Genomic DNA, 57,088 nt, shown 5'->3' with positions numbered 1-57,088 from the left:
CCGTGGCCTGCCTGACGGGGACGGCGGCGTGGCCGCCGGCTTCGGGACGGAAGGGTCCCCGGATCATCTCTGCCCGTCCGGTGGTGTCGAAGCCGAGCTCCTCGTAGAGCGGGCGACCGTTGGGGGTGGCGTGCAGGGTGAGCGGGACACCGGCGAGGACGTCGTCGCACACGTGGGCCATCAGCCGGCGCCCGAGGCCCTTGCGGGCGTACCGGTCGGCGACGAGCACCATTCCGATCGCGGCGAGGTCCGGCTTGGCCGGGGTGTTTCCGTAGCGGGTGACGACACAGGCCGCGGCGAGTCCGCGGCCGTCGGGGGCGTCGATGCCGTATCCGTTTCCGGCGGCGAGGAGCAGTCCCCATTTGTGGTCTTCGCGGGGCCAGCCGCGGTCCTCGGACAGGTCGGCGCAGTGACGGAGATCGTCCGGGGTGAGCGCACGGATGGGCAGGTCGGTGAGGAGTGGTGGTGTCACCGGCCCAGAGTGGATCATCGACTCGGGGGGAGTCCAGGGGATTCAGGAGACGGGTGGGCCGACGTTCCACGTGAAACAGACCCAGGTTTCACGTGAAACATCGGCCCCGTTTCACGTGAAACATCGGCCCTGTTTCACGTGAAACATTCACCCCCGCCGTCGGCGGGATCCGCTTTTCACCGGGGGTGACTCCCGGCGGTAGCCGGTGCGGGAACGGAACGGCTAGCCTCAACGGCCATGACGGTGCTTCACCTTTTCGATCTCGACGGAACGCTGATGTACGGATCGGCCGCACCGGTCGAGATCTCCCGCCAGCTCGGGAGGTCGGCCGAGATCGCCGAGCTGGAGCGGGCCTTCTCGGCACGGGAGATCGGTCCGCAGGAGTTCTCGGTGGCCGCCCACGGGCTGTGGGCGGACCTGACGCCCGCGCACGTCCGCGCGGCCTTCGACGGGGCCCCGTGGATCTCGGGGATCCGGGAGGTCTGGCAGGAGATCACCGAACGCGGCGACCTCTGCGCGGTGATCTCGCTGTCCCCCTCGTTCTTCGTCGAGCTGCTGATGGAGTGGGGCGCGCACGCCGCTCACGGATCGGTCTACCCGGAAGTGCCCTTCACCCGCCCCGTCGACGTGACCGGGATCCTGACCCCCGAGGCCAAGGTGGACGTCGCCGACCGGCTCTGCGAGCGCTTCGGGGTGACCCGGGCCGAATGCGTCGCCTACGGGGATTCCATGACCGACGCGGTCCTCTTCGAAGCCGTCCCGCGGTCGGTGGCGGTGAACGCGAGGCCCCACCTGGCCCGCCGGGCGACCCACGTCTACGAGGGCAGGGACCTGCGCGAGGCATACCGGCTCGGGACGACGCGCCCCGGAGGCGATGCATCTTAAGGGGAAAGGTGGCCCGTAAGGCGGTTTTCCCCATTCCTCCGCCGCACTCTCGGTCAGCTGGCACGCTGTGAAACCCGGAACCACGGATTCGAGGCCGTGGCGCGTGCAGACCCGACCGAGATGCTCGAAGCGAGGCACCGCATGGACGCTGCGCCCACCAGATCGGCAAGACCGACGGGCCGGATACCTTCGGGCGGCGGGGCGATCGAGCCCTCCCCGGACGCCGTGCTCATCCGCCGGACCCTCACCGAGATCGCACCCGTCGCCGACCGGGTGACCTCATACTTCTACGCCCTGGTGTTCACGGGGCACCCGGAAGTCCGGGGCATGTTCCCCGCAGCGATGGACGTACAGCGCGACCGGCTGCTGAAGGCACTGCTGACCGCCGCCGAGCACATCGACGACCCGGCGGTGCTGACTCCCTACCTGCGCCGGCTCGGCACCGGGCACCGCAAGTACGGCACGATGGCCGGCCACTACCCGGCGGTGGGAGAAGCCCTGATCGGGGCACTGGCCCGGTACGCCGAACGCACATGGGGGCCGGAGACACAGGCGGCATGGGTGCGCGCCTACACCGCCATCTCACAAACCATGATCGACGCGGCGGCCGAGGACGAGACCAAGGCGCCCGCCTGGTGGCACGCCGAGGTGGTTTCGCACGAGCTGCGCACCTCCGACATCGCGGTGCTGACCGTCCGCCCCGACCAGCCGTACCCCTTCCTCGCGGGCCAGTACACGAGCCTGGAGACCCCGTGGTGGCCGCGGGTGTGGCGGCACTACTCCTTCGCCTCCGCCCCGCGAGCCGACGGGCTGCTGTCCTTCCACGTCAAGGCCGTACCGGCGGGCTGGGTCTCCAACGCCCTGGTCCGCCATGCCCAGCCGGGCGACGTCCTGCGGCTGGGGCCGCCGGCCGGGTCGATGGTGGTGGACCACAGCACCGACAACGGGATGCTGTGCCTGGGCGGAGGAACCGGCATCGCCCCGATCAAGGCTCTGATCGAGGACGTGGCCGGCCACGGTGAGCGGCGCCCGATGGAGGTCTTCTTCGGGGCGCGCAGCGACCACGACCTCTACGACAAGGACACCCTGCTGGGTCTCCAGCGCTCCCACCCGTGGCTGTCGGTGCGCCCGGTGATCGGCGAGGGGCTGGCGGGCCAGCTCCCGCAGGCCATCGGTGAACACGGGCCGTGGAGCTCGTACGACGCCTTCATCTCGGGGCCGCCCGCGATGATCCGCAGTGGTGTGGACGCCCTCAAGCGGATCGGGATCCCCGGTGAGCGGATCCGCCACGACGCGGTCGAGGAGCTGGCGGACGTGGCCGGCTGAAACCGGCCGGGCTCCTGCCCGCCCGCTCCCCTTCCCGTTTCCCCGGTGAGCTCAGCCCAGGTCGGGGGCGTGCATGGCGCGGACCCCTTCGATGTTGCCGTCGAGGTAGTGGCGCAGCGAGAGCGGCACCAGGTGGACCGCGGCGATGCCGACGCGGCTGAAGGGCACGCGGACGATCTCGTACTCGCCCTCGGGCTCGTCGATCTCGGGGCCGTGCCGTTGGCCGGGGTCCATCGATTCCAGGTGACAGACGAAGAAGTGCTGCACCTTCACGCCGGTCACCCCGCCGGAGGCGATGTGCTCGACGGTGTCGACGAAACAGGGCACCACATCGGTGATCTTGGCGCCGAGCTCTTCGTGGAGCTCTCGGTGGAGGGCGTCGACGACGGTGGCGTCCGAGGACTCCACTCCCCCGCCCGGCGTGAGCCAGTACGGGTCGACGCCGGGCTTGGTGCGCTTGATGAGGATCAGGTCGTCACCGTCGAGCAGGATCGCGCGGGCGGTGCGTTTGACCACGGGGCGTTCGGTCATGGGAGAAGAGTGGCCCAGTACCGGGCTCCTGAAACGCGCCACGGTCCGAAACCCGGCGGCTCACCAGTGCGCGGCCGCGCGCAGCAGGCGGTCGTGGGCGCGCGCGAGATGGGCGAGGGCCAGGCTGCCGGCCCGTACGACGAGGAACCAGGTCCGCAGGGGCGGCAGGGCCGGTTCCAGCAGCGCCACGATCTCACCGCGGTCGAGGGCGTCCTGGCACAGGTAACGGGGCAGCACGGCGAGACCGGCGCCGGCCCGGACGCATTCCAGTACGGCCCGCAGATCGGGTGCGACGACGGTGGCGGCGCACTCGGGTACGGAGTCGAAGACGGTGGCCCAGTAGCGGGTGACCAGCGGCAGGCTCTCGTGGACCTCGACGACCGGGATTCCGTCGAGGGCGACGGGCCCCGTGTCGTGCAGTGCGGCCCGCTCGACGAGGGCGGCCCAGTAGGGCGCCGCGACCAGGACCTGTTCCTCGTCGCACAGGGCGTTCGCGGTGAACAGCGTGCCGCGCGGGCGGGTGGGGGTGACGACCAGGTCGTGCTGCCCGGCGGCCAGCCCGTCGAGGGTCTCCCGCGCGTCGGGGGCGAGGGCGGTGCGCAGGCTCTGCCCCTGCCCCACCAGGGGCGCGAGGGCGGGGAGCACCCGCAGGCACAGGAACTCGGGTGGACCGGCCAGGTGGAGGGTGCGCGAGGTACCGGTGGCCTCCCGTTCGGTCTCGGTGATCCGCAGCAGGGCGTCGAGGTGCGGGGCCGCCTTGTGGGCCAGTTCGTCACCGACGGCGGTGGGCGTGACGCCGCGGGCCCGGCGGTGGAAGAGGGGCCGGCCCAGCTGGCGTTCGAGGGTGCGGATCTGCGAGGTGACGGCGGGCTGGGACAGCCCGAGGAGCGCGGCGGCCCGGGTGAACGAGCCGGCCCGGTGTACGGCGACGAAGGTGCGCAGCAGGGCCAGGTCCATGTCGGCCCCTCTCGGTGGGGGCCTTCAACTATAAATATGCCGATAGGCCCCTGTCGCTACCGTGATTGGACTCTGACGCTGAGTCAACTAGCCTTGATGGCGTGGTTCTTCTGCTAGGGAACCCGGGCGGTCCGAGCCACCAGGGGGGAGGCTCGGACCGCTTTTCCCCGGTCCGGTCAGCCCCCGGAACCCGCGGAATCAAGGGCCCGGAGCACATCGGCGACCAGGTCACCGGGATCCTCGGCGCCCGCCGAGAAGCGGATGAAGCCCTCGGGTACGGCGTCCCCGCCCCAGCGTCCGCGCCGCTCCGCGGTGGACCGCACTCCGCCGAAACTCGTTGCGTCCTCCACCAGCCGCAGTGCGCTCATGAAGCGCTCCGCGTACGCACGGTCGGGCAGGGTGAAGGAGACGACCGAGCCGAAGCCGCTCATCTGCCGGACGGCCGTCTTGTGCGAGGGGTCCGCCGGGAGCCCCGGGTAGCGCAGCCCGGTCACCTCGGAACGGCCGGCCAGCGCCTCGGCGACCGCCAGGGCGTTGCCCCATTGGCGTTCGGCCCGCAACTGGATGGTGGCCAGGGACCGGTGGGCCAGCCAGGCCTCCATGGGGCCCGGGATCGCGCCGACGACCTTGCGCCAGCGGCGGATGCTCCCGGCCAGTGCGGGGTCACGGCAGACGACGTAGCCCAGGAGCAGGTCGCCGTGGCCGGTGAGGCCCTTGGTGCCGCTGGCGACGGAGAAGTCCGCGCCGAGTTCCAGGGGACGCTGGCCGAGGGGGGTCGCCAGGGTGTTGTCGACGGCGACCAGGGTGCCGCCGGCGTGGGCGGCCGCCACGAGCCGGCGTACGTCGCACACGTCGAGCCCGGGGTTGGACGGGGTCTCGATCCACAGCAGCCGGGCGCCGTCGAGGGCGGCGAGCTGCGCGTCCTCGGCGGTCGGGGCGGTGCGGACGTGGATCCCGTACTCCTGGAGCTGCTCCCGGACCAGGGGGAGGGCCTGGTAGCCGTCGTCGGGCAGGACGACGGTGTCGCCGGTGCGGGCCTGGGAGAGCAGGACGGCGGAGACGGCGGCCATGCCGGAAGCGAAGACGACGGTGTCCACGCCGTCCTGACCGGGGGCCTCCAGTTCGCCGATGGCCCGTTCCAGCAGGGTCCAGGTGGGGTTGGTGTCGCGGCCGTAGGTGTACGGGCCGCTCACCTCGCCGGGGAGGTGGAAGTGCGCGGCGAAGACGGGTCCGGGGAGGGTGGGTTCGTTCTTGACGGGCTCGGGCAGCCCGGCGCGCACGGCGCGGGTGGCGTCCGCGTACCGGTCGGCGACGGCGTCGGCGCCGGAGGGGCGGTCCGCGCCGGTGGGTCGGGTGTTCACGGGGTGGTCTCCTTCACGGCCGCGCGTACGGCGTCCAGCAGGCCCGGGCTCGCAGCCTCGACCAGTTCCAGGCACTCCTCGAAGCCGTCGAGGGAGCCGTAGTAGGGGTCCGGCACGTCGAGCGCGTCCGCCGCGCCGTCCCGTGCGGCCGGGGCCGCGGGATCGTACGAGCGCAGCAGCCGGACCTTGGCGGCGGCCTCCGGGGTGGGCGCGAGGGCGCGGAGGTCGCGCAGGTGGCCGGCGTCGAGGGCGACGACCAGGTCGACGCGGTCGAACCAGGAGGCCCGGAACTTCCGTGCCCGGTGGTCCTGTTCGTACCCGGCGGCTTCGAGTACGGCAACGGTGCGGGGATCGGCGCCGTCGCCCTCGTGCCAGCCTCCGGTGCCGGCGCTGTCCACCTCGACGAGGGCGTCGAGTCCGGCGTCGGCGATGTGGGAGCGGAAGACCGACTCGGCCATGGGGGATCGGCATATGTTGCCGGTGCAGACGAAGCAGACGCGGTACATGGGCGCCCCCGGTCAGTTCTTGTCGGGCAGGGCCAGGTTCACGGCCCAGGAGACGACGGAGATGATCAGCCCGCCGACGACGGCGGTCCAGAAGCCGTCGACGTGGAAGCTGAGGTCGAGCAGGTCTGCCAGCCAGGAGGTCAGCAGCAGCATCAGCGCGTTCACGACGAGGGTGAACAGGCCCAGCGTGAGGACGAACAGCGGGAACGAGAGCAGCTTCACGACGGGCTTGACGATCAGGTTGACCAGGCCGAAGACCAGGGCGACCAGGATCAGCGAGAGCGTGCGGCGCCCCAGGGAACTGCCGTCGTCGAGGGTGATCCCGGCGAGCAGCCAGACGGCCACCGCCAGGGCCGCCGCATTGGCCAGCGTCTTGACTACGAAATTCGTCATGTGTCTGATCGTGGCAGAGAAGAACCGGGTGGGACATCGTCAGATCAGCGGATCCCACGCACCACCGAGCAAGGGCAAGGGGCACAGCAACGATGAAGGCCTTCAGGCTGGACGAGCTCGAAGCGGAGCGGGCCGCCAACGACGGCGCGTACCTCCAGTTCCTGCGGGAGCGCAACATGTCGGTCGGGCTGTACGCCCTCGACGCCGGCCAGAGCGATCCGCAGCAGCCGCACCGGCAGGACGAGGTCTACTTCGTGGTCAGCGGGCGGGCCTCGATCACGGTGGGGGAGGAGACCACGACGGTCGCGAACGGCAGCGTCGTCTACGTACCGGCCGGGGTGCCGCACAAGTTCCACCACATCACCGAGCCGTTGAAGGTGATGGTGGTCTTCTCCCCGCCGGAGGGCTGACGGGGCGGGGCCGGCGGGCTGACCGGCCCGTCGGCTGAGGGTCGCGGGCCCGGTCCCCCTAGGGGGCGGATCAGGGGGTTCCGAGGGCTCGCGGGCCCCCGCGCCGCACCGTGCGCTCCTAGCATCGGAGCAGGAAGTCACGGACGAGGAAGAGGTAAGGACATGGACGGCATCCGAGCGGCATTCGCGGGCATGCCCTGGTGGGTCAAGTGGGTCGCGGTACCGCTGCTGGCGATCTTCGTCTTCGGCGGGGTGATCACCACCATCATCGGCACGCTGATCTCCTTCGTCTTCAAGGCACTGCTCTTCGTCGCCCTCGTCGGTGGCCTGATCTTCGTGGTCAAGAAGTTCACGGGCAGCGGTTCGAAGTCCTCCGCGGGCGACTGGTAGGACGCACCACCCGGGAGCGGTACCACGATTGACCCAGGCGGGGGAACGGCACCGGGCAAACCGCCCACTCGCCGGTAACCGGTGGTTAGAGTGACAATCCGTACTGTTTCCTGGGCACGGGCAGCCCGTACCCCTGCTCCGAAGAGGCGGTTACGTCGAGCGGCCGCCGGCGACAACCCCAGGAGCCACGGTGCACGCGGGGGCGGCCCCCGCAGGGCGGGCTCCCCCGAGGTCCGCCGCCACGCCTGGGGGTGAGCTTTGGCTTCGGTTCACAACGTCGCTGTGCCGACCCTGATCGGTTCGGTGCAGCGGGCGCTGAGGCTGCTGGAAGCGGCGGGATCCCATCGAGAGGGAGCCCCGGCGAAGCAACTGGCGCGGGAAGCGGGGCTGCCGCTCCCCACGGCGTACCACCTGTTGCGCACGCTCACCCACGAGGGCTATCTGCGGCGGGAGGGCGGTGTGTTCGTCCTCGGCGCCGCGGCCGGCAGGCTCGCGGGCGGTGGACTTCAGCAGAAACGTCGCAGCATGATCCTCGACTCGCTCGCGCACTTCCGTGACGTGGTCGGGGCGCCCGTCTACTTCGCGGTCTACCGCGAGGGTGAGATCGAAGTCGTGGGCGTCTCGGACACCCCCGCACGCCCGGCCTGCGAAGAGTGGGCCGACTTCCGCGAGACCGGCCACGCGCACGCCATCGGGCAGTGCCTGCTCGGCCAGCTCGACGAGAAGACGCGCAGGGAGCACTACGGCCGTCATCCGGTCGAGAGCATCACGCCCTACACCGTGCGGGACGTGAGCGCACTGGAGGAACGGATCGGCTCCCTGGAGCGGATGCAGCCGGTGACCGAGCGTCAGGAGTACTCCCTGGGCACGGTGTGCGCGGCCATTCCGATCACCGCCGGCGACACCGCCGCGACCATGGCGATTTCCCTCCCGCTGCACCAGCAGGACCGGTTGCTCTATGCGGTCGATCGGCTACGGAGTGAAGTAGGCGCGCTGTTGAGCACCCTCTCGTTCTCTATCAGTATCTGAAAACTCACTCCTTGTGATCTGCAATCGCTTACACCACTCTTGTCAAGAGGGCCCTGGGGGACATTCCTGGCCACTTCCACTACAGCGGGGTAGGCAATGCGCGAGTCGGTACAGGCAGAGGTCATGATGAGCTTCCTCGTTTCCGAGGAGCTCGCGTTCCGGATCCCGGTGGAACTCGGTTACGAGGCTCGTGACCCCTACGCGGTACGCCTGACCTTCCACCTTCCCGGAGACGCCCCTGTGACCTGGGCGTTCGGCCGGGAACTGCTTCTCGACGGCATCAACAAGCCGTGCGGTGACGGCGATGTGCACATCGCGCCCACCCACCCGGAGGAGCTGTCCGACGTTCACATCCGCCTCCAGGTGGGCTGTGACCGGGCCCTGTTCCGCGCGAGTGCGGCGCCGCTCGTCGCCTTCCTCGACCGCACGGATCGGCTGGTTCCGCTCGGTCAGGAGCGCAATCTCGGCGACTTCGAGGAGAACCTCGACGAGGAGCTCTGCAAGATCCTCGCCGAGGCGCGCCAGAACGAGCAGAACGCGGGCTGACCCGACGTTCCCTCAGCGCTTGCGCCGACGGCCCCGGCCGCCGCGCGCGGGCTGCGGTACCGCGGCGGCGGCCGGCGAGCCCGTCCGGTCGGCGGAAACCACCAGGGCGGCGAGCGCGGTGGTGACGGGGACGGAGGCCACGAGCCCGATGGAGCCCACGAGGGTGCGGACGATCTCCTCCGCGACCAACTCGCTGTTGGCCACCGACCCCATGCTGCTGTTCGCGATGGAGAACAGCAGCAGCAGGGGCAGTGCGGCGCCCGCGTAGGCCAGCACCAGGGTGTTGACGACCGAGGCGATGTGGTCGCGGCCGATCCGGATGGCCGCCCGGTACAGGCCGCGCGGGCCCATTCCCGGGTCGGCCTGGTGGAGTTCCCAGACCGCCGAGGTCTGCGTCACGGTCACGTCGTCGAGGACGCCGAGCGAGCCGATGATCACGCCCGCGAGCAGCAAACCGCTCATGTCGATGTGCGGGTAGAGGCCGTGGATCAGCCCGGTGTTGTCGTCCGTGTTGCCGCTCAGGAAGGCCCAGTCGATGAAGAGCGAGCCCAGCAGCCCGATCAGCAGCAGCGAGACGAGGGTGCCGAGGACGGCGACCGAGGTCCTGGCCGTCAGGCCGTGGCACATGTAGAGGGCGATCAGCATGATCGCGCTGGCTCCGATGACGGCGACGAGCAGGGGGTTCGAGCCCTGGAGGATCGCCGGCAGGATGAACAGCGTCAGGATCGCGAAGCTCACCACCAGGGCGACGAGCGCGAACACCCCGCGCATCCGCCCGACCACCACGACCGCGAGCGCGAAGATCCCGGCCAGCAGGGCCAGGGGCAGCTTGCGGTTCACGTCGACGACGGAGTACTGGAGGTCCCGCGGCGCGTCAGGGGCGTACGCGACCACCACCTCCTGGCCCTTCTCCAACTGCCGCGGGGCGCCGGGCTGGACGATCTCGAAGAACGCCCGGCCCTTGTCCGCTCCGCTGGCGACCTCGACCGTCGCCTTCTTGCACTCCCCGGTCTGCGCGGCCTGCGCCTCGCGGCCCTCCGGGGTGGAGGTGTCGCCGGTGGGCGGCACCTGGGAGGCGTTCACTGATTTGCAGTCGACCTTTGCCAAGGCGACGACCGTGCCCTGTTGGGTCTGGCGGTCGAAGCCCACGCCGGTGCGCTGGTGGGCGGGGGCCCCGCCCGGCCAGAGCACGGCCATGCCGACGAAGACGGCTGCGGCGAAGGGGATCAGCACGGCGGCGATCACCTTGCGCAGGTGCTTGGAGACCGGGGCCGCCGGCCCGTGGCCATGGCTGTGGCCGTGGCCACCGTGGCCACCGTGGCCGCCGTGGGAGGCACCGGTCGCCTGTCCGTGGGACGCGTGATCGTGACCGGTGTGGCCGTGGGGGTCCGTGGGCGTGGTGGGGGGCTGCGGCAAGGACGTCACCGGCAGATCATCGCAAGAGATGAGGGGGCCCACTGTTCAGCACGCCACAGATGACGCTAGCGTGGGGGCTACTTTGCACAACGCGGGAGCTCGGAGCACCGGGCTGAGAGGGCGCTGATCACCGTACGCGCATGAAAATGCGTACGGGAAGAGGCTGCGTCGACCGCCGAACCTGTTACCGGGTAATGCCGGCGTAGGGAGATCAGGTCTCATGACCATTCAGGACGCACGCACGCCTGCCGTCAGCCAGGACGCCGACGGCCAGACCGAGCGCCAGCCCGGCTGGCACAAGGGATACCTGGCGGGCTCCCGCCCGGACATCCGGGTGCCGGTCCGCCAGGTCCACCTCACCAACGGCAAGGACGTCACGCTCTACGACACGTCCGGGCCGTACACCGACCCGCAGATCGAGACCGACGTGCGCCGGGGCCTGCCGCCCCTGCGTGAGAACTGGATCATCGGCCGCGGCGACACCGAGGAGTACGCGGGACGTCCCGTGCGCCCCGAGGACGACGGCATCAAGCACACCTCGCCGCGCGGCGGACTCAAGAACCTCGACGCCGTCTTCCCGGGCCGGCCCCGCCAGCCCCGCCGCGGCCGTGGCGGCGCGGCCGTCACCCAGCTCGCGTACGCCCGCCGGGGCGAGATCACCCCGGAGATGGAGTACGTCGCGATCCGCGAGAACGTCTCCCCCGAGGTCGTCCGGGAGGAGATCGCCGCAGGTCGTGCGGTGCTTCCGGCCAACGTGAACCACCCGGAGATCGAGCCGATGATCATCGGCAAGCGGTTCCTGGTGAAGGTCAACGCCAACATCGGCAATTCCGCGGTCACCTCCTCCATCGAGGAGGAGGTCGACAAGATGACCTGGGCGACCAAGTGGGGCGCCGACACGGTCATGGACCTCTCCACCGGCCGCAACATCCACACCACGCGCGAGTGGGTCCTGCGCAACTCCCCCGTCCCGATCGGGACCGTGCCGCTCTACCAGGCGCTGGAGAAGGTCGACGGCCGTGCCGAGGACCTGACCTGGGAGATCTACAAGGACACGGTCATCGAGCAGGCCGAGCAGGGCGTCGACTACATGACGGTCCACGCCGGCGTGCTGCTGTCCTACGTGCCGCTGACCGCCCGTCGCAAGACCGGCATCGTCTCGCGCGGTGGCTCGATCATGGCCGCGTGGTGCCTGGCGCACCACAAGGAGAACTTCCTCTACACGAACTTCGAGGAGCTCTGCGAGATCCTCGCGGCCTACGACGTCACCTACTCGCTCGGTGACGGCCTGCGCCCCGGCTCCATCGCGGACGCCAACGACGCGGCGCAGTTCGCCGAGCTGAAGACGCTGGGCGAGCTGAACACGATCGCCAAGCGGCACAACGTGCAGACCATGATCGAGGGCCCGGGCCACGTCCCGATGCACAAGATCAAGGAGAACATCGACCTCCAGCAGGAGATCTGCGAGGAGGCGCCGTTCTACACGCTCGGCCCGCTCACCACGGACGTCGCGCCCGCGTACGACCACATCACCTCCGGCATCGGCGCCGCGATGATCGCCTGGTGGGGCACCGCGATGCTCTGCTACGTCACGCCCAAGGAGCACCTGGGCCTGCCGAACCGGGACGACGTGAAGACCGGCGTGATCACCTACAAGATCGCCGCTCACGCCGCCGACCTGGCCAAGGGCCACCCGGGCGCCCAGGAATGGGACGACGCCCTGTCGGACGCGCGGTTCGAGTTCCGCTGGGAGGACCAGTTCAACCTGGCCCTCGACCCGGACACCGCCCGCGAGTTCCATGACGAGACCCTTCCGGCCGAGCCCGCGAAGACCGCGCACTTCTGCTCCATGTGCGGTCCGAAGTTCTGTTCGATGAAGATCTCCCAGGACATCCGCCGCGAGCACGGCGGTGACCTGAAGGCCGAGGAGATCCAGGCGGGCATGGCGGAGAAGTCCGCCGAGTTCGCCGCCTCCGGCAACCGGGTCTACCTCCCCCTGGCGGACTGACCCGAGGCGCCCCGGACACGGACGGACCCGCGACCCATGGGGGGAGTCGCGGGCCCGTCCCGTCCTGGACCGGCGGACCACCCTTCGGGTGTGGCCGGTCGAGCCGAGGCGGAGCCGGGCCGGCCGGTGGAGGCGGCGGCGCGGTTCGGCGTCGTCGAAGTCGAAACCGGGACGGCGCTTCCGACGCCCCTGTCGGTCGCGGTCGGTTGCCAGTAGCATCCGGTGGCCCACCCGGCCGACCTGCGGCTTTTCCGTCATGAATGAGGTCCCAGTGCAACGCGTACCGTCCCGTCCGGTCCAGGACCGGATTCCCGACGAGGTCCTGGCCTTGGCGGCCTCCGAAGGGCTGGGAGAGCTTCGGGCCTCCTTCTTCCCGAAGCGCGCGGGCGTGTGGGCCATCATCGGGATGGTCTTCTTCAGCCTCCTGGGACTGCTGGTCTTCGTGCTGCCCGGTCTGGTGTTCATCTGGCTGCTCCTCCGGACGCCCAATGTCAGCAGCAAGCAGGCCGCGAAGCGGATCCACTGCTTCGAGCACGGGCTCATCGTGAGCGATCGCGACCGTCCGGCCGCGTTCCGGTGGGACTCGGCCGCAGTGCTCCAGCACATCACCAGGCGCTACGCGAACGGTGTGTACGTGGGGACGAGCTACCTCTACACGCTGTTCAAGCCGGACGGTTCCACGCTCGAGTTGACGGGCTTCTACGCGGACCCGGAGGTCTGGGGAGCGGCCATTCAGCACGAGATCACCAGGGCTCAGCTGCCGGGAGCGCTCGATCTGGTCAGCCGTGGCGAGCCCCTCCGTTTCGGTGACCTGGTGGTGGACGCCCACGGGATGGCGACATCGAAACGGGGCAGCCTGCCGTGGAGCGCGGTGGAGCGGGTCGAGGTCAAGAACGGCATGGTGTTCGTGGGGCGGTCCGGCAAGTTGCTGGCCTGGTCCAACACCCCGGTGCGCAAAATCCCCAACTTCTTCCTCTTCCTGGCCGTGGTCGACCAACTGCGCGCGCGAAGCTAGCGGGAGCAGGCGACCGTGGCGATGTGCCGGAGCGTCACGGTGGCGCCGCACCAACCCGTTTAGCGAGTCTTTGCATTTCACCTGAATAACGCGCGGATTGGTATCGCAGTGATTGTCGGGAACATGGGAAATGGGTGTCGGTAGGGTGCGGCTGGCACTACCGCCACGCCAAGCACATCAGAGGACGCCATGACCACCCCGCAGAACCCCCAGGTCCCGTCGTCGCCCGAGGCGCCCGCCGCGACTCCCTTCGCGTATGGCGCGGCCATGCAGGAGGCGGCATCGGCACCCAAGAAGAGCAAGCGCAAGAAGGTGCTCTCGCTGCTCGGCACGCTCGCGCTGATCATCGTTCTGGCGATCCTCAAGGTCGCCATCGGCGAAGCGATCAACGGGCCGGTGCACGCCAAGGCGGGCGATTGCGTCACTGTCACCGGAAGCGCCAACAACCCGTCGGTCGACACGGTCGGCTGCAGTGACGGCAAGGCCACGCACACGGTGTCCAAGGTCATTGACAACACCTTCGACATAAACGCTTGCGGCGACGGTTTCGACGCGCTCGCACAGCAGTTGGACGACGAGAAGTTCGTGCTCTGCCTGACGCCGAAGAAGTAATCGACATACCCGTCAGAATTGCTGTGCAGTAAGGCTGTTGATCCGGACCTGTAGCCGGAAAGCGGGTCGTGTGTCCGAGGAGGGCAAGGCCCGATCGGGACGGGCCCGCGCCCCCTGGGGGGCTGCGGGCCCGTTCTGCTGCGGCCGAGCAGACAGGGGGGCTTGCCCTGGAGCGGACTCCAGCTCCTAGAGTGCGGGCGCATGACCATGCGATACCGAAATTTGGGCGGGACCGGCATCGAGGTGAGTGCGCACTGCCTCGGAACGATGATGTTCGGGGCCGTGGGGAACCCCGATCACGGGGAGTGCGGGCGGATCATCCATGCCGCGCTCGACCTGGGCATCAACTTCGTCGACACCGCGGACATGTACTCCGCCGGAGAGTCCGAGGTGATCGTCGGCAAGGCACTCAAAGGGCGGCGCGACGACGTCGTGCTCGCCACGAAGGTCCACTTCCAGATGGGAGAGGGACGCAACCGCAGCGGCAATTCACGGCGCTGGATCGTCCGGGCCGTGGAGGACAGCCTGCGGAGGCTGGACACCGACTGGATCGACCTCTACCAGGTGCACCGCCCGGACCACACGACCGATGTCGAGGAGACGCTGTCCGTCCTCGGCGACCTCGTCACGGCGGGGAAGATCCGCTCCTTCGGGTGCTCGACCTTCCCCGCCGAGGAACTGGTCGAGGCCCATCACGTCGCCGAGCGGCGGGCGCTGCACCGCTTCCGGACCGAGCAGCCGCCGTACTCGATCCTGGCGAGGGGCATCGAGGCCGACGTCCTGCCGGTCGCCCGTCGCTACGGAATGGGCGTGCTGACGTGGAGTCCGCTGGCCTCGGGCTTCCTGAGCGGGAAGCAGCGGCTCGGCCGGCCCGTCGACCTGACCTCGGGGCGGGCGGCGCTGAACCCTGCGCGCTTCGATCCGGCGCTCCCCGTCAACGTCGCCAAGCTGGAGGCCGTGGAACAGCTCGTCGCGCTGGCCGAGGGGATCGGCTGCACCCTGCCGGAGCTGGCGGTCGCCTTCCCCGTCGCGCACCCCGCGGTCACCTCGGTGATCATCGGCCCGCGGACCATGGAGCAGATGGAGTCCCTGGTGAAGGGGGCCGGTCTGGTGCTCGACGACGCGGTGCTGGACCGGATCGACGAGATCGTCGCACCGGGCGTGAACCTCTACCACCCGGACGGTGTCTGGCGGGCGCCGGCTCTGACGGACGCCTCTCAGCGGCGACGGGCGCTGCACGACCGGGCCGCGGGGTAGCCGGGGGCGTCCGCCGTCGGATGCCCGGTGCCGGGCGCCGCGGACCCGGCGCCTCGCGCGTGGTTTCACGTGAAACATAGGCCGGTGCGGTCCCCCGGAGCCGGTCTACTCCGGCTCGTGTTCCGGTCCGCCGAAGTCGGGGCTGGTGAAGTCCGGCGGGGTGTAGCCGGGCCGGGGGCCCTGTGAGCGTGGTCCCGGGCTGGTGAAGTCGGGCCGGGTGTATCCCAGGTTGGGGATGCGCCCGGCCCCCGGCGTGCGGGGTACGGGGTAGCCGGTCCCGGCGCTGGGGTCGGCGAGCGCGTCGCGCAGGAACGGCATGATGCCCCGCTCCAGCAGCGCGTTGCGCCACGCCTCGCGGGCCCGGGAGAGCTCGTCGGGTATCGGTACGGCCTCCTCGGCCGCCACCTCCGTCGAGCTGTTGCGTATCGCCGTGACGAGAAGCCCGATCACCGCGAAGAGCAGGGCGGCCACGGTCAGCCCGCCGAAGAGCCAGCCTGCCGTCAACATCGTCCTGGCGAAGGCCGGTTCGGGGTCGATCATCTTCAGGCTGTAGCCCACCAGCAGGAAGATCAGCATGGCGGTGCCCGCCAGGAGGGGTGCGAGGACGGCGATCACGGCGCTCGCGCCGGCCCCGTCCTCCTGGCCGGTGTCGTCCTCGATGCTGTTCACGGAGGCGGTCAGGGCCCCTTCGCGCAGTTCCTCGCGGACCTTGACGAAGTGGTCGTACTCGGCGGCGGCAGCAGCGGTGAGCAGCGCACTGGCGCTCAGCGCCATCGTGCGCAACTGTTCGGCGTTCAGCCGTTCGCCGAGGGTGGCGAGTTCGGGCCGTTCGTCCGCGGTGCGCAGCGCCTCGTCGAGAAGCCGGTCGAACTCGGGTCGGTCTTCGGTCAGCAGGTGCGGAGCGCTGGTCATGTGCATCCCCCTGTGCTCCGTACAAGCCGGTATGCCCGCGTAGACCCGGGCGCCGGCACAAACGGAGGAGAGCCTGCTACGGATAGAGCGATGGTAGAGCGCCCCTGCCACGCGGTGACAGGGGCTTTGCTGAATTACCCCGCTCCGAGAACGCTCAGTCGCTCAGAGGTAGTTGAACGACGAGCAGCTTGCCCTCCATGGTCACGCCGCCGTCCATCGCGATGGCCAGGCCGTCCGCGTACACGTGCGGTCCGTCGACGGCCTCCGGTCCGTGGGGCTCGTCGCCGTCCTCGGTGCCCACCTCGCCGAGCAGGTAGGGGATCGGGCTGTGGCCGTGGACGACGCGTCCGCCGCCGTAGGTGCCGAGGAGTTCCCGTACGGCTCCGGGACCGGTCTCCTCGTCGCGGAAGGCGAAGCGCTTGGTGAACTTCCTGAAGAGGTCCCACGTGATGTCCGCGTCATGGCGGTTGAGCAGCTCGTGGATGGTGTCGTTGACGTCCTCGATGGAGTTGCCGTAGTCGAGGTAGGCGGTGGTGTCGGAGTGCAGCAGCAGGTGTCCGTCCGCCAGGGTGGCCGCGTCGAGCCGGGACATCCACTGCAGGTGCACGTCCTCCAGCCGGTCCATGTCGGTGCGCTGGCCGCCGTTGAGGAGCCAGGCGGCCTGGAAGGTGGCGGTGCCCGCGCCGGACTGGATCGGGGTGTCGCCGAACCGCTTGGCGCCGATGAGCAGGAGTTCGTGATTGCCCATCAGGGCCTTGCAGTAGCCGCCGGCGGCGGCGGCCTCGGCGGACAGCCGCATGACGAGGTCGATGACGCCGATGCCGTCGGGGCCGCGATCGGTGAAGTCGCCGAGGAACCAGAGCCGGGCGTTCCCGGCGGACCAGTGGTGGTCGGCGTCGATCAGGTCCTGGGCCTGGAGTTCCGTGACGAGCTCGTCGAGGTAGCCGTGCACGTCGCCGACCACGTACAGGGGGCCGGGACCGGCGGCCGGGGCGTCCTGGGGGACGTAGTGGACCTGGACGGTGTCACCGGGCCCGCCGGAGACGGCGCCGCGCCCGATGACGGGCAGGTCGCGCCGGGTGGGCGTGTAGCCGTCGTCCGCTTCGTCCGTGTCGGGGAACTCCGCGTGGGCGGAGGGCCGCTGGTGCGGGACGGTCTCCGTCTCGGGGTAGGCGACGGGGCCGACCGCCGGGGGCCCCGCGGGCTCCGGCGGGTACCCCGGCCGTGGGCCCGCGGGCGCGGCTTCGGCGTAGTACGCGGGGTACTCGCCGTAGACCGGGCTTTCGCCGGGCAGCCCGGCGGACACGGCGTACGGTGCGGGTTCGGAGACGGGCACCCGGAAGTCCCGCAGCGTGTCCGTCCGCATCGCGGGTCCCTGACCGGCCCCCTGAGTCATCGACCCCTCCACCACCGTCGCGCTGCCGTACACCTGCGGACCCTCCTGCCTCCTGGGCGGAGGGTCCGTGATGTCGTGCGCCCATCATAGGAATGCGGCTCGCGCTCTGTGACGCACCAGGGGTGGTGAATCCTGTCCGGAGCCGATCCTTCCTGCTGTTTTCTCCCGATATGGGTGTTGCTGAATCCTTGGCGGGGCCGTCGGCCCCGCCATTGGGGTGGGTGTGGCGGTCAGTCCTGGGCCGGCGAGCGGGGTGGGCTGATGGTGGTCCGGGGTGTCCTGCGCTGCGAGGAGGTGCGGATGATCAGCTCGGTCGGGACGACCTGTTCCACGGGGCGTCCGGTGTCGACCCCCTCGATCGCGTCGATCAGCAGCTGTACGACGGCGGTGCCGATCCGGCGGGGTTTGAGGGAGAGGGTCGTGATGGGCGGTTCGGTGTTGGCGTAGACGGTCGACTCGCTGCAGCACACGAGGAGCAGGTCCTCGGGCACGCGCAGGCCGTAGCGCCGGGCGGCGGCGAGCAGGTCGGTGCCGTTGGGGTCGAACAGCCCGTAGACGGCGTCCGGCCGGTCGGGCCGGGCGAGCAGGCGGTCGGCGGCTACGGCGCCGGCGCACGGGTCGTGGGCGGGGTAGGACTCGTAGACGGGATCCTGGCCGACACGTTCGCACCAGTTCAGGTAGGCGGTCGTGGAGAGCCGGGTGTAGGTGTCGGTGGTGGTGCCGGTCAGCAGCCCGATGCGGCGGGCGCCGGCGGCGGCGAGGTGGTCGAGCAGGCCCAGGACGGCGGCCTCGTGGTCGTTGTCGACCCAGGCGGTGACGGGGAGGGTGCCTGCCGGGCGGCCGTCGGAGACCACGGGAAGGCCCTGGCGGACCAGCTCGCTGACGACCGGGTCGTGGTCGGAGGGGTCGATCACGACGGTGCCGTCGAGGGCCACGTTGGACCAGACGTCGTGTCGTGAGGTGGCGGGGAGGATGACGAGGGCGTAGCCACGGGCCAGCGCGGCGGAGGTGGCGGCCCGTGCCATCTCGGCGAAGTACGCGAATTCGGTGAAGGTGAAAGGTTCATCCCCGTACGTGGTCACGGTCAGGCCGATGAGGCCGGACTTGCCGGTACGGAGGGTTCGGGCCGCCGCGGAAGGGCGGTAGCCCAGCCGGTCGGCGACCTCGCGGACGTGGCGGCGGGTGGCGTCCGGCAGCCGCCCTTTGCCATTGAGCGCGTCGGAGACGGTTGTGATGGAGACGCCCGCCGCGGCGGCCACGTCTCGAATGCCGGCCCGGCCCTGTCGGCCGCCGACCCGCCGGGTGCTCTCGGTCCGGCTCACCTGATGCTTCCCTGCTGCTGTCATGGCGAGCCGATATTAGGGCTCTGAGGGGTGGGCGGTCCGGGTGCATATGCACGCGTTGACAGGCACGTTTCTGCATGGTTCGCCACCCTCAATGACCTTGGAATTGAAGGTATTTGGTGGCTGAGGGTGATGGTGAGGCTTGTCGGTGGGTAGGAGCATGCCAAAACGGAGCCGCTTCTGGCCGCTCTCAACTCACCTGCACGAGGGACGCGCGCCACGGCGCGGGCCACCGGCGCGCGCATATATGCGCGCGCTCCCCCAGTGTTCCTGGCGCCCGCCATTCTCGGATCGGCGGAATCCTCATAAGGTGAGCAGTATTGAGTCGACGGAGAGGTCGGCGGGACGGTCGAGGAGGACCTGCGGTGAGCGAGAAGAGCCCGAAGCTGCGCGCCGAGCTGGACGGCATTCCCACCTACAAGCCCGGCAAGCCCGCGGCCGGGGGCGGGGCCGTCGCGTTCAAGCTGTCCTCGAACGAGAACCCGTACCCGCCGCTGCCGGGGGTGCTGGAGAGCGCGGTCGCCGCGGCGGGCCGGTTCAACCGCTACCCCGACATGGCGTGCACCGGTCTGGTGAACGAGCTGGCGGAGCGCTTCGGGGTGCCGGTCGAGCACATCGCCACGGGCACCGGCTCCGTGGGCGTGGCCCAGTCGCTGATCCAGTCGACGGCCGGCCCGGGCGACGAGGTCATCTACGCCTGGCGGTCCTTCGAGGCGTACCCGATCATCACGCAGATCTCGGGCGCGACGTCCGTACAGGTCCCGCTGACCGACGGCGACGTGCACGACCTGGACGCGATGGCCGCGGCGATCACCGACCGGACCCGGCTGATTTTCGTCTGCAACCCCAACAACCCCACCGGTACCGCGGTGCGCCGTGCCGAGCTGGAGCGGTTCCTGGACCGGGTTCCCTCGGACATCCTGGTCGTGCTGGACGAGGCGTACCGCGAGTTCGTGCGCGACATCGATGTTCCGGACGGCATCGAGCTCTACCGCAACCGCCCCAACGTCGCCGTGCTGCGCACCTTCTCCAAGGCGTACGGCCTCGCCGGGCTGCGCGTCGGCTTCGCGGTGGCGCACGAGCCGGTGGCCGCCGCGCTGCGCAAGACGGCGGTGCCCTTCGGCGTGAGCCAGCTCGCGCAGGACGCGGCCGTGGCCTCGCTGCGGGCGGAGGACGAGCTGATGGGCCGGGTCGGGGCTCTGGTGGGCGAGCGTGCGCGGGTTCACGCCACGCTGCTGGCCCAGGGCTGGACGGTCGTCCCGGACACGCAGGCCAACTTCGTGTGGATGCGGCTGGGAGAGCGGACGGCCGAGTTCGCGGCGGCCTGCGAGAAGGCCGGTGTGGTGGTCCGGCCCTTCGCGGGCGAGGGCCTGCGGGTCACGATCGGTGAGACCGAGGCGAACGACCTCTTCCTGCACACGGCGGCGGCGTTCTTCAAGGAGCTGTAGGGAAGGCAGGAGCGGTGGGGGACCGCGGGGAGCCGGGGTCCTCAGACCAGTTCCACGCGGATGGGGTCGCCGTCGCGGATGGTGGCAAGGAGGCGGGGGTCGCCGTCGAACGAGCCGAGCACGTTGCAGGGGCTCGCCAGGCGGCTCTCGCCTCCGCGCGATATGGGCGTGGGGCCGTAGGGGAGCGCGAGTGCGTCGCCCTCGGTCCAGAACGCGACCGTGCCGGGCTCGACGACCTGCCGGGCGTCGTCCTCCAGGGCCACGGAGACCCCGGTGTCGAAGTAGACCTCCTCGCCCCAGGTGTTCGCGGAGGCGGAGATCGGGAGGGCCGAGGCCAGCGCCTTGCTGGTCGGGGTGTCGTCGAGGGTGGCGGTGAGCAGGCCCGCAGGCCATGAGATTCGAATCTGCATGGCACATTCAACAATCTGTTGAATTCTCTGGCTAGAGGGGACCCCGGCTGAAAGCCGTCGAAACGGGTGCGCCATAATGCTTGTGAATGTGAACGCGTTCACAAGCGTGTCCTGCTTCCTCCTGTTATGGGGAGGAACCCGCCAGGCAGACTGCCCGCTGTGACCACGGCGACGACAAGGAGAAGACGACGTGGACCTAGCTTTGGCGCCTGAGACATTGGCGCGCTGGCAGTTCGGCATCACCACCGTCTACCACTTCCTCTTCGTTCCGCTCACGATCTCGCTGGCCGCGCTGACCGCCGGCCTGCAGACCGCCTGGGTGCGCACGGAGAAGGAGAAGTACCTCAGGGCCACGAAGTTCTGGGGCAAGCTTTTCTTGATCAATATCGCGATGGGTGTCGTCACCGGCATCGTCCAGGAGTTCCAGTTCGGCATGAACTGGTCCGACTACTCGCGATTCGTCGGCGACATCTTCGGCGCGCCGCTGGCCTTCGAGGCGCTGATCGCCTTCTTCTTCGAGTCGACCTTCATCGGCTTGTGGATCTTCGGCTGGGACAAGCTGCCGAAGAAGATCCACCTGGCCTGCATCTGGATGGTCTCCATCGGCACGGTCCTGTCCGCCTACTTCATCCTGGCGGCCAATTCCTGGATGCAGCACCCGGTCGGGTACCGCATCAACGAGGAGCGGGGCCGGGCGGAGCTCACGGACTTCTGGCAGGTCCTCACCCAGAACACCGCGCTCACCCAGTTCTTCCACACCATCACGGCCGCCTTCCTGGTCGGTGGCGCGTTCATGGTCGGCATCGCCGCCTTCCACCTCGCGCGCAAGAAGCACATCCCCGTGATGCGCAGCTCGCTGCGGCTCGGCCTGGTAGTCATGATCATCGCGGGTCTCGGCACTGCCATCAGCGGCGACCTGCTCGGCAAGGTCATGTTCAAGCAGCAGCCCATGAAGATGGCCGCGGCCGAGGCCCTCTGGGACGGCGAGGCGCCCGCCCCCTTCTCCGTCTTCGCCTACGGCGACGTCGAGAAGGGCCACAACAAGGTGGCCATCGAAATCCCGGGTCTGCTCTCCTTCCTCGCCAACGACGACTTCACCTCCTTCGTCCCCGGCATCAACGACGTCAACAAGGCCGAGCAGGAGAAGTTCGGCCCCGGCGACTACCGGCCCAACATCCCGGTCGCCTACTGGGGATTCCGCTGGATGATCGGCTTCGGCATGGCCTCCCTCGGGATCGGCATGCTGGGGCTGTGGCTGACCCGCAAGCGCTTCCTGCTGCCGCCGGCCCTGCGCACCGCTGAGGACGAGGTCCCCCATCTCGTCCTCTTCAAGAAGGCGCTCAGCCCCCGGTGGGCCCGGATGTACTGGCTCGTCGCGCTCTGGACCATGTGCTTCCCGCTCATCGCCAACTCCTGGGGCTGGATCTTCACCGAGATGGGCCGCCAGCCCTGGGTGGTCTACGGCGTCCTGCGCACCCGGGACGCGGTCTCGCCGGGCGTGTCCCAGGGCGAGGTGCTCACCTCGATGATCGGCTTCACCCTGCTCTACGCCGTGCTCGCGGTGATCGAGGTCAGGCTCCTCGTGAAGTACGTCAAGGCCGGTCCCCCGGAACTCACCGAGGACGACCTCAACCCGCCCACCAGGATCGGCGGGGACCACAAGAATCCCGACCGGCCGATGGCCTTCTCGTACTGAGGCTGAGGAGACCACACCATGGAACTTCACGACGTCTGGTTCGTACTGATCGCCGTCCTGTGGACCGGCTACTTCTTCCTGGAGGGCTTCGACTTCGGAATCGGTGTCCTGACCAAGCTGCTCGCCCGCGACCGCAAGGAGCGGCGGGTCCTGATCAACACGATCGGACCCGTCTGGGACGGCAACGAGGTCTGGCTGCTCACGGCGGGCGGCGCCACGTTCGCCGCCTTCCCGGAGTGGTACGCCACCCTCTTCTCCGGCTTCTACCTGCCCCTCCTGCTCATCCTGATCTGCCTCATCATCCGGGGCGTCTCCTTCGAGTACCGCCACAAGCGGCCCGAGGAAAGGTGGCAGACCAACTGGGAACACGCGATCTTCTGGACCTCGCTGATCCCCGCGTTCCTGTGGGGCGTGGCCTTCGCCAACATCGTTCGCGGAGTGAAGATCGACCAGGACATGGAGTACGTCGGCAGCCTCTTCGACCTGCTCAACGTCTACTCGATCCTCGGCGGCCTGGTCACCCTCACCCTCTTCACCTTCCACGGAGCGGTCTTCGCCTCGCTGAAGACCCTCGGGGACATCCGGGACCGCTCGCGCGCGCTGGCGACCCGGCTGGGTGTGGTGACGGCCGTGCTGGCCCTCGTCTTCCTGATCTGGACCCAGGTCTCGCGCGGTGACGGCTGGAGCCTGATCGCCATGGCCGTCGCCGTGGTGGCGCTGGTCGCGGCCCTCGGCTGCAACCTGGCCGGCCGGGAGGGATGGTCGTTCGCCCTGTCGGGGATCACCATCGCGGCGGCCGTCGCGATGCTCTTCCTGACGCTGTTCCCGAACGTCATGCCGTCCTCGCTGAACGACGCCTGGAGCCTCACGGTCACCAACGCCTCGTCCACCCCGTACACGCTGAAGATCATGACCTGGTGCGCGGGCGTCGCCACCCCGCTCGTCATGCTCTACCAGGGCTGGACCTACTGGGTGTTCCGCAAGCGCATCGGTACGCAGCACATCGCCGACGCGCACTGACCCCGCGCCCGGTCCCCGGGGCGCCCGTATCCGACGGACGGCCCGGGGACCGGTTCCTGCCTGACCCTGCCGAGGGGATGTTTCACGTGAAACCGATCGACCCGCGCCTGCTGCGGTACGCCCGCTCCACCCGCCTCTTCCTCGGGGCGGTGGTCGCCCTGGGGCTCGCCGGGGCCGGGCTGGTGGTCGGTCAGGCCATGCTCATCGCCGAGATCGTGGTCGGCGCCTTCGAGAAGGGGCTCGACGGTGCGGCGCTGCGAACGCCCCTGCTGCTGCTCGCGGCGGTGGCGCTGGGGCGCGGGCTGGTCGCCTGGCTCACGGAGCTCGCCGCGCACCGGGCCAGTGCGGCGGTCAAGTCGGAGCTGCGGGGCCGGCTGCTGGAACGGGCCGCGGACCTCGGGCCGGGACGGCTCGACGGTCACCGCACCGGTTCGCTGGTGGCGCTGGCCACCCGGGGCGTGGACGCGCTCGACGACTACTTCTCCCGCTACCTGCCCCAACTGGGGCTCGCGGTGGTGGTCCCGGTGGCGGTCCTCGCCCGGATCGTCACCGAGGACTGGGTGTCGGCGGCCATCATCGTGGTCACCCTGCCGCTGATCCCGCTCTTCATGATTTTGATCGGTATGGCCACCCAGAGCCGGATGGACCGCCAGTGGCGGCTGCTGTCCCGGCTCTCGGGGCACTTCCTGGACGTCGTGTCGGGGCTCCCGACGCTCAAGGTCTTCGGCCGGGCCAAGGCGCAGGCCGAGTCGATCCGCTCGATCACCGACGACTACCGCCGGGCCACGATGCGCACGCTGCGCATCGCCTTCCTCTCCTCGTTCGCGCTGGAGCTGCTCGCCACCCTTTCGGTCGCACTGGTCGCGGTCACCATCGGCATGCGGCTCGTGCACGGGGATCTCGACCTGTACACCGGCCTGGTGATCCTGATCCTGGCGCCGGAGGCCTACCTGCCGCTGCGGCAGGTGGGGGCGCAGTACCACGCGGCCGCCGAGGGACTGGCCGCCGCGGAGCAGATCTTCGAGGTGCTGGAGACCCCCGCCCCCGCGTCGGGCGGCGGGGCGCCGGTGCCCGCCGACGGGCTGCGGATCGAGTTCGACGCGGTCGAGGTCCGCTACGACGGGCGGAGCGCGAGCTCGCCCGGACCGGTGTCGTTCGCCGTCGCGCCGGGCGAATGCGTGGCCCTCACCGGGCCCAGCGGGGCGGGCAAGTCCACCCTGCTCCACGTGCTGCTGGGCTTCGTGACGCCGACCGGCGGGCGGGTCCGGATCGGGGACGCGGACCTGGGCGCGCTCTCCCTGGAGCAGTGGCGGGAGCGGCTGGCCTGGGTGCCGCAGCGCCCGCACCTGTTCGCGGGGACGATCGCCGAGAACGTACGGCTGGCACGCCCCGGGGCTCCTGACGAGGCCGTGGAGGCCGCGCTGCGCGACGCCGGGGCATGGGAGTTCGTGTCGGCCCTGCCGGGCGGGACGCGGACTCCGCTCGGTGAGGGCGGGGTGGGCCTGTCCGCCGGCCAGCGCCAGCGACTGTCCCTGGCCCGGGCGTTCCTCGCGGACCGGCCGGTGCTGTTGCTGGACGAACCGACGGCCGCCCTGGACGGGGGGACCGAGGCCGCCGTGGTGGAGGCCGTACGCCGTCTCGCGGTCGGGCGGACCGTGCTGCTGGTGGTGCACCGGCCGGCGCTGCTGGCCGTGGCCGACCGGGTGGTGCGGGTCGGCGAGGGGACTCCGGTCCTGCCCGCGGACCGGGTCCCGGCTGTCGTGAGCGCCCCGCGGGGTCCGGCGGCGGCCGATCCCGGGGAGTGGATCCTGGGTGCGGCGCCCGAGGCGGACGCGGTCGCCGGGGGCGGCGACTCCGGCGGCGGTGACCCGCTGCGCCGGGTGCGGGCGGTGGCGTCGGCGTGGCAGGGCCGCTTCCGGCGCGGGCTGCTGCTGGGTGCGCTGGCCGTCGGTTGCAGCGTCGGCCTGATGGCCGTGTCGGGGTGGCTGATCTCCCGGGCCTCGCAGCAGCCGCCGGTGATGTACCTGATGGTGGCCGTCACGGCGACGCGTGCCTTCGGTATCGGGCGGGCCGTCTTCCGCTACGCCGAGCGGCTCGTGTCGCACGACGCCGTGCTGCGGATGCTCGCGGATCTGCGGGTCGCGGTGTACCGCCGCCTGGAGCGGATCGCGCCCGCCGGACTGCGGGAGCAGAGGCGTGGGGACCTGCTGTCACGGCTGGTCGCGGACGCCGACGCCCTCCAGGACTACTGGCTGCGCTGGCTGCTGCCGGTCGGCACCGCGGTACTGGTCGGCACCGGGTCGGTGGCGTTCACCGCCTGGCTGCTGCCCGAGGCCGGGGCCGTGCTCGCGATGGGACTGCTGCTGGCCGGCGTCGTGGTGCCGCTGGTCAGCGGGGCCTGCTCGCGGGCCGCGGAGCGGCGACTGGCACCCGCGCGGGGCGAGCTCGCCACCCGGGTGGCCGACCTGCTGACCGGGACCGCCGAGCTCACCGTCGCCGGAGCCCTGGCCGACCGGAAGGGCCGGGCGCGGGAGAGCGACGGCGTGCTGACCCGGATCGCCTCGCGCGGGGCCGCCGCCACCGGACTCGGCAGCGGGCTGTCGGCGCTGGTGTGCGGGCTCACGGTGGTGTGCGCGGCGCTCGCGGGTGCGGGGGCCGTCGCCTCCGGACGGCTGTCCGCAGTGGCCATGGCGGTGGTGGTGCTCACCCCGCTCGCCGCCTTCGAGGCGGTCAGCGGGCTGCCGCTGGCGGTCCAGTACCGCCAGCGGGTGCGCCGTAGCGCGGAGCGGGTCTACGAGGTCATCGACGCGCCCGTGCCGGTCACCGAGCCGGCGGAGCCGGCCGAGCCGGCGGCCTCGCCCTTCCCGCTGCGGCTGACCGGACTGGCCGCCCGCCACCCGGGCCAGGAGCGGGACGCGCTGCACGGGCTGGACCTGGCCCTGGAAGCGGGGCGGCGCATCGCGGTCGTCGGGCCTTCGGGCTCGGGCAAGACCACCCTCGCCCAGGTCCTGCTGCGGTTCCTGGACCAGCGCGAAGGCGGGTACACCCTGGGCGGTGTCGACGCGCGCACCCTGGACGGCGACGACGTGCGCCGCTTCGTGGGCCTGTGCGCCCAGGACGCGCACCTCTTCGACAGCTCGGTCCGCGAGAACCTGCGTCTGGCCCGGACCGGGGCGAGCGAGGAGGAACTGCGCGGGGCCCTCGCCGCGGCCCGGCTGCTGGAGTGGGCGGACGGGCTGCCGGACGGGCTGGACACCCTGGTCGGCGAGCACGGGGAGCGGATCTCCGGCGGACAGCGCCAACGGCTCGCACTGGCGCGGGCGCTGCTCGCGGACTTCCCGGTGCTGGTCCTGGACGAGCCGGCCGAACACCTGGACCTGGCGACCGCAGACGCCCTGACGTCCGATCTGCTGGCGGCGACCGAGGGCCGGACCACCGTGCTGATCACGCACCGGCTGGCCGGGCTGGAGGCGGTGGACGAGGTGCTCGTCCTCGACCGGGGAACGGTCGTCCAGCGGGGTGCCTACGCCGAGCTGGCGGCGGTCGAGGGCCCGCTGCGCGGGCTCCTGGACCGGGAACGGGAGGCGGACGGGGCGCTGGCCGAGTTTCACCTTGCTGACTTTCCCTCCTAAACGGGACTAACTAGTCTCAAGGGCATGTCAGCGCAGGAGTCTCAGGAACCACCGGACCCGACACGGGGAACGCCGGACCCGTTGGAGGCCGCCACCCGGGCCACCCGCAGTCTGCAGGGGCTGTCCACAGAGCTGACCGCCCGGGTCCCCCAACTCCTGGAAGCCATGCGCTCGGTCGGTACCGGGCTCGAACTGCACTCCACGCTCGACCGCATCTGTGAGACGGCCGCCGAGCTCGCCGACGCCCGCTACGCCGCGATCGGCGTCGTGGACGTCGAGGGCCGCGGTCTTTCGGACTTCGTCACCTACGGCGTCAGCGCCGAGCTGGCGCGGAAGATCGGGAACCGTCCGGACGGGCGGCGGGGGCTGCTCGGTGCGCTGATCTCCCATCCGGACACGGTGCACCTCGCCGATCTGACGAAGGATCCGAGGTCGGCCGGGTTCCCCGCACACCACCCGCCCATGAAGACCTTCCTCGGGGTGCCCATCCGGGTCCAGGGCGAGATCTTCGGCAACCTCTACCTCGCCGAGAAGAACGGCGGCGGCGAGTTCAACGACTACGACGTCCACATGGTCCGGGTGCTGGCCACCGAGGCGGGCATCGCCATCGGCAACGCCAGGCTGTACGAGGCCGCCACCCAGCGCGAGCGGTGGATCGACGGGTCGGTGGCCGTCACCACCGCCCTGCTGTCGGGCGGGGACGCGGACGACGCCCTCGCGGTGGTCGCCGAACAGGCCCGCCGACTGGCCGACTCCGCCGCGGGGATCGTGATGCTGCCCACGGAGGAGGGCGGGATGGAGATCGTGGCCGTCTCCGCCGAGAACCCGGCGACCTCGCTCGGCGTGGTCATCCCGGCGGACAGCCCGGTGGTGGACAGGCTGCTGCGCGGTGAGCCCGTGTTCGTGGAGGACGCCGCCGGCGACCCGCGCACGATCAGTCGGTTCACCAGCCAGTACGGGCCCTGCATGATGCTCCCCCTGCACAGCGGTGGCCGGGTCCTGGGCGCCCTGGTCACCCCCAGGGCCCGCGGCAAGAGGCCGTTCACCGAGGCCGAACGGACCCTGGCCACGCAGTTCGCCTCACAGGCCGCGCTCGCGCTGATGATGGCCGAGGCACAGCGTGACCGGGAGCGGCTCGCGGTGTTCGAGGACCGCGACCGGATCGCCCGCGACCTGCACGATCTGGTCATCCAGCGGCTGTTCGCCACGGGGATGATGCTGGAGGGAGCCCAGCGGCGGTCCATCGTTCCGGAGGTCCGTGACGGAGTGGGCAAGGCCGTGGACGAGCTGGACGTGACGATCCAGGAGATCCGGACCGCGATCTTCGCGCTCCAGCAGGGCCCGGCGGAGGCCCCCTCCGGGCTGCGCACCCGGGTGCTGAGGGAGATCAACATGGCCGCCGTGCCACTGGGCTTCAAGCCCGCGCACCGCTTCCTGGGCCCGATCGACGCGGTCGTCGGCGAGCTGGTCGGCAAGAACCTGATCGCGGCCCTGCGCGAGGCCCTGTCGAACGCCTTCCGGCACGCGGAGGCCTCCCGCATCGAGGTGGTGCTCGATTCCACCGTCACCCTGGACGACGGCCGGCCCGGAGTGCGGCTGGAGGTCGCGGACGACGGGGTGGGCATCGCGGAGGGCGGCCGGCGCAGCGGCCTGCGCAACCTGCGCCGCAGGGCCGAGTCGCTGGGCGGCACCAGCTTCTACGGGCCCGGCATCGGCGAGGACGGCGGCGGGACGACCCTGGTGTGGGAGGCCCCGCTCTAGGCCGTGCCGTCGAAGTGGCGCCCGGCCCGCGACTCCAGGCCCTGCCCGGTCAGCCCGCGGAGCGTTCGGCGAGGATGCGCTCGATGACGACGGCGACCCCGTCCTCGTTGTTGGCGACCGTACGGCCCGACGCGGCCGCGATCACGTCCGGGTGGGCGTTGCCCATCGCGTACGAGGTGCCCGCCCAGCGGAGCATCTCCACGTCGTTCGGCATGTCTCCGAACGCGACCACCTCGGCGGGCGAGATACCGCGCTCGGCGCAGCACCGGGCCAGGGTGCTGGCCTTGGACACGCCGAGCCCGCTGATCTCCAGCAGGGCGGTCGGGCTGGAGCGGGTGATCGAGGCGTAGGCGCCGGCGGCTGAGCGGGCCAGGGCGAGGAACTCGTCCGGTGCCAGTTCGGCGTGGTGGGCGAGCAGCTTCAGCACGGGTGCTGCCGTGTCCTCGGGCTCCTCGTGCAGCAGCTTCTCGGCGGTGGCGACCGTGGCGCCAGGGCTCTCGAAGAACGGCGGATAGGCCGGTTCGTAGTTGATGCCGGTGGTCCGCTCGACCGCGAAGGAGGTACCGGGGGCGGCCTTCCGCAGGGTTTGTACGACCGTCAGTGCGGTGGCCCGGGGCAGCTCCCTGACCTGCACGAACTCTCGGTCGGCGTGGAGGTCGACGACGGCGGCGCCGTTCGCGCAGATCGCCAGGCCATGGCCCTGGACGTGATCGCTGACCACGTCCATCCAGCGGGCCGGGCGGCCGGTGACGAAGAAGACCTCGATCCCGGCCTCCTCGGCGGCGGCGAGCGCGGCGACGGTGCGGTGCGAGACGGATTTGTCGTCGCGCAGCAGGGTTCCGTCGAGGTCGGTGGCGATGAGCCGGGTCACGGAGGTTGGCCCGTCCGGGCGCTGGGGAGCCGAGGTCACCGCTCCATCTTCGCCCATGGTCCCCGGCGCCCAGGCCAGACGGTGCGCAGATGTTTCACGTGAAACACGGCGACGGGGACCTGGAGTGGCGGGGCGCGCGGTGCGGAATGTGCGGTTGGTGCGGAGGCGCCCGTAGGCTCGAACGCATGAGTCTGCGTCTGAGCACTGTCATCCTCCCGGTCCGTCCTTGGCACGAGGGCGGGCGTGACCAGTGGGAGCGGGCCGAGCGGCTCGGGTTCCACACCGCCTACACCTATGACCACCTGACCTGGCGGACCTTCCGCGACGGCCCCTGGTACGCGGCCGTGCCCACCCTGACCGCTGCCGCCGCCGTCACCGACCGGCTCCGGCTGGGCACGCTGGTGACCTCGCCGAACTTCCGGCACCCGGTGACCCTGGCCAAGGACCTGATGACGCTGGACGACGTCTCCGGCGGGCGCATCACCCTCGGCATCGGCGCGGGCGGCAACGGCTTCGACGCGTTGGCGCTGGGCCAGGAGGAGTGGAGCCCGCGCGAGCGGGCGGACCGCTTCGCCGAATTCGTGCCGCTGCTCGACCGGCTGCTGACCGAGAGCGCCCTGACCCACCACGGCACCTTCTACTCGGCCGTGGAGGCCCGCGGCATCCCCGGCTGCGTGCAGCGTCCGCGGCTGCCGTTCGCCGTGGCCGCGACCGGCCCGCGCGGGGTGAAGCTCGCCGCGAGCCACGGTCAGGCCTGGGTGACAGCCGGTGACCCGAAGGTCTTCGAGGGGACGCCCGACCAGTCGCTGGAGGCCCTGCGCGGCCAGGTGGGCAAGCTGGAGAAGGCCCTGGCGGAGATCGGGCGCGAGTCCGACACCATCGAGAAGGTCCTGCTGACCGGCTTCACGCCGGAGCGCGGCACCATGCTGGAGTCGGTGGACGCGTTCGTCGACTTCGCGGGCCGTCATCGCGAGCTGGGCTTCACCGAGATCGTCATCCACGCCCCGATCCCGGACTCCGACTTCGCGGCCGACGAGGCCGTCTTCGAGCGGATCGCCACCGAGGCGCTCGCCCAGCTCGACGCCTGACGAGAGCCGGCGGACCGGCCGGGACGCGCCGCGTGGCGGGCCCGGCCGGGCCGGTCGTGTCCTAGGCCGTCAGGTGTGTGACGACCCGCTCCGCCTGCGGCAGCAGCCACTCCGGAGCGGTTCCCTCGGGCAACGCCCCGACCTCCTCGATCAGCGCGGCGATCCGGGCGGCGCCCGCCGCCGGCCGTCCCAGCTCCTGATCCGTCCAGGCGGCGTTGTTCAGGCACTGGAAGCGTTCCTGGAGGTACGCGGACCCGAGCGCGGAGTAGAGCGCGGCCGCCCGCTCCCAGAGCCCGACCTCCTCCAGCCGCAGCGCCTCGATGCCCGCCGCGCCCAGCGTGCCCCGGGCCGGGGAGCCGCCGCTTCCGTCCCGGCCGTCCCGGCTGTCCTCGTCCCCGTCTTCGTCCTCGTCGGGGAGTTCGGCACTGACCCGCCGGTCCAGCACCTGTGCCAGCTGGTGCCAGGTCTGGGCCAGCTCGGACCGCAGCTCCGGATCCTCCGGGTCCAGGGCCAGGGCGCCCTCCAGGACCCCGGCCGCCTCGTCCATCCGGGTCCGGGCGGCGGCCGTCGTCACGTCCGTGACAGCCTCGCGCAGCCCCAGCCAGGCCAGCGAACGCAGGATCCGGGCCTCGGAGACGACGGCATCCCCGGTCAGTCGGCGCAGTTCCAGGGCGCGCTCGTAGGCGGCGACGGCCTCCTCGGCCAGACCGGCGTCGGAGAGGCAGTCGGCGGCCGCCTGGGCGAAGCCCGCCTGCGGACGCGGGTCCTCCCACCCCTGCACCAGCTCCGCCGCCAGCAGGAACTGCTCCGCGGCGCCCCGCGCATCGCGCAGCTCCCGCAGCAGGTTGCCCAGGAAGTCCCGCGCCGAGACGGCCTGGCCCTCACCGTGCTGGAGCAGGTCGGCCAGCGTGGACTGGAGCACCTCCGCCGCGTCGGCGGTCCGGCCCTCACCGGCGTAGGCCCGTGCCAGCAGCAGCCGGGCCTGGGCGCCGCCCTCGGAGGTCAGGCCGGCCTGGTCGAACCAGTGCGCCGCCGTGAGGGCGTGCTCGGCGGCCTCCGCCGCCGAGCCCCGGCGCAGCAGCACGTCCGCGAGGGTGATCCGTACGATGCCCTGCTGCTCGGCGTCGACGACCTCGGCGGCGTGCTCCAGGGCGGACCGCGCCGCCTCCTCGGCCTCCTCGGTCCGCTCCAGGGACACCAGTACCCCGGCCCGCAGCACGAGCGGGTCCACGGCCTCCCACGGACGGTCGGCCTCGACCACCCGGGCCGCGGCGGAGGCGAGCAGGGGCAGGGCCCGGTCGGTGTCGCCCCCGGAGAGTGCCAGCCGGCCCAGCATCTCCTCGGCCTCGGCGGTCAGGTCCGCGAGGTCCGGGCCGTAGGCGGCGACGAACGCGCCGAGTTCGGCCACCAGCACCTCGTGGCCGTGCTCCTCCCCGTGCCCGTGGCCGTGCTCCTCCCCGTGCCCGTGGTCGTGGTCGTGGTCCTGCGTGCGCGTGGCCTCGACCGTGCGCAGGTACGACTCCACGCGCATCGAGGACAGCTCCGCGAGCGCGATCCGCCGGGTCCGCAGCGGTTCGTCCGCATCCAGTGCCTCGGCGGCGCGCAGGGCGGTCGCCAGCAGTTCCCGGACCCGTCCCGGCTCCTCCCCGGACTGGGCGGCGGCGGTCGCCAGCCGGAGCTCGGTGAGGGCCACGCGCTCCGCCAGTCCCAGCGCCCGGTACCGGTCGCGGACGTCCGCCAGCAGCTGCGGCGCGTCCTTCGCGCCGGCCCGCGCGGCGGCCAGGGCCTGCTGGTCGGCCACGTCGGCGGTGACGAGCGGGTCCGCCTCCGAGGCGGGCAGGGCGCAGACCCGTACGGCCACCTCCGTCCACAGGGCGTCCGCCCCCGGGTGACCCGAGTCGCGAGCGGTGCGGGCCTGCTCCACGAGGGCGTCGAGGCCGGCCCCGGGGGCCTCCGGCCGGGCCGGGGCCGCGGGCGGCGCGGGGGTCACCGGCACGGCCCGGGGCAGTCCGGCGCTGCGCACCCCCAGCGGGAGGACGTCGAGCAGCGGTTCCCGCCCGATCCGTTCGCGCAGCTCGTCCGAGACCCGGCTGCTGCCGTTGCGGGCGTCGAAGCGGGCGGCGATCGCCAGGGCCTGGCCGTGGAGGATCCCGTACAGCTCGTCGACGGTGCGCGGGGTGCCCTCGTAGGGGACGGACAGGTCCGCGCCGTGCCCGAGCCGGTTCAGCCGGCGCAGCAGGACGAGCGCCCCGCCGAAGAACTCCATCTGGGTGTCGACGTCCGCGAGCGGGACGAGGTGGACGGCGTGTTCGGAGAGGATCTCCAGCCCGCGGGCCTCGTTGCCGGTCAGGGCGCAGAACTCGATGTGCTCGCCGATGGAGCGCAGCAGGCTCTCCTTGCCCCGGGCCAGGCGGTATCCCCGCAGGTGGTGGGAGCGGGCCTCGTCGGCGCGGCCGAGCCGTACGAGGGGCAGCAGTGAGCGCGCGAGGACCCGGTGCGGCTCCTCCATGCAGGTCTGGCCGCCGCCGAGGACCGGCTCCCAGACCTCGATCGCCTTCGCGTCCTCGCCCCGGTCGGCCCAGAACCAGCCCTGGGTGTGGGTCTCGCAGGCGCGGCAGTCGCTCATGGCGTCGCGGTCGGCGGCACGCCACCGGGCGATGGCCCGTTCGGCCCGCTCGCGGTCGCCGGTGGCGTGGGCGAGGTAGAACTCGGACTGGCGCACGGCGCGTTCGCTGTACCCGGCGATCCGGTAGCGCCGTTCCATGTCGTCGAGCCAGCGGGTGACCGTCTCGATGGGGATCTCGGGGGATTCGACGATCCGGCCGGCCACCCACTTGAAGCGCCAGAACAGGGCGTGGGCGTGGCCGCTGTCGAAGCCCGTGGGGTCGCGGTCGTACTCCTGGAGGAGGCGGGCGAACGGGATGACCATGCGGGTGCGTTCGGCGCTGTACTCGTAGGCGTCGATCTGGGTGATCAGCGCGTGGCGGAACAGCGCGGGGTCCCCGCTGACCTCGGCGGCCGCGGTGAGGGCCTCGGCCTGCGCGTTGCGGGCCGCACCGTGGGGCAGGCCGCGGTTCTGCTGCAGTCCCTGCCGGATCTCTTCGTTGGTCATGGCGGTCACTTGCCGTCCTCCTGGGCCGGGATGGAGTGGGTCGCCCATTCCAGGAGCCCGAGGAAGGCCCGGTTGAGCAGGGTGGAGTCCGCCGGGCGCAGGGGCCGCTGGGACATCAGCAGGGCCTGCCCGTAGAGGGATTCGACTGCCGTGCCGGTCAGGGTGGGGTCGGGGAGGCCCGCGATGCGCCTGATGAGCGGGTTGTTGTGGTTGAGGACCAGGCGGGCCCGGGGGCCGGAGCCGCGCAGGGAGCCGAGGATGCCGCTCCACAGGGAATCGGCGTTGTCGAGCGCGGCCGTGCGGTCGCGTTCCTGGCGGGCCTGGCGGTCGTCGAGGTAGAGGGCGGGGACGGCCACGGGCTGGAAGGCGCGCAGCACCACGTCGCAGCTCTGGGACTCCAGGCGGGTGCGGGCGGTGGCCAGGAAGCCGGCGAGGGCCAGTTCGACCTCGGTGGCGACGGGGTCGAGGCGTTCGGTGACGGCTCCCGCGTCGAGCTCGGTGACCTTGAGGTCCGGGCGTACGGAGGGCAGCAGTGCCAGCAGGTCGGCGTCGTAGGTGTAGCCGGCGTTGATGACGCCCAGGCCGTGGGCCGCCGCGATCGGGGCGATCTGGCGGAACTCCTCGACGGTGCKGGTGAAGTGGATGTCGGCGTGGGCGGCCGCGAACTCCTCCAGACTCATCGAGCCGTCGCTGGTCTCGAAGGGCAGCCAGGGCAGCATCAGTGCGAGCAGCTGGGCGTCGTGCCTGGCCAGCGACTTCACGCCGAGGTGGTGGACGCTCAGGAAGGTTGCCAGCCGGTCGGGTTCGCCGGCGGCGAGCTCGGCCAGCCAGGCCCGGACGCGGGCGCCCAGGGCTTCGCGTACGGCGGCCAGGGTCTCGTCGTCGTAGAGGTTCTCGCGGGAGGCGGTGGGGCGCAGGGTGTCGGTGTCGAGGACGACGCGGACGAAGAAAGCCCAGTCGGGCAGCAGGTTGTCGGCCTGGTCGGTCAGCAGCATGCCCTTGAGGTGGACGCGGTGTCCGGCCCGGTGGGCGGGGCTGGTCGGTTCGGGCAGGACGTACGCGACGCCGCGGATCCCGGCGACCGGCAGGTCGAGGTCGATGCTGTCGAGGGGGGTGAAGCCGAAGAGGGCGGCGCAGTGTCCGGCGAGCGCGACGCGGCGGGCGGCCGGGGTGGGGAAGGCGCGGTCCCACACGGCGGGCCGGTCGGTGACGGGGCGCGGGGCGCCGAGTCCGTCGTCGAAGGTGATCTCGTAGGGAAGGAGGGATCCGTAGTCGCGGGCGAGCCGCTCGACCCTGGCGGGTTCGGTCCACTCCTCGGCGCCGGGGCGGGCCTCCAGGTGGACGGTGGTGCCGGGCTCGGGGCGTGCCTCGTGGGGCAGTTCGCGCACGGTGTACGAGCCGTCGTCCGTGGCCAGCCATTCCACGGGAGCGGCCAGGGGGTCGCGGGCGGAGCGGGTGACGACCCTGATCTGGCGGGCGACGACGAAGCAGGCGAGCAGGCCGATGCCGAACTGGCCGAGGAACTCCTGACGGGTGGTCTCCAGGCCGCGGATGTCGGGGTCGGTGCCGTTGCCGCCGCGCTTGGAGCTGCGGCCGATGGTGGCGAGGAGGGAGTGGGCCTCGGCGGCGGTCAGGCCGATGCCGGAGTCCTCGATGGTGACGCGGCCGGCGGACGCGGACAGGCTGATGCGGACCCGGGCGCCGGGTTCGTGGGCGTGGCGGGCGGTGACGGCGTCGACGGCGTTCTGCAGGAGTTCGCGGACGTAGACGCGGGGGCTGGAGTAGAGGTGGTGGGAGAGCAGGTCGACCAGGCCGCGCAGGTCGACCTGGAAGTTGTTGACCTCGGCCCCGGTCGTGGCTCCGGTCGCCGCGGTGGCTTTCGTGCCGCCGGGGAGGTCCGGTGAGGAAAGGGAGTCGGACGTCATGGAGTGTCACCTCGCGTGGTCACAGGGATGGTCGGTGATCGCGAGGTGCCCCCCTCACTGATCCCGGAACGAGAACAGATTAGGGGGATGATCCGACAGTCTTCCCGTGAATTCCCGCTCGTCCGCTCCTACTTGTCCGGGCCTATCGGAAACGCAGGAATTCCGGAGGTACGGCGTCCGCCAGCCACACCCCGTTGGCGCTGATGCGGAATACGTGCCCGGCCGCGCGCATCGCGCCGGCGTCCACCGTCAGCACCACGGGCCGGCCCCGGCGCGCCCCCACGCGCGTCGCCGTCTCGCGGTCCGGTGACAGGTGCACGTGGTGGCGGGCCATGGGGCGCAGGCCTTCGGCGCGGATGGCGTCCAGGGCCGTGGCGACGGTGCCGTGGTAGAGGTGTGCGGGCGGTTCGGCCTCCGGCAGGCCCAGGTCCACTGCCACCGTGTGCCCCTGGCTGGCCCTGATGCGGGTGCCGTCGACGGCGAAGCGCTGCTTGTCGTTGGAGGCGACCACGTGGTCGAGTTCGGCCCGGGTGAAGCGGAATCCGTGGGCCGCGGCGGCGCGCAGAAGATCGTCGATCTCCACCCACCCCTGGGTGTCGAGCACCAGTCCGATCCGTTCCGGCTGATGCCGCAGGTGTTTCGAGACGTATTTGGACACCTTCACGGTGCGTCTGTCGTCCATGGCCCCAGCTTGCCGCGTCGGAACGGGCGTGGGCAGCGATTTTCGGCCGCCCCATTGAACGCGGACCCCCTCTATCGCGTTTCCAAGGTACGGAATACATTTTCCGCTGAACTGCTGCCCACAGGGAGAAATTATGACAAATAAGGCTTCACTGCTACGGCGCGCGACTGCTGAGCTCATCGGCACCGCGAGCCTGCTCGTGGTGGTGATCGGTTCCGGCATCCAGGCCGCGTCCCTCAGCCGCGACACGGGAGTGGCCCTCGTCGCCAACTCGCTCGCTTCCGCCATCGGTCTCGGGCTGATCATCACCCTCTTCGGGCCGCTGTCCGGAGCCCACCTCAACCCGGTCGTCACCCTGACCGCGTGGTGGGCCCGTCGCACCGGCGGTGAGGGGCTCGACGTCCGGGAGGCCCTCGTCTACGCCACCGCCCAGACCGCCGGGGCCATCGGCGGGGCCGTCCTCGCCGAGGTGATGTTCGGCCACACCCCCGGGGAGTTCTCCACGCAGGTCCGCGACGGCGGTCACCTGCTGATCGGGGAGATCGTCGCCACCGCCGGCCTGGTCCTGGTCATCCAGGGGCTCGGCCGCATCGGACGGTCCCGGCTGATCCCGTCCGCCGTCGCCGCGTACATCGCCGCCGCGATCTGGTTCACCTCCTCGGGGTCGTTCGCCAACCCCGCGGGCACCGTCGGCCGGGCCTTCAGCGACTCCTTCACCGGCATCGCCCCGCAGTCGCTGCCCGGCTTCGTCGCGGCCCAGCTGCTGGGCGGTTGCGTAGGCCTCGCCCTGGCCACCCTCCTCTACGGACGGGAGCGCGGCACCCGGTCGGCGGAGCGAGTGCAAGCCGCCGGACCGACCGGACCGCTCGCTCCGGACGAGGAGAAACCGGTGGCCGATATCACCCGCCCCGGCCCCGCTCTGGAGGCCGTGGTCTGAGGATCAGGTCGGGTTCCCCACAGCCGAACGGGAGTTGTCCACAGCTGTTTCGGTGGGTTTCGGTGACAAGAGTGTGATTCGCCCTGTGGACTGCTGATCGAGCACTATCGGCCGCCCTTGCTGACCAGATCGTTCATGGTCCGTGCCTGGAGCTCGCGTTCCGTCGCGGCCCGGACGAACTCCGCCACGTGCGCGGACCCCACCAGCTCCTGCACCGCCCGCACCGTCTCGGCGGGCAGGGCCACCGGCGCCGGGCCCGAGGGCTGCGCCCCGCCGGCGGCCCCCAGGTGACGCTGGAGGTGCCGGGTCGCGAAGAGCCGCATCGCCCGCGCCAGCTCGGCGTCCACCGTCTGCTGGGCCAGGGGCCGCAGCCTGCGCACCATCGTCGCCGCCTCCGCCGCGTCCGCGTCGGTCGGCGGCACGTGACCGAGGTAGCGGGCGAAGACGTGCTCGGTGGTGAACTCCAGGAAGCGGGAGGCGATGTGTTCCACCTGCCCGCGCAGCTCGCGCAGGTGTCCGGTGATCGCCACCAGCGGCACCCCGGCCGCGTACAGCTCGGCCGCGACCGCCAGCTCCTGCGGTGACGGCACCAGGAACTCGTCCGGGCGCCCCGCGATCCGTTCCAGCACCCCCAGCTCGCAGGCCTCGTCCACGGCGTCGTCGTCGGGCCGGCCCCCGAACCGCTCGTTGAGGTCGGCCCGGCTGATGCGGGCCGCCTCCTCGTCGGTCCACGGTCCGTGCACCTCGGCCACCAGGCCGAGTACGCCGCCCAGTCCGCGCCCCGCGTCCCAGGCCTCCAGCAACTCCTTGATGGAGGCCAGGGTGTAGCCGCGGTCCAGGAGGTCCGCGATCTGCCGCAGCCGCGCCAGATGCGTGTCCCGGTAGACGTTGGACCGGCCGCGGCGCTCCGGCTTCGGAAGCAGACCGCGGTCCTGGTACGCCCGGATCGTGCGTACCGTCGCTCCGCTGTGGTGGGCCAGATCCTCGATCCGGTACTCCGCTACCGCCTGATCGGACAATCCCGGCTCCCTACGACATGGCGGCTCGCCCGACCGCGCCCGCCGCGGTCCGGGCGGCAGGAGACGCCGCCAGGCACTCGACCGCCCTGCGCAGCGAGCCCTCCTGCGAGGGATGGTACGACCGCCGGAAGGAGCGGGATATGGCCGTGCCCGGCTCTCTCCACGCCGGCCCCGGTTCCCCGGCCCCGGCCCGGCGCCGTCCGTCCCCGCTCACAGCCGGGGCTCCAGCCTCGCGATCCGCCGCAGCGCGCGCGGCGCGAAGCGGGACATCAACAGGGCGCCCTTGGACTCCGGGGTCACCGGTACCACAGCCTGGTTCTTCACCACGGCCAGCAGGATCGCGTCGGCGACCTTCTCCGGTGGGAAGTTGCGCAGCCCGTACAGCCGCGAGGAGCGCTCCTGGCGGCGCTTCTCCTCGGCCGCGTCCACCCCGGCGAACCGCGAGGTGGCGGTGATGTTGGTGTTGACGATCCCCGGGCAGATCGCCGAGACGCCGATCGACTTCCCGGCGAGCTCCGCGCGCAGGCACTCGCTCAGCATCAGCACCGCCGCCTTGGAGGTGCTGTAGGCGGGCAGGGTCCGGGAGGGCAGGTAGGCGGCGGCGGAGGCGGTGTTGACGATGTGGCCCCCCTGGTTCCGCTCGGCCATCTGCTTCCCGAAGATCCGGCAGCCGTGGATGACACCCCACAGGTTGACGTCGAGGACCTTCTTCCAGTCCTCGGAGGTGGTCTCCAAGAAGGAGCCCGACAGCCCGATCCCGGCGTTGTTCACGAGGACGTCGACGATCCCGTACTCGGCGGCGACCTTCGCCGCGAGCTTCTCCATCGCCTGCTCGTCGCTGACGTCGACGCACTCGCCCCAGGCCTCGGCCGCACCGACCAGCCGGGCCATCTCGGCGGTGCGCGCCGCGCCCTCGGCATCCCGGTCCACGGCCACGATCCGGGCCCCTGCCTCGGCGAACGCGAACGCGGTGGCCCGTCCGATGCCGCTGGCGGCGCCCGTGACCAGCACCAGCCGGCCGCCGAACCGGTCGGCGTAGCGGCCGGGGGCCTTCTGCTGCGGTGCCCGCGCGGCCGGTTCCTCCCGTGCGGTCACGAACTCGGAGATCCACGACGCCACCTGGTCCGGCCTGGTCCGCGGGATCCAGTGCTTGGCGGACAGGGTCCGCCGCAGCAGGTCCGGGGCCCACAGCTCCGTGTCGTCGTAGAGCCGCTCGGAGAGGAACGCGTCCCCGGTCGGCACGATCAGCTGAACCGGTACGTGCGCGTAGGCGTCGGTGCGCGGCCGGCGCATCCGCGGCCGGACGTTGTCGCGGTAGAGCCAGGCCCCGTGTGCCGCGTCCTCGCGGAGCGAGGCGGTCGGGTAGGAGCTGTCCGGGAACTTCTCCGTCCGCTGGAGGATCTTCGGCCAGCGCTTGCCGAGCGGCCCGCGCCAGGCCAGCTCCGGCAGCACCGGGGTGTGCAGCATGCCGACGTACCAGGACTTCACGCCCTGGTTCAGCAGCTGGGCGGCCCGCCGCGGGGTCGGCCGCGTCATCCGCTTCTTKATCCAGTGCCCGAAGTGGTCGAGCGAGGGACCCGACATGGAGGTGAAGGAGGCGATCCGCCCTTCGGTGCGGGCGACCGTGGCGAACTCCCAGCCCTGTACGGAGCCCCAGTCGTGGCCGACCAGGTGCACCGGGCGGTCCGGGCTGACCGCGTCCACCACGGCCAGGAAGTCGTCGGTCAGCTTCTCCAGGGTGAAGCCCCCGCGCAGCGGCACCGGCGCCGAGGAGCGCCCGTGGCCGCGTACGTCGTACAGGACCACGTGGAAGCGGGACGCGAGCCGCTCCGCGACCTCCGACCAGACCTCCTTGCTGTCCGGGTAGCCGTGCACCAGCACCACGGTCGGATGGTCCGTCTCCCCGAGTTCCGCGACGCACAGTTCGATGCCGCCGGTGCTCACCCAGCGCTCCCGGGCGCCCGCCGGTGCCGTGCCGCTCATCCCGCTCATGCCGCCTTCTCCTCAGCCCAGCGCCGCACGTGCGGCAGGTCGTCGTCCAGCCAGAACGCGCTCTCCTCGGGGTCCCGGGAGTCGGTGACCACCAGGATCTCCTCGAACTTCGCGCCGGTCCCCCGGAAGCCCAGGTGCGGCTCCACCGCCCACAGGCCGGGCCGCGGCGGGTGGTCGGAGAAGCGGTACGGACTCCACAGCGGGGACCACCCCTCGCGGTGCCCGTGCAGGGCGTCCGAGACCAGTCCCCTGAGGGACTGCGTACCGAACCCGAACGCGGTCGGGGACCAGCGCCGCTCCGCGACGCGGTCGATCTTGTGCGCGATGACGCCGAAGGGGTAGGCCCGGTGACGGTTGGCGTACCCCTGGCGGGTCATCAGCCGCTCGACGTTCTCGTAGATCTCCCGGAGGGAGCGGCGTTCGCGCACCTGCTCCAGGATCAGCTCCCGGTGCGGGCGCAGGTCGGACATCAGCCGGTCCTGCACGGGGTGCAGGCCGAGGCTGCCGGAGTACCCGACGTCGGCCGCGTATCCCCGGTACACGGGGGCCATGTCGAGGATGAACGGCATGCCCGGCTCCAGCTTCCGCCCCGTCGGGAAGAACTGGAGGGGGATCTTGAAGTTCACGAAGGCGGTGCGGTCGCCGAACCAGGCGAAGGGCAGGTGGAACCAGTCCCGCACCCCACGCTCGCGCAGCCAGTCGCGCTGCATCCGGGCCGCCTCGCGCTCGGTCACGCCGGGCCGGAGCTGCGCCGCCACGGTCTCGGCGCATTCGTAGGCGAGGCGCTGGACCTCCCTGAACCCGCGCAGTTCTGCGGAGAGCCCTGCCCGGTCGTGCGCGGTGCGTTGCTTGGTTTCCCCAGCCATGCCAGCCGTCCGTCCTGTAGGCGTGCGCGCCCGTAACTTGACACTGATGAATGTGACAATGACCGGAGATCACGTCAAGGCCCGTGCACGGACCTGTGGACAAACTTGTCCGGGTCATGCTCAAAGCTCCCGTGGGGGCCCGTCGGCGGCGGGCCGACGTCAGACTTCGGTCAGGGCCCGTAGTCCTCAAGGCGGATACGTGATCCCGCTCCAGGTCTGACGATCCGGCCCGCCCGCGGCACTAACGTCGAAGGCGTGACTGTCATCGCGACCGAAAGCCTGAGCAAGCGGTACCCCCGAGTGACCGCCCTCGACCGGCTCTCCCTGGACATCGAGCCCGGAGTGACCGGGCTCGTGGGCGCCAACGGAGCCGGCAAGTCCACGCTGATCAAGATCCTGCTCGGACTGTCCCCCGCCACCGAGGGCCGTGCCGCCGTGCTCGGACTCGACGTCGCCACGCATGGCAGCGCCATCCGTGAACGCGTCGGCTACATGCCCGAACACGACTGCCTGCCACCCGACGTCTCCGCCACGGAGTTCGTCGTCCACATGGCGCGCATGTCCGGGCTGTCGCCGACCGCGGCCCGCGAGCGCACCGCCGACACCCTGCGCCACGTCGGGCTGTACGAGGAGCGCTACCGCCCCATCGGCGGCTACTCCACCGGCATGAAGCAGCGGGTCAAACTGGCCCAGGCACTCGTCCACGACCCGCAGCTGGTCCTCCTGGACGAGCCGACCAACGGCCTGGACCCGGTCGGCCGCGACGAGATGCTCGGCCTGATCCGCCGCATCCACACCGACTTCGGCATCTCCGTCCTGGTCACCTCCCACCTCCTCGGCGAGCTGGAGCGGACCTGCGACCACGTGGTCGTCGTCGACGGCGGCAAGCTGCTGCGCTCCAGCTCCACCAGCGACTTCACCCAGACCACCACCACCCTGGCCGTCGAGGTCACCGACTCCGACGCGCACCCGGACGGCACCGCCGCCGTGCGTGCGGCGCTCACCGCGGCGGGCATGGTCCTGCACGCGGGCGAGGAGCAGGGCCTGCCCGGCGCCGGCCACATCCTCCTGGTCGAGGCCACCGGCGAGGACACGTACGACACCGTCCGCGACACCGTCGCCGACCTCGGGCTCGGCCTGGTCCGCATGGAGCAGCGCCGCCACCACATCGCCGAGGTCTTCCGCGACGGCGACCGGGCCGCGCAGGCCGCGCAGGCCGCCCCGCTCGTCCCGCAGTTCCAGACCCAGCAGAAGGGAGCCGGTTCCGATGGCGCCTGACACCTCGACCCAGATCCACAACATCGGCTACCGGTCCTACGACGGCCCCCGCCTCGGGCGCGCCTACGCCCGCACCTCCCTCTTCTCGCAGTCCCTCCGGGGTGCGTACGGACTCGGCCGCTCCGCCAAGTCCAAGGTGCTGCCGATGATCCTCTTCGCGGTGATGTGCGTCCCCGCGCTGATCATCGTCGCGGTGGCGATCGCCGTCCCAGGCTCCACCGACCTGCCGATCAAGTACACGACGTACGCCCTGACCACCCAGGTGATCATCGGCCTCTACCTCGCGTCCCAGGCACCCCAGTCGGTCTCCCGGGACCTGCGCTTCAAGACCGTGCCGCTGTACTTCTCGCGGCCGATCGAGCGGGTCGACTACGTCGTGGCCAAGTACGCGGCCATGGCCTCGGCCCTCTTCATCCTCACCGCCACCCCGCTGCTGATCATGTGGATCGGCTCGTTGCTGGCGAAGTTCGACTTCGCCGACCAGACCAAGGGATTCGGGCAGGGACTGGTGTCCGTACTGCTGCTGTCGCTGCTCTTCGCGGGACTCGGCCTGGTCATGGCCGCGCTCACCCCGCGCCGCGGGTTCGGCGTCGCCGCCGTCATCGGTCTGCTCCTGATCCCCTACGGCGCCGTCACGGCGGTGCAGGGCGTTGCCTACAACACCGGCCACACCGCGGCCATCGAATGGATGGGCCTGTTCTCCCCCATCACCCTCATCGACGGCGTGCAGACCGCCTTCCTCGGCGCCACCTCCGCCTTCCCCGGTGCCGAGGGCCCCTCCGCCGGGGTCGGCGTCGTCTACCTGCTCGTCGCCCTCGGCCTCATCGTCGGCTCGTACGCCGCCCTGATGGCCCGTTACAGGAAGGCCGGGCTGTGACCACCATCGACATCGACCACACCTCCCGCTGGTTCGGGAACGTCGTCGCCGTCAACGACGTGACCATGCGCATCGGTCCCGGCGTCACCGGCCTGCTGGGCCCCAACGGCGCAGGGAAGTCCACCCTCATCAACATGATGGGCGGCTTCCTCGCCCCCTCCACGGGCACCGTGACCCTCGACGGCGCGCCGATCTGGCGCAACGAGCAGGTCTACAAGCAGATCGGCGTCGTCCCCGAGCGCGAGGCGATGTACGACTTCCTCACCGGCCGGGAGTTCGTCGTCGCCAACGCCGAGCTCCACGGGCTCGACGCCGCGGACGCCCAGCGGGCGCTCGCCACCGTCGAGATGGAGTACGCGCAGGACCGCAAGATCTCCACGTACTCCAAGGGCATGCGGCAGCGCGTGAAGATGGCCTCCGCGCTCGTCCACGACCCCTCGGTCCTGCTCCTCGACGAGCCCTTCAACGGCATGGACCCGCGCCAGCGCATGCAGCTCATGGACCTGCTGCGGCGCATGGGCGCCGAGGGCCGCACCGTGCTGTTCTCCTCCCACATCCTGGAGGAGGTCGAGCAGCTCGCCTCCCACATCGAGGTGGTGGTCGCCGGCCGGCACGCGGCCTCCGGCGACTTCCGCAAGATCCGCCGCCTGATGACGGACCGCCCCCACCGCTACCTCATCCGCTCCTCCGACGACCGGGCCCTTGCCGCGGCCCTGATCGCCGACCCGTCCACGGCCGGCATCGAGGTCGACCTGAAGGAAGGCGCCCTGCGCGTCCAGGCCGTCGACTTCGGGCGCTTCACCGAGCTGCTGCCGCAGGTCGCCCGCGCGCACGGCATCCGGCTGCTGACGGTCTCGCCCTCCGACGAGTCCCTTGAGTCGGTCTTCTCCTACCTCGTCGCGGCCTGAAGGAGCTGGCACCCATGTACAACCCCACCGTCGCCCGGCTCACCTACCGGGCCCTGCTCGGCCGCCGCCGCGCTCTGATCCTCTTCGCGCTGCCCGCCCTGCTGATCGTCATCTCCATCGCCGTCCGCGCCTTCACCGGCGTGGACGACAAGGCGGCGGCCGATCTGCTCGGCGGCTTCGCCCTCGCGACGATGGTCCCGCTGATCGGCGTCATCGCCGGCACCGGAGCCATCGGCCCCGAGATCGACGACGGATCGATCGTCTACCTGCTCTCCAAGCCGGTGAAGCGCCCGACGATCATCCTGACCAAGCTGATCGTCGCGATCGCCGTCACGATGGCCTTCTCCGCCATCCCGATCCTGATCGCGGGCTTCATCCTCAATGGCAACGGCCAGCAGATCGCCGTGGCCTACACGGTCGCCGCGCTCGTCGCCTCGATCGCCTACAGCGCCCTGTTCCTGCTGCTGGGCACGGTCAGCCGGCACGCGGTCGTCTTCGGTCTGGTCTACGCCCTGATCTGGGAGTCCCTCTTCGGCAGCCTGGTCTCCGGGGCCAAGGCCCTCAGCGTCCAGCAGTGGTCCCTCGCCCTGGCCGAGAAGGTCGCCGGACAGGGGTACGTGGACGCGAGCGTCGGCCTGCCCACCGCCGTGGTCCTGCTGATCGTGGTCACCGTCGGCGCCACCGCGTACGCGGGCCAGAAGCTGCGTCGCCTTACCCTCGCCGGCGAGGAGTAAGGCCCCCGCACCAGCGCGCAACCCGTGCCCCGCCCGGCCCACCGGCCAGGCGGGGCACCGGCGTACACGGCATCATCGGTGCATGATCGAGCACACCCAGCCCGAGCCGTCCAGGCCCCTGCGGTCCTGGATACGCGCCTCGCCCGGGACCCACATCTGGCTGCTCATCATCGCCGTCACCAGTGTCGTCGTCGTGATCGCGCCCGACCGGGTCGAGCACGTCCTGCTCCACCGCAACAGCAGCAACATCCACCAACTGGTCAAACACCCGATACGGGCCCTGATCAGCAGTGCCTTCTGGATCGAGGACCCGTCCTCCCTCGCCCTGTACGCCGCGCTCTTCGAGCTCTTCCACGCCACCGTCGAACGCTGGCTCGGCACCCTGCGCTGGCTCGTGATCGTCGCGACCGCCCACGTCGTCGCCACCCTCGCCACCCAGAAGTTCCTCCTGATGGCCATCCAGGACAACCGCGCGCCGCACAGCATGACCCACGTCGTCGACATCGGCGTCAGCTACGGCATCGCGGCCTCCGTCGGCGTTCTGACCTACCGGCTTCCGGGGCCCTGGAGATGGCTGTACCTCGCCGGAGCCGTGGCCTTCTTCGGCCTCCCGCTGCTCACCGGCGGTACCTTCACCGACCTCGGCCACGCCATCTCGCTCGCCGTCGGGCTGCTCGCCTGGCCGCTGACCCTGCACCCGGACCCCCACCCGGCAGCCGCCGCCCGCTGACGTCCGCCCGCTGACGTCCGGCCGATGTTTCACGTGAAACATCGGCGCCGCCCTCCGCGCCGCCGGGAAATTCGCTGGTACGGGTCCTGCGCCCCCGGCAGAGTGAGGGGTGCGGGGAGCAACAAAAGGTCCGGGGCAGCCACTTCGAGCGCGCCTCGCGGCGCGGGCTGTCCCGGACCTCTCGTACCTCTACACGTCGCGCTACGCGGCGCCCAGCAGGCGCTCCAGCACCACCGCGATGCCGTCCTCCTGATTGGACGTGGTGACCTCGTCGGCCACGGCCTTCAGCTCCGCGTGGGCGTTGGCCATCGCGACGCCGTGCGCGGCCCAACCGAACATCGGGATGTCGTTGGGCATGTCGCCGAAGGCGATCGTCTCGGCGGCCTTCACACCCAGCCGACGGGCGGCGAGCGAGAGGCCCGTGGCCTTGCTCAGACCCAGCGGCAGGATCTCCACTATCCCCGGACCGGCCATCACGATGTCGACCAGGTTGCCCACGGTCGCCCGTGCCACCTTGACGAGTTCGTCGTCGCCCATCCCCGGGTGCTGGATGTACAGCTTGTTCAGCGGTGCCGTCCAGACGGCCGCGGTGTCCTCCAGGTACTGCGCGGGGAGGCCCTCCTGCACCTGGTAGCCGGGGCCGAACAGCACCTCGCCGTCCACCCCGTCCCGGCTGGCGGCCAGGGCCAGCGGACCCACCTCGGCCTCTATCTTCGACAGCGCCAGTCCGGCCAGCTGCCGGTCCAGCGTCACCGAGGTCAGCAGCCGGTGCGCCCCGGCGTCGTAGACCTGAGCGCCCTGCCCGCAGACGGCGATCCCCTTGTAGCCGAGGTCGTCCAGCACGTGCCGGGTCCAGGGCACGGCCCGGCCGGTGACGACGATGTGCGCCGCGCCCGCCGCGGTGGCCGCGGCGAGCGCTTCACGGGTGCGTTCCGAGACGCTGCCGTCGTCACGCAGCAGCGTGCCGTCGAGGTCCGTCGCGACGAGCTTGTAGGGGAACGGGGCCGGGCTCACTTGGCGATCGGCTCCAGCACCTCGCGGCCGCCCAGGTACGGACGGAGCACCGGGGGAACCCGCACCGAGCCGTCGGCCTGCTGGTGGTTCTCCAGGATGGCGACGATGGTGCGCGGGACGGCGCACAGGGTGCCGTTCAGCGTGGACAGGGGCGCGGTCTTCTTGCCCTCGCGGTAGCGGATCGACAGGCGACGGGCCTGGAAGCCGTCACAGTTCGAGGCGGAGGTCAGCTCGCGGTACTTGCCCTGGGTCGGGATCCAGGCCTCGCAGTCGAACTTGCGGGAGGCGGATGAGCCCAGGTCGCCGGTGGCGACGTCGATCACCTGGAAGGGCAGCTCCAGGCTGGTCAGCCACTGCTTCTCCCAGTCGAGGAGGCGCTGGTGCTCGGCCTCGGCGTCCTCCGGCGCGACGTACGAGAACATCTCGACCTTGTCGAACTGGTGTACGCGGAAGATGCCACGGGTGTCCTTGCCGTACGTACCCGCCTCGCGGCGGAAGCACGGCGAGAAGCCGGCGTACCGCAGGGGCAGCTTGTCGGCGTCGATGATCTCGTCCATGTGGTACGCCGCGAGCGGGACCTCGGAGGTGCCGACCAGGTAGTAGTCGTCCTTCTCCAGGTGGTAGACGTTCTCCGCGGCCTGGCCGAGGAAGCCGGTGCCCTCCATGGCGCGCGGGCGCACCAGAGCGGGGGTGAGCATCGGGATGAAGCCGGCCTCGGTGGCCTGCGCGATCGCGGCGTTGACCAGGGCCAGCTCCAGCAGGGCGCCGACACCGGTGAGGTAGTAGAAGCGCGAACCCGACACCTTGGCGCCGCGCTCGACGTCGATGGCGCCCAGGGACTCGCCCAGTTCCAGGTGGTCCTTGGCCTCGAAGCCCTCGGCGGCGAAGTCGCGGATCGTGCCGTGCGTCTCCAGGACGGTGAAGTCCTCCTCGCCGCCGACCGGGACGTCGCTGTGGACGATGTTGCCGAGCTGGAGCAGGAGCTTCTTGGCAGCCTCGTCAGCCTCGTTCTGCTCGGCCTCGGCGGCCCTGACGTCCTGCTTGAGCTGCTCGGCCTTGGTCAGCAGCTCGGCCCGCTCCTCCGGAGAGGCTTTGGGGATGAGCTTGCCGAGGGACTTCTGCTCGTTGCGCAGCTCGTCGAAGCGCATGCCGGAGGACCTGCGGCGCTCATCGGCGGAGAGGAGTGCGTCGACGAGCTCGACGTCCTCTCCACGGGCGCGCTGCGAGGCGCGGACACGGTCAGGGTCTTCACGGAGCAGCCGAAGGTCAATCACCCCTCCAGGCTACCGGGCTGGGCTTCCCGGGATCACATCGATATCACGCTGCGTGTCACTATGTCCCAATTGGTACGAATGCAAAACTCCTGCCCGGCGGCCGGATCCGGCCCCCGCGGTCCGGTCGATAAAACCGGTCCCATTCTCCGAAAAGGGGCACGGTGACGGGCGGCGGCCGGGGCCTGGGCGCCCGTGTGGGGGCTTCCTTGTCCACAGGAATTCCCCCTGGAGCCGTCTTATCCACAGGCTGTGCGTCGGTTCTGTGGACACGGAATTAGATCAATAGGGATCGCCGAGCGGTCGGGGCCGGTCAGGGTTCAAACCGCCCTCACACACTCATTCGGGTGGGAATGACTCGCTCCAAAGAGTTGATCGGTGATACAGGGGTGACGCCGTTCACCTACCGCTCCCCAGCGCGAAACCTGGGCCACCCGGCCGATTTGTCGACCTTGTCGTGCTGCTCTGTCGACTTGTCCCCAGGCCTCCATCTCGGCCTGTGGATAACTCTGTGGACAGTGGACGAAGACCTACGCCCGGCCGTCGAGGCAGCGCGTCAGCCAGTCGGAGGCCTCCGTGAAGTCGCTGTCGGAGGTTCCCGGCCGCGCGGCGCGCACCTCACTCAGAGCGACCCCGGCCCGCGGATAGGAGCCCAGGAAGCGCACCTGTGGGCAGGTCCGCTTGAGGCCCATCAGCGCCTCGCTCACCCGGCGGTCGGAGATGTGGCCCTCGGCGTCGACCGCGAAGCAGTAGTTACCGATGCCCTCTCCGGTCGGGCGGGACTGGATCAGCATCAGGTTCACCCCGCGGACGGCGAACTCCTGGAGGAGCTCCAGCAGCGCACCGGGGTGGTCGTCGCCGAGCCACAGGACCACGGAGGTCTTGTCGGCGCCGGTGGGCGCCGCCGGCCGGGCGGGCCGGCCGACGAGCACGAAGCGGGTCTCGGCGTTCTGCGCGTCGTGGATCTCGGTGACCAGCGCCTCCAGCCCGTACGTGGCGGCCGCGAACTCGCCCGCGAAGGCGGCGTCGAAGCGGCCCTCCTGCACGAGCCGTGCACCGTCGGCGTTGGAGGCGGCCGACTCCCACACCGCGTCGGGCAGGTGGGTCCGCAGCCAGTTGCGCACCTGGGGCTGGGCCACGGGGTGCCCGGTGACGGTCTTGACGTCCGACAGCTTGGTCCCGGGCCGCACCAGCAGCGCGAACGCGATCGGCAGCAGCACCTCGCGGTAGATCATCAGCGGCTCGCCCGAGGCCAGCTCGTCGAGGGTGGCGGTGACCCCGCCCTCCACCGAGTTCTCGATCGGCACCAGCGCCGCGGCGGCCTCGCCGTTGCGCACGGCGTCCAGGGCGGCCGGGACCGACACCATCGGGACGAGCTCCCGGGTGGCGGCTTCCGGCAGGGTGCGCAGGGCGGCTTCGGTGAACGTGCCCTCGGGACCGAGATAGGTGAAGCGGGTGGCCGACATGCGATCAGCCTAATGCCGGGGCACCCGCCCCGTGGGGCTGTTCACCCTTCGAGCAGGTGCTGCCCCACGTACTCCCCGCTGCGCGGCGCGGGCGGGACGGCGTACAGGCCGCTCGACTCGTGCCGGATGAACTCCGACAGCGCGTCGCCACGGTCGAGCTTGCGTTGGACCGGCACGAATCCGCGCAGCGGGTCGGCCTGCCAGCAGATGAAGAGCAGTCCGGCGTCGGGCGTGCCGTCGGGGGCGATCCCGTCGTGGAAGGAGAAGGGCCGCCGCAGCATCGCTGCGCCGCCGTTTTGTTCCGGGGCGGAGATCCGGGCGTGGGCGTTGGAGGCGATGAGCGGTTTGCCGTCGGGGCCGAGTTTGTCCAGGGCCAGCTTTGTGGTCTCGCTGCCGCCGGTCAGGGGTGCCCCGGTGGCCTTGGTCCGGCCGATGACCTGCTCCTGCTGCGCCAGGGACCGCTTGTCCCAGTCGTCGAGCAGCATCCGGATCCGGCGGACGACCGCGTACGAGCCGCCGGCCATCCAGGAGTGTTCCGCGGGCCCGGGCCCGGCACCCTGGACGAAGATCCGCCGGTCGAAGTCGGGATCGGCGGGCTTCGGGTTCCCGGTGCCGTCGACCTGGCCCATCAGGTTCCGTGCGGTCATCGGGGTGCGGGTGGCGCCGGGAGAGCGGTTGAAGCCGTTCATCTGCCACCGCACCCGGGCGGCCTCCCCGGCGTCCTTCTGTACGGCGCGCAGGGCGTGGAACGCGACGAGTCCGTCGTCGGCGCCGATCTGCACCCACAGGTCACCGTTGCTGCGCTGGGCGTCGAGGCGGTCGGAGGAGAAGTCCGGCAGAGGGTCAAGGGCGGCCGGGCGGCGCGCCACGAGGTCGGTGCGCTCGAAGAAGGAGTGTCCGAAGCCGAACGTGAGGGTCAGGGAGGACGGCCCCGCGTCGAGGGCGATCCCGCTGTCCGACGTCGGGGCGGTCTCGCCGGCCATGAGCCGCCGTGCGGTGTCGGACCAGCGGCGCATCAGCGCGGCGGCCTCCTTGCGCCCGGCGCCCGGGGCCAGGTCGAAGGCGAGGACGTGCCCCTTGGCCTGGAGCGGGGTGGTGATGCCCGCCTGGTGGTCCCCTTCGAAGGCGACCCGGGTGGCCCCGAGGGAGCCGGGGGACCCGGCGGCACCCGGGGCGCCGGCCGGGGAGTCGGAGACCGCCGAATGCACCAGGGCGCCGCCGGTGGCGCCGAGTGCGAGTCCGGCGGCGCCCGCGGCGCCGACGGTGCCCAGCAGTCGGCGCCGGGAGATCTCGATGTCGGGGTTGCTCCCGGTGCTTTCGGTCACGCTCTTCAGCCGATCTTCACGTTCTTCTGGACGGTCGTCTGGTCGATGTCTGAGGTACGTACGGTCACGTCGATGCGCCATTCCCCCGCGAGCGGCAGTTGGACCCCGGACGCGCTCCAGTGTCCCGGAGCGTCACGGTCCGGGGCGACCGGCAGCGGGCCGATCTCCTTGGCCGGGAGGGTGAAGGCGATCTTGATCTCGGGGAGGTCGAGGGGCTTGCCGTCCTCGCCGTCGGCCCACAGGTGCAGGGTGTTGGCGCCGACCCGGCCCGGGTCGAGCTCCAGCCGGACGGTGCCCTTGCCGTTCTGGCCGCCGGTGTCGAACGGCAGGGTGATCTTGACGGCCCGGTTGGGCACCGCCGGGCCGGCCGCGCTGCGGTTCGTCTCCAGCTGTGCGGCGCGGCCGGGCTCGGTGCTGGTCAGGACCGTGGTCACGGCCAGCAGGACCACGGCCACACCGGCCTCGGCGAGTACCGAGCGGCGCAGCCCCGCGCGGCCGGGATCGGCGTCGCGGACCTGCTTCTCCCGGGCCTTCTCGCGGGCGGCGCGCTGACGTGCCAGCTGTGCGGCCCGTCGGGGGTCGGCATCGGAGCCGCTCGATGTTTCACGTGAAACATCGGCCCCCGCGAGCACCTCGGCGGGCTCTTCCACGGGTGCCCCCGCCTCGGCGCCCTCGGTGGAACGGACCTCCCCGAGCCGCCCCGTCCACTTCCGCGAAAGGTAGGCGATCGCGACCAGGACGGCGACCAGCGAGACCTTGATGATGAGGAGCCGGCCGTAGCTGGTGTCGGTCAGGGCCGACCAGCTGCCGAGCTGGCGCCAGGACTGGTACACGCCGGTCACGGCGAGGACCAGGACGCTGATGAAGGCGACCTTGGAGAAGCGCTGGACGGCCTCCCGCTCGATGTCCGGCACCTTGTGGAGCGCGACCAGCAGTGCGGCCAGGCCACCGAGCCAGGTGGCCACGGCGAGCAGGTGCAGGATGTCGACCGGCATCGCGATGCCRGGCTGGATTCCGGTGGAGGCGTGTTCGGCGAGCGCCCAGGTGGCGGCGATGCCGCCGGCCACGACGGTGCCGCCGATGGCGAGCCCGAAGGCGAGGTCGCTCGTCTCCTTCTTCGCCTCGTCGGCGGCTTCGGCTTCGGCGGCCTCGTCGGCTTCGGCGGAGGCGGAGCGGGTGCGGTCGGTGCGGTCGGTGCCTTCGGATCCGGTCTCGGCGGCAATCTTCTGGCGCCGGGCGTAGGCCCCGAAGAGCACGGCGATGAACAGGGCGGCCGCCCCGAGGAGCAGCAGCCGGGAGACGAACGAGGCTCCGGTCTTGGTTTCCAGGACCGCCTGGAGCCCGTCGAGGTCGAAGGCGTCCGCGAACTTCCCGGAGCCGGTGTACGGGGTCCGGAGCACCAGCATCGCCAGGGTGGCGGCGGTGAGGGTGACCCAGCCGCGCAGCACCAGCTTCTGCAGTGGCCGTTCGGCGGAGCCCCGGCGCCAGCACAGCAGGATGAAGGCGGCGCCGCCGACGAGGACGGTGAACCCGGCGTAGGCGGCGTAGCGGGCGATGTCGTACACGACGCCGACGGGCCCTCCGCCCACCTGCCGGTCGGGGAGGGAGACGCTGGTGGCCGACGGGGCGCCGACCGAGAAGGTGAAGGCGCCGGAGACCGGGTGGCTGTCGGCGGAGACGGCCTGCCAGGCGACGGTGTAGGTGCCGTTCGGCAGGCCGGTGTGCAGGGCCGTGCCGTAGCGGACCGTCGATCCGCTGCACATGTCGCGCAGTTCCCCGGTATCGACCCGCTTGCCCTGCGGGTCCATGACGCGGATGGAGTCGTCACCCATGGCGACCTGCTCCGAGAAGGAGAGGGTGACCTGGGCGGGTGCCGTGGCGACCACCGCCCCGTCCTTGGGGTCGCTCGCGGTGAGTGCGGCGTGTGCCGTGGCCGGGGAGGCCGCGGTGAACAGGGATGCCAGCAGGGCTGCGAGGACCAGCGCCAGCCGCGGCAGGTATGCCGTGGCACGGGCGGCGCGGGCCGGTGAAGGAGCGGGGGCGGTGGCCGTCATGGCGTGTCAGTTCCTCGGTCCGTCAGTGAGCATTGGAGTTCTGCGCGTTGTACGTCCGTTCCTTGACGTCCAGCTCGACCTTGACGGGGTCGGCCTTCTCGAAACGCAGCTCGACGGTGATCTTGTCACCGACCTTCGGCGTGCTCTTGAGACCCATGAACATGACGTGGCTGCCGCCGCGCTCCAGCCTCAGCTCACCGTTCGCGGGCACGTCCATGGCCTGGACCTGCTGCATCTTCTGGTCCTTGGTCTCGTGGATCTGCAGATCGTCCGAGAGCGGGCTGGTGACGGCGGTCAGCTTGTCGGCCGTCTTCGAGTCGTTCTTGATGACCATGAAAGCGCCGGCCATCTTGTCGTTGACCGGTTCGGGCATGAAGGCCCCGCTGACCGTCATCTTCGGCTTGGCCGATTCCCCGGCGGCGTCCGAGGAGCCGGACGAGCCGGAAGAGCCGGAAGAACCGCCGGAGTCGGCGGACGAGCAGCCGGATATCGCGAGCGCTGCCGTCAGGGAGAGGGCGACGGCGAGGGTACGGGTGGTGCGGGTGTTCACGGGTTCTCTCCCTTGACGATCTTCGGCAGGTCCTTGGTGTAGTCATCGACGGTGGTGCCCTCGCCGTAGAGGACGTAGCCCTCGTCGGTCTTGGGCGAGAACGCGATGACCTGGGCCCCGTGCATGGAGACGACGCTGCCGTCGGCCTCCTTCTTGGGGGCCTCGATACCGATGCCGAGTGAGCGTGCGGCGGCCTGGATGGTGGCGAAGTCCCCGGTCAGTCCGGTGAAGGACGGGTCCTGGGCCCTGAGCCACGCGCCGAGGGAGTCGGGGGTGTCCCGTTCGGGGTCGGTGGTGACGAAGACGACCTGGAGCTTGTCCCGGTCCGCCTGGGGGAGCGCCTTCTTGGCGACGGCGATGTTGCTCATCGTCAGGGGGCAGACGTCCGGGCAGTTCGTGTAGCCGAAGTAGATGAGCGTCGGGCGGCCCTTGGTCTGCTCGCGCAGGTTCCACGGCTTGCCGGTGGTGTCCGTGAGGACCAGCTCCGGCTTGTCGAAGGGGCGGTCGAGGACGGTGGCGGCTCCGGCCTTCTTCTGGCCGGAGATCTGCGTGACCGTCCCGGTGTTCTTGGCCGTCTCACTGCCGCAGGCGGTGAGGGCGAGGGCGGTCGCCACCGCGAGGGCGGCGACCGTCACACGTGTGGTGCGCATGAAGAGGTGTCCCTGGGATCGGGGATGATGCGGACGTACTCGTAACGACAGCGCTCGTGGGCGCGCGGTGTCAGGAGGCGCGGCGGCGCGAGGCGATGCCGAAGGCGACGCCACCGAGGCCGATCACGATGCCTGCGATGCCGAGGGCGCGGGCCGTCGTGTCGGAGTCGCTCTTGGCGGCGGCCTCGTCGTGCGCGTCCTTCTTGTCGCCGGTGGCGGCGGCCCCGGCGGCGGGCTTGGCCGCGTCGTCGTCGTGGTGGTCGCCGGCCGCCGTGGCGGCGCTCAGCTTCAGCACGGGCGCCGGGGTCTGCGGCTCGGCCGCGCCCGGCTTGCTCTCCTCGATCCAGCGCACGACCTCGTTGTTGTCGTACGTCTGGATGGCCTTGAAGACCATCTGGTCGGCGTTGTCGGGGAGCTTGCCGACGGAGACCGGGAACTGCTGGAACTTGCCGGGCTCGATCTTGCCGCCGGTCCAGGTCACCTTCGTGACGACCTCGTTGACCTGCTTGCCGTGCACGGTGAGCGGCTTGTCGAGCTTGGTCTTCTCGACGTTCGAGGTCCAGCCGGGGATGTCCTGCGGCATGACGGACGTGAGCGGCTGGTCGACGGGGAAGTTCACTTCGAGCTGCGTGGTCGAGGCGTTGTCGCGCTCGTTGGGCACCTTGAAGTTGATGACCGCGTACCCGCCCTTGGTCGCCTCGCCCGAGGGCTGCACGCTGACGTGCGCGAAGGCGGGACCGGACAGGACGAGGACGGCGCCGGCGGCGAGGGCGGCGGCGAGGGAGACGCGAGAGGTCTTCACGGCGGGAACACTCCAGGTTGCAGGGGTGACGGTGGCTCCGCTCACGGGCGCGCGCGGAGGTCGCGGCACCGGTGCTCCCGTTGTGCGTACGGAGAGTGGGGTGCCGCGTCAGGCTGCGAGGGCGAACGCCGCCGCGGGCGGTCCGCGCCTGATGACCGTGTGCAGGAGCGCGTCGCGGCCGGTCGCGACGGCGGGTGCCGCTGTGGTGCGGCGGGCCCGGGGCCCGCGGGCGGGCGCGCCGGGGAGTCCGGCCGCGAGGGCGCGTACGAAGGCCAGCGCGGCGCGCAGCGGACGTACCGGGTCGGCCTCGCGGGACAGCCGGGACAGCTCGATCAGCCGGAACAGCGCGGCGTCACCGCGGGCCAGCAGCCAGCCGGCCGCGAGCGCGGCCAGCAGGTGGCCGGCCAGCATGGCCGGGCTGAACAGGCCGATCGAGGGCTCCGCGGCGGCGGAGGCCATGTGCGCGTGGGCCATGTGGGCCTGCGCGGCGGCCTCCCCGGCCAGGGCGGCCGGGTCCAGCCCGGCGGTCTCAAGGATCCGCCGGGCGTCGGCCGGGCTGAGCGGTACGGAGTTGCCCCCGCAGACCAGCCGGGCGGCGAGCGCCGCGAGCGAGGCGTCGGCCCCCTGGGCCGGGGCCTGGGCGGCAGTGGCGCCGTGCTGGCCGAGTCCGAACAGCGTGTGCAGTCCGAGCTGGCCGACGACGAGCCCGGCGGCGATGCCCGGCAGCGGACGGCGGCGCCCCGCGAGGGGTGCCGCGACCGCGAAGACGGCGACGAAGGCCAGGGCCAGTGCCCACCACGGCACGGTCGCGCAGGAGGCCACGGCGTGGCCGGCCGCGGACAGCGCGACACAGACCGCGGTGAACACCGCGGCCCGGGTCGTCCGGAGGCATGCTCCGGCGCGTGTCGTGTGGGTGGTAGTCATGGCCGGGCCATCATCGCACTGCGCTTAGGCGCTGCATACGGCAGGTACTGGAGGGACCGTAGGGTTCCGATCCAAGGTCAGCGCGCGCACGGCGCGCCGTCAGCGCGGGCACAGTGCGTAGTCAGCGGCGGGCCGGAAACGGCGTCAGGGCCGGGCATACACCGGCGCCCGGGAGTGCCGCATCGGCCGAATGAGGGCTCTCCCGGCGCTCGGGGGCTTACGCCCGCCCGTGGGCGGCAATAGGTATCCGTATGAGCATCTGGTGGTCTCTCCACTTGAGGCGCGAAGCCGCGAGCGTGCCGCTCGCACGGCGACTGCTGCTGGGGGCGATGGAGACCGCGGGGGTGGATCCGGACATCTCCTTCGACCTGTCGGTCGCCCTGACCGAGGCCTGCGCGAACGCGGTGGAGCACGGTGGTGGCGACAGAGACCGCCGTGATCACGGCGGTCGCGGCGGGGCCTCCGGCGGGTGTGCCCGTGCCGTCGGTGTCCCGGACGGGACCGAGGCGTACCACGTCACGGCCTATCTGGACGGGGACCGCTGCCGCATCGAGGTGACCGATTCGGGGCCCGGGTTCCCGCCCGCCACCGTGTCCCGCCGCAGACCCTCCCTGGCCGAGCACGGCCGGGGCCTGGGACTGATCGCCGAGCTCTCCGACCACGTCCGCCTCCGCAACCGGCCGGGCCGGGGAGCGGTGGTGAGCTTCGACAAGATGCTGAAGTGGCGCGACGACGCGCTGCTGAAGGTGTCGTAGGCGGCAGGCGGCAGGCGGCACGCGGCACGCCCTGGGCGGCGCAGGCGCAGGCGCGCGAGCGCTCGCGCCGGTGGGCGGGAACCGGTCCGGTCCCCGCCCACCGTCACGTGAGGAACGCGTCAGCCCTTGAGCCGTGCCATCCAGGCCTCGACCTCGACCGAAGCGCGGGGCAGACCGGCCGACAGGTTCCGGTTGCCGTCCTCGGTGACGAGGATGTCGTCCTCGATCCGGACCCCGATGCCGCGGTACTCCTCGGGCACGGTCAGGTCGTCGGCCTGGAAGTACAGACCGGGCTCGACGGTCAGGCACATGCCCGGCTCCAGCGTCCCGTCGACGTAGGCCTCGGTGCGGGCGGCGGCGCAGTCGTGGACGTCCATGCCGAGCATGTGGCCGGTGCCGTGCAGGGTCCAGCGGCGCTGCAGGCCCAGCTCCAGGACGCGCTCGACGGGGCCCTCGACCAGGCCCCACTCGACGAGCTTCTCGGCGAGCACGCGCTGGGAGGCGTCGTGGAAGTCGCGGAACTTCG

The 57,088-nt window shown here is 71.2% G+C and carries 51 protein-coding genes (1 of these 51 cut by a window edge); 23 read left to right on the top strand and 28 right to left on the bottom strand.

The features are described from left to right. A protein-coding gene (locus AB4039_RS14525) for a GNAT family N-acetyltransferase (protein ID WP_266840361.1) crosses the window boundary here: on the bottom strand, positions 1-472 show its 5' portion. It extends 410 nt beyond the left edge of the window; the window shows 472 of its 882 coding nt (coding positions 1-472); the start codon lies at positions 470-472; its stop codon lies beyond the left edge, outside the window. A 237-nt stretch (positions 473-709) separates the two neighbouring features. Between AB4039_RS14525 and AB4039_RS14520 the strand changes: the two genes are divergently transcribed. After that, the gene (locus AB4039_RS14520; RefSeq protein ID WP_266840363.1) at positions 710-1,357 is read left to right on the top strand and encodes an HAD-IB family phosphatase; all 648 of its coding nucleotides are present in this window, start codon (positions 710-712) and stop codon (positions 1,355-1,357) included. 225 nt (positions 1,358-1,582) lie between these two features. Then, a complete protein-coding gene (locus tag AB4039_RS14515; protein ID WP_442270884.1) occupies positions 1,583-2,683 on the top strand; it encodes a globin domain-containing protein in 1,101 nt (366 codons plus the stop codon). Positions 2,684-2,734: 51 nt separating this feature from the next. On the opposite strand, the gene AB4039_RS14510 is transcribed toward AB4039_RS14515, so the two are convergent. From AB4039_RS14510 to AB4039_RS14490, 5 genes are all read right to left on the bottom strand, one after another. Next, positions 2,735-3,214, bottom strand: coding sequence for an NUDIX domain-containing protein (locus tag AB4039_RS14510; RefSeq protein ID WP_266840365.1), 480 nt, complete (start codon positions 3,212-3,214; stop codon positions 2,735-2,737). Positions 3,215-3,274: 60 nt separating this feature from the next. Continuing rightward, on the bottom strand, positions 3,275-4,171 hold the full coding sequence (locus tag AB4039_RS14505) for a LysR family transcriptional regulator (RefSeq protein ID WP_266840367.1): 897 nt from the start codon (positions 4,169-4,171) through the stop codon (positions 3,275-3,277). 176 nt (positions 4,172-4,347) lie between these two features. Further along, entirely contained in the window at positions 4,348-5,532 is a 1,185-nt protein-coding gene (locus AB4039_RS14500; RefSeq protein ID WP_266840368.1) for a cystathionine gamma-lyase, read from the bottom strand. Then, entirely contained in the window at positions 5,529-6,038 is a 510-nt protein-coding gene (locus AB4039_RS14495; protein WP_266840370.1) for a low molecular weight protein-tyrosine-phosphatase, read from the bottom strand. The genes AB4039_RS14500 and AB4039_RS14495 overlap by 4 nt, the downstream gene beginning before the upstream one ends. 12 nt (positions 6,039-6,050) lie before the next feature. Beyond that, positions 6,051-6,431 carry a phage holin family protein gene (locus AB4039_RS14490; RefSeq protein ID WP_266840372.1) on the bottom strand — a complete coding sequence of 127 codons (381 nt, stop codon included), beginning with the start codon at positions 6,429-6,431 and terminating at the stop codon, positions 6,051-6,053. Between the two features lie 92 nt (positions 6,432-6,523). On the opposite strand from AB4039_RS14490, the gene AB4039_RS14485 reads away from it, so the two are divergent. The 4 genes from AB4039_RS14485 (at position 6,524) to AB4039_RS14470 (ending at position 8,806) form a co-directional block, all read left to right on the top strand. After that, on the top strand, positions 6,524-6,841 hold the full coding sequence (locus tag AB4039_RS14485) for a cupin domain-containing protein (RefSeq protein ID WP_030225259.1): 318 nt from the start codon (positions 6,524-6,526) through the stop codon (positions 6,839-6,841). A gap of 171 nt (positions 6,842-7,012) precedes the next feature. Continuing rightward, positions 7,013-7,231 carry a DUF5326 family protein gene (locus AB4039_RS14480; RefSeq protein WP_266841763.1) on the top strand — a complete coding sequence of 73 codons (219 nt, stop codon included), beginning with the start codon at positions 7,013-7,015 and terminating at the stop codon, positions 7,229-7,231. Between the two features lie 291 nt (positions 7,232-7,522). Then, complete coding sequence (locus AB4039_RS14475; RefSeq protein ID WP_266841764.1) at positions 7,523-8,260, top strand: helix-turn-helix domain-containing protein; 738 nt, start codon at positions 7,523-7,525, stop codon at positions 8,258-8,260. Between the two features lie 96 nt (positions 8,261-8,356). Further along, complete coding sequence (locus AB4039_RS14470) at positions 8,357-8,806, top strand: SsgA family sporulation/cell division regulator (protein WP_266840375.1); 450 nt, start codon at positions 8,357-8,359, stop codon at positions 8,804-8,806. Positions 8,807-8,818: 12 nt separating this feature from the next. Here the strand turns inward: AB4039_RS14470 and AB4039_RS14465 are convergent, their stop codons facing one another. After that, the gene (locus AB4039_RS14465) at positions 8,819-10,231 is read right to left on the bottom strand and encodes a YibE/F family protein (RefSeq protein ID WP_442270883.1); all 1,413 of its coding nucleotides are present in this window, start codon (positions 10,229-10,231) and stop codon (positions 8,819-8,821) included. Positions 10,232-10,442: 211 nt separating this feature from the next. Between AB4039_RS14465 and thiC the strand changes: the two genes are divergently transcribed. From thiC to AB4039_RS14445, 4 genes are all read left to right on the top strand, one after another. Beyond that, complete coding sequence (gene thiC / locus AB4039_RS14460) at positions 10,443-12,230, top strand: phosphomethylpyrimidine synthase ThiC (RefSeq protein ID WP_442270882.1); 1,788 nt, start codon at positions 10,443-10,445, stop codon at positions 12,228-12,230. A gap of 271 nt (positions 12,231-12,501) precedes the next feature. Then, positions 12,502-13,245, top strand: a complete 744-nt coding sequence (locus AB4039_RS14455; protein ID WP_442270881.1) for a DUF6585 family protein — start codon at positions 12,502-12,504, stop codon at positions 13,243-13,245. A 189-nt stretch (positions 13,246-13,434) separates the two neighbouring features. Then, a complete protein-coding gene (locus AB4039_RS14450; protein WP_266840380.1) occupies positions 13,435-13,857 on the top strand; it encodes an LppU/SCO3897 family protein in 423 nt (140 codons plus the stop codon). A 207-nt stretch (positions 13,858-14,064) separates the two neighbouring features. Beyond that, positions 14,065-15,114 (top strand): aldo/keto reductase, encoded by a 1,050-nt coding sequence (locus AB4039_RS14445; RefSeq protein ID WP_266841766.1) that lies wholly within the window; start codon positions 14,065-14,067, stop codon positions 15,112-15,114. Between the two features lie 105 nt (positions 15,115-15,219). Here AB4039_RS14445 and AB4039_RS14440 read toward each other — a convergent pair whose 3' ends face one another. The 3 genes from AB4039_RS14440 to AB4039_RS14430 all read right to left on the bottom strand — a co-directional run bounded on the left by AB4039_RS14440 (position 15,220) and on the right by AB4039_RS14430 (position 18,768). Continuing rightward, on the bottom strand, positions 15,220-16,032 hold the full coding sequence (locus AB4039_RS14440; RefSeq protein ID WP_266840382.1) for a hypothetical protein: 813 nt from the start codon (positions 16,030-16,032) through the stop codon (positions 15,220-15,222). A gap of 148 nt (positions 16,033-16,180) precedes the next feature. Continuing rightward, positions 16,181-17,437, bottom strand: a complete 1,257-nt coding sequence (locus tag AB4039_RS14435) for a metallophosphoesterase (RefSeq protein WP_266841767.1) — start codon at positions 17,435-17,437, stop codon at positions 16,181-16,183. A 215-nt stretch (positions 17,438-17,652) separates the two neighbouring features. Continuing rightward, positions 17,653-18,768: a LacI family DNA-binding transcriptional regulator gene (locus AB4039_RS14430; protein ID WP_266840383.1), complete on the bottom strand. Its 1,116-nt coding sequence runs from the start codon at positions 18,766-18,768 to the stop codon at positions 17,653-17,655. Positions 18,769-19,130: 362 nt separating this feature from the next. Between AB4039_RS14430 and hisC the strand changes: the two genes are divergently transcribed. Beyond that, positions 19,131-20,213: a histidinol-phosphate transaminase gene (gene hisC, locus AB4039_RS14425; RefSeq protein WP_266840384.1), complete on the top strand. Its 1,083-nt coding sequence runs from the start codon at positions 19,131-19,133 to the stop codon at positions 20,211-20,213. Positions 20,214-20,254: 41 nt separating this feature from the next. On the opposite strand, the gene AB4039_RS14420 is transcribed toward hisC, so the two are convergent. Next, on the bottom strand, positions 20,255-20,623 hold the full coding sequence (locus AB4039_RS14420; RefSeq protein WP_266840385.1) for a cyclophilin-like fold protein: 369 nt from the start codon (positions 20,621-20,623) through the stop codon (positions 20,255-20,257). Positions 20,624-20,813: 190 nt separating this feature from the next. Between AB4039_RS14420 and AB4039_RS14415 the strand changes: the two genes are divergently transcribed. The 4 genes from AB4039_RS14415 to AB4039_RS14400 all read left to right on the top strand — a co-directional run bounded on the left by AB4039_RS14415 (position 20,814) and on the right by AB4039_RS14400 (position 28,732). Then, positions 20,814-22,319: a cytochrome ubiquinol oxidase subunit I gene (locus AB4039_RS14415; protein WP_266840387.1), complete on the top strand. Its 1,506-nt coding sequence runs from the start codon at positions 20,814-20,816 to the stop codon at positions 22,317-22,319. A gap of 18 nt (positions 22,320-22,337) precedes the next feature. After that, on the top strand, positions 22,338-23,339 hold the full coding sequence (cydB, locus tag AB4039_RS14410; RefSeq protein ID WP_266840389.1) for a cytochrome d ubiquinol oxidase subunit II: 1,002 nt from the start codon (positions 22,338-22,340) through the stop codon (positions 23,337-23,339). An 86-nt stretch (positions 23,340-23,425) separates the two neighbouring features. Then, the gene (gene cydD, locus AB4039_RS14405) at positions 23,426-26,971 is read left to right on the top strand and encodes a thiol reductant ABC exporter subunit CydD (protein ID WP_442270880.1); all 3,546 of its coding nucleotides are present in this window, start codon (positions 23,426-23,428) and stop codon (positions 26,969-26,971) included. A gap of 24 nt (positions 26,972-26,995) precedes the next feature. Then, positions 26,996-28,732 carry a GAF domain-containing protein gene (locus AB4039_RS14400; RefSeq protein WP_266840393.1) on the top strand — a complete coding sequence of 579 codons (1,737 nt, stop codon included), beginning with the start codon at positions 26,996-26,998 and terminating at the stop codon, positions 28,730-28,732. 49 nt (positions 28,733-28,781) lie between these two features. On the opposite strand, the gene AB4039_RS14395 is transcribed toward AB4039_RS14400, so the two are convergent. Then, a complete protein-coding gene (locus AB4039_RS14395) occupies positions 28,782-29,660 on the bottom strand; it encodes a Cof-type HAD-IIB family hydrolase (protein WP_266840395.1) in 879 nt (292 codons plus the stop codon). Between the two features lie 128 nt (positions 29,661-29,788). On the opposite strand from AB4039_RS14395, the gene AB4039_RS14390 reads away from it, so the two are divergent. Continuing rightward, positions 29,789-30,691, top strand: coding sequence for an LLM class flavin-dependent oxidoreductase (locus tag AB4039_RS14390; protein WP_266840397.1), 903 nt, complete (start codon positions 29,789-29,791; stop codon positions 30,689-30,691). Positions 30,692-30,752: 61 nt separating this feature from the next. Here the strand turns inward: AB4039_RS14390 and AB4039_RS14385 are convergent, their stop codons facing one another. The 3 genes from AB4039_RS14385 to AB4039_RS14375 form a co-directional block, all read right to left on the bottom strand. Then, the gene (locus AB4039_RS14385) at positions 30,753-33,812 is read right to left on the bottom strand and encodes a tetratricopeptide repeat protein (protein ID WP_442270879.1); all 3,060 of its coding nucleotides are present in this window, start codon (positions 33,810-33,812) and stop codon (positions 30,753-30,755) included. After that, positions 33,809-35,728, bottom strand: coding sequence for an HSP90 family protein (locus AB4039_RS14380; RefSeq protein WP_442270878.1), 1,920 nt, complete (start codon positions 35,726-35,728; stop codon positions 33,809-33,811). The genes AB4039_RS14385 and AB4039_RS14380 overlap by 4 nt, the downstream gene beginning before the upstream one ends. A 142-nt stretch (positions 35,729-35,870) precedes the next feature. After that, on the bottom strand, positions 35,871-36,410 hold the full coding sequence (locus tag AB4039_RS14375) for an RNA 2'-phosphotransferase (protein WP_266840402.1): 540 nt from the start codon (positions 36,408-36,410) through the stop codon (positions 35,871-35,873). Positions 36,411-36,543: 133 nt separating this feature from the next. Here AB4039_RS14375 and AB4039_RS14370 point away from each other — a divergent pair, with 133 nt between their 5' ends. Beyond that, positions 36,544-37,347 carry an MIP/aquaporin family protein gene (locus AB4039_RS14370; RefSeq protein ID WP_266840404.1) on the top strand — a complete coding sequence of 268 codons (804 nt, stop codon included), beginning with the start codon at positions 36,544-36,546 and terminating at the stop codon, positions 37,345-37,347. Positions 37,348-37,451: 104 nt separating this feature from the next. On the opposite strand, the gene AB4039_RS14365 is transcribed toward AB4039_RS14370, so the two are convergent. The 3 genes from AB4039_RS14365 to AB4039_RS14355 form a co-directional block, all read right to left on the bottom strand. Continuing rightward, positions 37,452-38,366: a MerR family transcriptional regulator gene (locus AB4039_RS14365; RefSeq protein ID WP_266840406.1), complete on the bottom strand. Its 915-nt coding sequence runs from the start codon at positions 38,364-38,366 to the stop codon at positions 37,452-37,454. Positions 38,367-38,576: 210 nt separating this feature from the next. Beyond that, positions 38,577-40,349 (bottom strand): SDR family oxidoreductase, encoded by a 1,773-nt coding sequence (locus AB4039_RS14360; protein WP_266841769.1) that lies wholly within the window; start codon positions 40,347-40,349, stop codon positions 38,577-38,579. 5 nt (positions 40,350-40,354) lie between these two features. Then, entirely contained in the window at positions 40,355-41,224 is an 870-nt protein-coding gene (locus AB4039_RS14355) for a M24 family metallopeptidase (RefSeq protein WP_266840408.1), read from the bottom strand. Positions 41,225-41,479: 255 nt separating this feature from the next. Between AB4039_RS14355 and AB4039_RS14350 the strand changes: the two genes are divergently transcribed. From AB4039_RS14350 to AB4039_RS14330, 5 genes are all read left to right on the top strand, one after another. Beyond that, the gene (locus tag AB4039_RS14350) at positions 41,480-42,502 is read left to right on the top strand and encodes an ABC transporter ATP-binding protein (RefSeq protein WP_266840409.1); all 1,023 of its coding nucleotides are present in this window, start codon (positions 41,480-41,482) and stop codon (positions 42,500-42,502) included. Continuing rightward, positions 42,492-43,379 carry an ABC transporter permease subunit gene (locus AB4039_RS14345; RefSeq protein ID WP_266840411.1) on the top strand — a complete coding sequence of 296 codons (888 nt, stop codon included), beginning with the start codon at positions 42,492-42,494 and terminating at the stop codon, positions 43,377-43,379. The genes AB4039_RS14350 and AB4039_RS14345 overlap by 11 nt, the downstream gene beginning before the upstream one ends. Beyond that, on the top strand, positions 43,376-44,287 hold the full coding sequence (locus tag AB4039_RS14340; protein WP_266840413.1) for an ABC transporter ATP-binding protein: 912 nt from the start codon (positions 43,376-43,378) through the stop codon (positions 44,285-44,287). Before AB4039_RS14345 ends, AB4039_RS14340 begins: the two co-directional genes overlap by 4 nt. 14 nt (positions 44,288-44,301) lie before the next feature. Next, positions 44,302-45,021, top strand: a complete 720-nt coding sequence (locus tag AB4039_RS14335; protein ID WP_266840414.1) for an ABC transporter permease subunit — start codon at positions 44,302-44,304, stop codon at positions 45,019-45,021. Between the two features lie 82 nt (positions 45,022-45,103). Then, a complete protein-coding gene (locus AB4039_RS14330) occupies positions 45,104-45,751 on the top strand; it encodes a rhomboid-like protein (RefSeq protein ID WP_266840415.1) in 648 nt (215 codons plus the stop codon). Between the two features lie 201 nt (positions 45,752-45,952). On the opposite strand, the gene AB4039_RS14325 is transcribed toward AB4039_RS14330, so the two are convergent. From AB4039_RS14325 to AB4039_RS14285, 9 genes are all read right to left on the bottom strand, one after another. Next, positions 45,953-46,765: an HAD family hydrolase gene (locus AB4039_RS14325; protein ID WP_442270877.1), complete on the bottom strand. Its 813-nt coding sequence runs from the start codon at positions 46,763-46,765 to the stop codon at positions 45,953-45,955. Beyond that, positions 46,762-48,039 (bottom strand): serine--tRNA ligase, encoded by a 1,278-nt coding sequence (serS, locus tag AB4039_RS14320; protein WP_442270876.1) that lies wholly within the window; start codon positions 48,037-48,039, stop codon positions 46,762-46,764. Before serS ends, AB4039_RS14325 begins: the two co-directional genes overlap by 4 nt. A gap of 527 nt (positions 48,040-48,566) precedes the next feature. Continuing rightward, complete coding sequence (pheA, locus tag AB4039_RS14315; RefSeq protein ID WP_030225342.1) at positions 48,567-49,502, bottom strand: prephenate dehydratase; 936 nt, start codon at positions 49,500-49,502, stop codon at positions 48,567-48,569. Between the two features lie 41 nt (positions 49,503-49,543). Continuing rightward, entirely contained in the window at positions 49,544-50,827 is a 1,284-nt protein-coding gene (gene efeB, locus AB4039_RS14310; protein ID WP_442270875.1) for an iron uptake transporter deferrochelatase/peroxidase subunit, read from the bottom strand. Positions 50,828-50,832: 5 nt separating this feature from the next. After that, the gene (locus AB4039_RS14305; RefSeq protein WP_266840419.1) at positions 50,833-52,881 is read right to left on the bottom strand and encodes a copper resistance CopC/CopD family protein; all 2,049 of its coding nucleotides are present in this window, start codon (positions 52,879-52,881) and stop codon (positions 50,833-50,835) included. Positions 52,882-52,903: 22 nt separating this feature from the next. Beyond that, positions 52,904-53,431: a copper chaperone PCu(A)C gene (locus tag AB4039_RS14300; RefSeq protein ID WP_266840420.1), complete on the bottom strand. Its 528-nt coding sequence runs from the start codon at positions 53,429-53,431 to the stop codon at positions 52,904-52,906. After that, on the bottom strand, positions 53,428-54,081 hold the full coding sequence (locus AB4039_RS14295) for an SCO family protein (RefSeq protein WP_266840422.1): 654 nt from the start codon (positions 54,079-54,081) through the stop codon (positions 53,428-53,430). The genes AB4039_RS14300 and AB4039_RS14295 overlap by 4 nt, the downstream gene beginning before the upstream one ends. Before the next feature lie 70 nt (positions 54,082-54,151). Further along, on the bottom strand, positions 54,152-54,883 hold the full coding sequence (locus tag AB4039_RS14290) for a YcnI family protein (protein ID WP_266840424.1): 732 nt from the start codon (positions 54,881-54,883) through the stop codon (positions 54,152-54,154). Positions 54,884-54,991: 108 nt separating this feature from the next. Next, positions 54,992-55,807 (bottom strand): hypothetical protein, encoded by an 816-nt coding sequence (locus AB4039_RS14285; RefSeq protein WP_266840426.1) that lies wholly within the window; start codon positions 55,805-55,807, stop codon positions 54,992-54,994. 251 nt (positions 55,808-56,058) lie between these two features. Here AB4039_RS14285 and AB4039_RS14280 point away from each other — a divergent pair, with 251 nt between their 5' ends. Further along, positions 56,059-56,562, top strand: coding sequence for an ATP-binding protein (locus tag AB4039_RS14280; RefSeq protein ID WP_266840427.1), 504 nt, complete (start codon positions 56,059-56,061; stop codon positions 56,560-56,562). Between the two features lie 119 nt (positions 56,563-56,681). Here AB4039_RS14280 and AB4039_RS14275 read toward each other — a convergent pair. Beyond that, positions 56,682-57,088: M24 family metallopeptidase (locus AB4039_RS14275; protein WP_442270874.1), on the bottom strand; the 407-nt coding region annotated here is incomplete at its 5' end.

Source organism: Streptomyces sp. M-16, assembly GCF_052114405.1.
Taxonomy (GTDB): domain Bacteria; phylum Actinomycetota; class Actinomycetes; order Streptomycetales; family Streptomycetaceae; genus Streptomyces.
Note: the sequence above shows the minus strand (reverse complement) of the source record. Positions and strands in the feature narration are given on the sequence as shown.

Excerpts from the sequence above, each read along its gene's own strand:
- AB4039_RS14520 (WP_266840363.1), top strand. The coding sequence starts at position 710 with ATGACGGTGCTTCACCTTTTCGATCTCGACGGAACGCTGATGTACGGA.
- AB4039_RS14510 (WP_266840365.1), bottom strand. The coding sequence starts at position 3,214 with ATGACCGAACGCCCCGTGGTCAAACGCACCGCCCGCGCGATCCTGCTC.
- AB4039_RS14505 (WP_266840367.1), bottom strand. The coding sequence starts at position 4,171 with ATGGACCTGGCCCTGCTGCGCACCTTCGTCGCCGTACACCGGGCCGGC.
- AB4039_RS14495 (WP_266840370.1), bottom strand. The coding sequence starts at position 6,038 with ATGTACCGCGTCTGCTTCGTCTGCACCGGCAACATATGCCGATCCCCC.
- AB4039_RS14490 (WP_266840372.1), bottom strand. The coding sequence starts at position 6,431 with ATGACGAATTTCGTAGTCAAGACGCTGGCCAATGCGGCGGCCCTGGCG.
- AB4039_RS14485 (WP_030225259.1), top strand. The coding sequence starts at position 6,524 with ATGAAGGCCTTCAGGCTGGACGAGCTCGAAGCGGAGCGGGCCGCCAAC.
- AB4039_RS14470 (WP_266840375.1), top strand. The coding sequence starts at position 8,357 with ATGCGCGAGTCGGTACAGGCAGAGGTCATGATGAGCTTCCTCGTTTCC.
- thiC (WP_442270882.1), top strand. The coding sequence starts at position 10,443 with ATGACCATTCAGGACGCACGCACGCCTGCCGTCAGCCAGGACGCCGAC.
- AB4039_RS14450 (WP_266840380.1), top strand. The coding sequence starts at position 13,435 with ATGACCACCCCGCAGAACCCCCAGGTCCCGTCGTCGCCCGAGGCGCCC.
- AB4039_RS14445 (WP_266841766.1), top strand. The coding sequence starts at position 14,065 with ATGCGATACCGAAATTTGGGCGGGACCGGCATCGAGGTGAGTGCGCAC.
- AB4039_RS14440 (WP_266840382.1), bottom strand. The coding sequence starts at position 16,032 with ATGCACATGACCAGCGCTCCGCACCTGCTGACCGAAGACCGACCCGAG.
- AB4039_RS14430 (WP_266840383.1), bottom strand. The coding sequence starts at position 18,768 with ATGACAGCAGCAGGGAAGCATCAGGTGAGCCGGACCGAGAGCACCCGG.
- AB4039_RS14420 (WP_266840385.1), bottom strand. The coding sequence starts at position 20,623 with ATGCAGATTCGAATCTCATGGCCTGCGGGCCTGCTCACCGCCACCCTC.
- cydB (WP_266840389.1), top strand. The coding sequence starts at position 22,338 with ATGGAACTTCACGACGTCTGGTTCGTACTGATCGCCGTCCTGTGGACC.
- AB4039_RS14400 (WP_266840393.1), top strand. The coding sequence starts at position 26,996 with ATGTCAGCGCAGGAGTCTCAGGAACCACCGGACCCGACACGGGGAACG.
- AB4039_RS14395 (WP_266840395.1), bottom strand. The coding sequence starts at position 29,660 with ATGGGCGAAGATGGAGCGGTGACCTCGGCTCCCCAGCGCCCGGACGGG.
- AB4039_RS14390 (WP_266840397.1), top strand. The coding sequence starts at position 29,789 with ATGAGTCTGCGTCTGAGCACTGTCATCCTCCCGGTCCGTCCTTGGCAC.
- AB4039_RS14375 (WP_266840402.1), bottom strand. The coding sequence starts at position 36,410 with ATGGACGACAGACGCACCGTGAAGGTGTCCAAATACGTCTCGAAACAC.
- AB4039_RS14370 (WP_266840404.1), top strand. The coding sequence starts at position 36,544 with ATGACAAATAAGGCTTCACTGCTACGGCGCGCGACTGCTGAGCTCATC.
- AB4039_RS14355 (WP_266840408.1), bottom strand. The coding sequence starts at position 41,224 with ATGGCTGGGGAAACCAAGCAACGCACCGCGCACGACCGGGCAGGGCTC.
- AB4039_RS14345 (WP_266840411.1), top strand. The coding sequence starts at position 42,492 with ATGGCGCCTGACACCTCGACCCAGATCCACAACATCGGCTACCGGTCC.
- AB4039_RS14335 (WP_266840414.1), top strand. The coding sequence starts at position 44,302 with ATGTACAACCCCACCGTCGCCCGGCTCACCTACCGGGCCCTGCTCGGC.
- AB4039_RS14330 (WP_266840415.1), top strand. The coding sequence starts at position 45,104 with ATGATCGAGCACACCCAGCCCGAGCCGTCCAGGCCCCTGCGGTCCTGG.
- pheA (WP_030225342.1), bottom strand. The coding sequence starts at position 49,502 with ATGTCGGCCACCCGCTTCACCTATCTCGGTCCCGAGGGCACGTTCACC.
- AB4039_RS14295 (WP_266840422.1), bottom strand. The coding sequence starts at position 54,081 with ATGCGCACCACACGTGTGACGGTCGCCGCCCTCGCGGTGGCGACCGCC.
- AB4039_RS14285 (WP_266840426.1), bottom strand. The coding sequence starts at position 55,807 with ATGACTACCACCCACACGACACGCGCCGGAGCATGCCTCCGGACGACC.
- AB4039_RS14280 (WP_266840427.1), top strand. The coding sequence starts at position 56,059 with ATGAGCATCTGGTGGTCTCTCCACTTGAGGCGCGAAGCCGCGAGCGTG.